This is a genomic window from Mesorhizobium sp. M0983, from assembly GCF_040318975.1.
GTDB lineage: Bacteria > Pseudomonadota > Alphaproteobacteria > Rhizobiales > Rhizobiaceae > Mesorhizobium.
The window spans coordinates 164176-218228 of the sequence record NZ_JAMYNH010000010.1 but is presented as its reverse complement, the minus strand read 5'-3'; the positions used below and the strand labels follow the sequence as shown (position 1 = coordinate 218228).

Annotated in this window: 58 protein-coding genes, 1 tRNA gene and 1 pseudogene (2 of these 60 only partly in view); 32 read left to right on the top strand and 28 right to left on the bottom strand. The window is 62.6% G+C overall.

The annotated features are described in order from the left end of the window. The 4 genes from iolB to phnN all read left to right on the top strand — a co-directional run. On the top strand, window positions 1-606 hold the 3' portion of the coding sequence (gene iolB, locus NKH71_RS20125) for a 5-deoxy-glucuronate isomerase (protein WP_352484309.1). Its footprint begins 204 nt before the window's first position; 606 of the gene's 810 nt are visible here — the last part of the coding sequence; its start codon lies beyond the left edge, outside the window; its stop codon occupies window positions 604-606. Between the two features lie 152 nt (window positions 607-758). Then, complete coding sequence (locus tag NKH71_RS20120; RefSeq protein ID WP_023718230.1) at window positions 759-1466, top strand: DUF1045 domain-containing protein; 708 nt, start codon at window positions 759-761, stop codon at window positions 1464-1466. An 80-nt stretch (window positions 1467-1546) separates the two neighbouring features. Then, window positions 1547-2686, top strand: a complete 1140-nt coding sequence (locus tag NKH71_RS20115; protein ID WP_023718229.1) for an alpha-D-ribose 1-methylphosphonate 5-triphosphate diphosphatase — start codon at window positions 1547-1549, stop codon at window positions 2684-2686. Further along, complete coding sequence (phnN, locus tag NKH71_RS20110) at window positions 2683-3312, top strand: phosphonate metabolism protein/1,5-bisphosphokinase (PRPP-forming) PhnN (RefSeq protein WP_023718228.1); 630 nt, start codon at window positions 2683-2685, stop codon at window positions 3310-3312. Before NKH71_RS20115 ends, phnN begins: the two co-directional genes overlap by 4 nt. A gap of 90 nt (window positions 3313-3402) precedes the next feature. Here the strand turns inward: phnN and NKH71_RS20105 are convergent, their stop codons facing one another. The 4 genes from NKH71_RS20105 to NKH71_RS20090 all read right to left on the bottom strand — a co-directional run bounded on the left by NKH71_RS20105 (window position 3403) and on the right by NKH71_RS20090 (window position 7724). Beyond that, window positions 3403-3933 (bottom strand): DUF2231 domain-containing protein, encoded by a 531-nt coding sequence (locus tag NKH71_RS20105; RefSeq protein ID WP_023718227.1) that lies wholly within the window; start codon window positions 3931-3933, stop codon window positions 3403-3405. Window positions 3934-4084: 151 nt separating this feature from the next. Next, complete coding sequence (locus NKH71_RS20100; protein ID WP_023718226.1) at window positions 4085-5080, bottom strand: ABC transporter permease; 996 nt, start codon at window positions 5078-5080, stop codon at window positions 4085-4087. Window positions 5081-5103: 23 nt separating this feature from the next. Further along, window positions 5104-6648 carry a sugar ABC transporter ATP-binding protein gene (locus tag NKH71_RS20095; RefSeq protein ID WP_352846938.1) on the bottom strand — a complete coding sequence of 515 codons (1545 nt, stop codon included), beginning with the start codon at window positions 6646-6648 and terminating at the stop codon, window positions 5104-5106. Window positions 6649-6761: 113 nt separating this feature from the next. Then, on the bottom strand, window positions 6762-7724 hold the full coding sequence (locus NKH71_RS20090) for a sugar-binding protein (RefSeq protein ID WP_352484310.1): 963 nt from the start codon (window positions 7722-7724) through the stop codon (window positions 6762-6764). A 453-nt stretch (window positions 7725-8177) separates the two neighbouring features. Between NKH71_RS20090 and NKH71_RS20085 the strand changes: the two genes are divergently transcribed. Further along, window positions 8178-9284, top strand: coding sequence for a LacI family DNA-binding transcriptional regulator (locus NKH71_RS20085; RefSeq protein ID WP_031193752.1), 1107 nt, complete (start codon window positions 8178-8180; stop codon window positions 9282-9284). Between the two features lie 78 nt (window positions 9285-9362). Continuing rightward, window positions 9363-10505, top strand: coding sequence for an alpha-hydroxy acid oxidase (locus NKH71_RS20080; RefSeq protein ID WP_352495024.1), 1143 nt, complete (start codon window positions 9363-9365; stop codon window positions 10503-10505). 46 nt (window positions 10506-10551) lie between these two features. Here NKH71_RS20080 and NKH71_RS20075 read toward each other — a convergent pair whose 3' ends face one another. Together NKH71_RS20075 and NKH71_RS20070 are read right to left on the bottom strand one after the other, a co-directional pair. After that, window positions 10552-10866 (bottom strand): antibiotic biosynthesis monooxygenase family protein, encoded by a 315-nt coding sequence (locus NKH71_RS20075; protein WP_352484312.1) that lies wholly within the window; start codon window positions 10864-10866, stop codon window positions 10552-10554. Window positions 10867-11610: 744 nt separating this feature from the next. Next, window positions 11611-12511: pseudogene (locus NKH71_RS20070) on the bottom strand (LysR family transcriptional regulator). A 463-nt stretch (window positions 12512-12974) separates the two neighbouring features. On the opposite strand from NKH71_RS20070, the gene NKH71_RS20065 reads away from it, so the two are divergent. The 5 genes from NKH71_RS20065 (at window position 12975) to NKH71_RS20045 (ending at window position 17174) form a co-directional block, all read left to right on the top strand. Continuing rightward, entirely contained in the window at window positions 12975-14021 is a 1047-nt protein-coding gene (locus NKH71_RS20065) for an alpha/beta hydrolase (RefSeq protein ID WP_352790305.1), read from the top strand. Window positions 14022-14095: 74 nt separating this feature from the next. Continuing rightward, complete coding sequence (locus NKH71_RS20060; RefSeq protein WP_352790302.1) at window positions 14096-14566, top strand: cyclophilin-like fold protein; 471 nt, start codon at window positions 14096-14098, stop codon at window positions 14564-14566. A gap of 205 nt (window positions 14567-14771) precedes the next feature. Then, window positions 14772-15131, top strand: a complete 360-nt coding sequence (locus tag NKH71_RS20055) for a (R)-mandelonitrile lyase (protein WP_352640273.1) — start codon at window positions 14772-14774, stop codon at window positions 15129-15131. A 27-nt stretch (window positions 15132-15158) separates the two neighbouring features. After that, complete coding sequence (locus NKH71_RS20050; protein WP_502900404.1) at window positions 15159-15935, top strand: carboxymuconolactone decarboxylase family protein; 777 nt, start codon at window positions 15159-15161, stop codon at window positions 15933-15935. A gap of 15 nt (window positions 15936-15950) precedes the next feature. Continuing rightward, complete coding sequence (locus tag NKH71_RS20045) at window positions 15951-17174, top strand: arabinose transporter (protein ID WP_352895290.1); 1224 nt, start codon at window positions 15951-15953, stop codon at window positions 17172-17174. Between the two features lie 249 nt (window positions 17175-17423). On the opposite strand, the gene NKH71_RS20040 is transcribed toward NKH71_RS20045, so the two are convergent. Both NKH71_RS20040 and NKH71_RS20035 read right to left on the bottom strand, forming a co-directional pair. After that, window positions 17424-17500 (bottom strand) — tRNA-Arg (locus tag NKH71_RS20040). Window positions 17501-17825: 325 nt separating this feature from the next. Beyond that, window positions 17826-19313, bottom strand: coding sequence for a sensor histidine kinase (locus NKH71_RS20035; protein ID WP_023718217.1), 1488 nt, complete (start codon window positions 19311-19313; stop codon window positions 17826-17828). Window positions 19314-19648: 335 nt separating this feature from the next. Here NKH71_RS20035 and rpmH point away from each other — a divergent pair, with 335 nt between their 5' ends. From rpmH to yihA, 5 genes are all read left to right on the top strand, one after another. Further along, window positions 19649-19783 (top strand): 50S ribosomal protein L34, encoded by a 135-nt coding sequence (rpmH, locus tag NKH71_RS20030; protein ID WP_008833937.1) that lies wholly within the window; start codon window positions 19649-19651, stop codon window positions 19781-19783. A 23-nt stretch (window positions 19784-19806) separates the two neighbouring features. Then, a complete protein-coding gene (rnpA, locus tag NKH71_RS20025) occupies window positions 19807-20160 on the top strand; it encodes a ribonuclease P protein component (RefSeq protein ID WP_352895289.1) in 354 nt (117 codons plus the stop codon). A gap of 13 nt (window positions 20161-20173) precedes the next feature. After that, window positions 20174-21985 (top strand): membrane protein insertase YidC, encoded by a 1812-nt coding sequence (gene yidC, locus NKH71_RS20020; protein ID WP_352895288.1) that lies wholly within the window; start codon window positions 20174-20176, stop codon window positions 21983-21985. Between the two features lie 144 nt (window positions 21986-22129). After that, window positions 22130-22768: a CatB-related O-acetyltransferase gene (locus NKH71_RS20015; protein WP_352591267.1), complete on the top strand. Its 639-nt coding sequence runs from the start codon at window positions 22130-22132 to the stop codon at window positions 22766-22768. Then, entirely contained in the window at window positions 22765-23424 is a 660-nt protein-coding gene (gene yihA, locus NKH71_RS20010; protein ID WP_031193748.1) for a ribosome biogenesis GTP-binding protein YihA/YsxC, read from the top strand. The genes NKH71_RS20015 and yihA overlap by 4 nt, the downstream gene beginning before the upstream one ends. Before the next feature lie 21 nt (window positions 23425-23445). Here yihA and NKH71_RS20005 read toward each other — a convergent pair whose 3' ends face one another. Further along, window positions 23446-24195, bottom strand: a complete 750-nt coding sequence (locus tag NKH71_RS20005) for a TetR/AcrR family transcriptional regulator (protein WP_352484315.1) — start codon at window positions 24193-24195, stop codon at window positions 23446-23448. Between the two features lie 143 nt (window positions 24196-24338). Between NKH71_RS20005 and NKH71_RS20000 the strand changes: the two genes are divergently transcribed. Together NKH71_RS20000 and NKH71_RS19995 are read left to right on the top strand one after the other, a co-directional pair. Further along, window positions 24339-25517 (top strand): HlyD family secretion protein, encoded by a 1179-nt coding sequence (locus tag NKH71_RS20000; protein ID WP_352484316.1) that lies wholly within the window; start codon window positions 24339-24341, stop codon window positions 25515-25517. Between the two features lie 67 nt (window positions 25518-25584). Next, entirely contained in the window at window positions 25585-27138 is a 1554-nt protein-coding gene (locus tag NKH71_RS19995) for a DHA2 family efflux MFS transporter permease subunit (protein ID WP_352484355.1), read from the top strand. 124 nt (window positions 27139-27262) lie between these two features. Here the strand turns inward: NKH71_RS19995 and msrB are convergent, their stop codons facing one another. From msrB to NKH71_RS19975, 4 genes are all read right to left on the bottom strand, one after another. Next, window positions 27263-27763, bottom strand: a complete 501-nt coding sequence (msrB, locus tag NKH71_RS19990; protein WP_292655897.1) for a peptide-methionine (R)-S-oxide reductase MsrB — start codon at window positions 27761-27763, stop codon at window positions 27263-27265. Between the two features lie 171 nt (window positions 27764-27934). Next, window positions 27935-28492, bottom strand: a complete 558-nt coding sequence (locus tag NKH71_RS19985) for a fasciclin domain-containing protein (RefSeq protein ID WP_352790283.1) — start codon at window positions 28490-28492, stop codon at window positions 27935-27937. A 202-nt stretch (window positions 28493-28694) separates the two neighbouring features. Beyond that, a complete protein-coding gene (locus tag NKH71_RS19980; protein WP_352484356.1) occupies window positions 28695-29399 on the bottom strand; it encodes an anti-sigma factor in 705 nt (234 codons plus the stop codon). After that, entirely contained in the window at window positions 29396-29935 is a 540-nt protein-coding gene (locus NKH71_RS19975) for a sigma-70 family RNA polymerase sigma factor (protein ID WP_352484318.1), read from the bottom strand. Before NKH71_RS19975 ends, NKH71_RS19980 begins: the two co-directional genes overlap by 4 nt. A gap of 127 nt (window positions 29936-30062) precedes the next feature. Here NKH71_RS19975 and NKH71_RS19970 point away from each other — a divergent pair, with 127 nt between their 5' ends. Together NKH71_RS19970 and argB are read left to right on the top strand one after the other, a co-directional pair. Next, window positions 30063-31559, top strand: a complete 1497-nt coding sequence (locus tag NKH71_RS19970) for an amidase (RefSeq protein ID WP_352484319.1) — start codon at window positions 30063-30065, stop codon at window positions 31557-31559. A 100-nt stretch (window positions 31560-31659) separates the two neighbouring features. After that, complete coding sequence (gene argB, locus NKH71_RS19965; RefSeq protein WP_023677482.1) at window positions 31660-32553, top strand: acetylglutamate kinase; 894 nt, start codon at window positions 31660-31662, stop codon at window positions 32551-32553. 132 nt (window positions 32554-32685) lie between these two features. Here argB and NKH71_RS19960 read toward each other — a convergent pair whose 3' ends face one another. The 3 genes from NKH71_RS19960 to NKH71_RS19950 all read right to left on the bottom strand — a co-directional run bounded on the left by NKH71_RS19960 (window position 32686) and on the right by NKH71_RS19950 (window position 35432). Continuing rightward, window positions 32686-33084, bottom strand: coding sequence for a RidA family protein (locus NKH71_RS19960; RefSeq protein ID WP_352716549.1), 399 nt, complete (start codon window positions 33082-33084; stop codon window positions 32686-32688). A 221-nt stretch (window positions 33085-33305) separates the two neighbouring features. Beyond that, window positions 33306-34853, bottom strand: a complete 1548-nt coding sequence (bchE, locus tag NKH71_RS19955) for a magnesium-protoporphyrin IX monomethyl ester anaerobic oxidative cyclase (RefSeq protein ID WP_352495033.1) — start codon at window positions 34851-34853, stop codon at window positions 33306-33308. Between the two features lie 102 nt (window positions 34854-34955). Beyond that, window positions 34956-35432 carry an Lrp/AsnC family transcriptional regulator gene (locus NKH71_RS19950; RefSeq protein ID WP_023718203.1) on the bottom strand — a complete coding sequence of 159 codons (477 nt, stop codon included), beginning with the start codon at window positions 35430-35432 and terminating at the stop codon, window positions 34956-34958. 140 nt (window positions 35433-35572) lie between these two features. Between NKH71_RS19950 and phhA the strand changes: the two genes are divergently transcribed. Next, window positions 35573-36406 (top strand): phenylalanine 4-monooxygenase, encoded by an 834-nt coding sequence (gene phhA, locus NKH71_RS19945; RefSeq protein WP_023718202.1) that lies wholly within the window; start codon window positions 35573-35575, stop codon window positions 36404-36406. On the opposite strand, the gene NKH71_RS19940 is transcribed toward phhA, so the two are convergent. Then, window positions 36401-36901 carry a MarR family winged helix-turn-helix transcriptional regulator gene (locus NKH71_RS19940; RefSeq protein WP_352484322.1) on the bottom strand — a complete coding sequence of 167 codons (501 nt, stop codon included), beginning with the start codon at window positions 36899-36901 and terminating at the stop codon, window positions 36401-36403. The genes phhA and NKH71_RS19940 overlap by 6 nt on opposite strands. A 93-nt stretch (window positions 36902-36994) precedes the next feature. On the opposite strand from NKH71_RS19940, the gene NKH71_RS19935 reads away from it, so the two are divergent. Then, window positions 36995-37162 (top strand): hypothetical protein, encoded by a 168-nt coding sequence (locus NKH71_RS19935; RefSeq protein WP_023718200.1) that lies wholly within the window; start codon window positions 36995-36997, stop codon window positions 37160-37162. A 69-nt stretch (window positions 37163-37231) separates the two neighbouring features. Here the strand turns inward: NKH71_RS19935 and NKH71_RS19930 are convergent, their stop codons facing one another. After that, window positions 37232-37993: a GGDEF domain-containing protein gene (locus NKH71_RS19930; protein WP_023718199.1), complete on the bottom strand. Its 762-nt coding sequence runs from the start codon at window positions 37991-37993 to the stop codon at window positions 37232-37234. Window positions 37994-38154: 161 nt separating this feature from the next. On the opposite strand from NKH71_RS19930, the gene NKH71_RS19925 reads away from it, so the two are divergent. Then, window positions 38155-38862 carry a pyrimidine 5'-nucleotidase gene (locus NKH71_RS19925; RefSeq protein ID WP_023677476.1) on the top strand — a complete coding sequence of 236 codons (708 nt, stop codon included), beginning with the start codon at window positions 38155-38157 and terminating at the stop codon, window positions 38860-38862. 34 nt (window positions 38863-38896) lie between these two features. Here the strand turns inward: NKH71_RS19925 and NKH71_RS19920 are convergent, their stop codons facing one another. Then, the gene (locus tag NKH71_RS19920; RefSeq protein WP_023718198.1) at window positions 38897-39736 is read right to left on the bottom strand and encodes an LOG family protein; all 840 of its coding nucleotides are present in this window, start codon (window positions 39734-39736) and stop codon (window positions 38897-38899) included. A 145-nt stretch (window positions 39737-39881) separates the two neighbouring features. Here NKH71_RS19920 and dapD point away from each other — a divergent pair, with 145 nt between their 5' ends. From dapD to NKH71_RS19900, 4 genes are all read left to right on the top strand, one after another. Next, window positions 39882-40736 (top strand): 2,3,4,5-tetrahydropyridine-2,6-dicarboxylate N-succinyltransferase, encoded by an 855-nt coding sequence (gene dapD, locus NKH71_RS19915; RefSeq protein WP_023718197.1) that lies wholly within the window; start codon window positions 39882-39884, stop codon window positions 40734-40736. 24 nt (window positions 40737-40760) lie between these two features. After that, window positions 40761-41132: a DUF805 domain-containing protein gene (locus tag NKH71_RS19910; RefSeq protein WP_031193743.1), complete on the top strand. Its 372-nt coding sequence runs from the start codon at window positions 40761-40763 to the stop codon at window positions 41130-41132. A gap of 21 nt (window positions 41133-41153) precedes the next feature. Beyond that, complete coding sequence (locus tag NKH71_RS19905) at window positions 41154-41942, top strand: hypothetical protein (RefSeq protein ID WP_352484325.1); 789 nt, start codon at window positions 41154-41156, stop codon at window positions 41940-41942. A 233-nt stretch (window positions 41943-42175) separates the two neighbouring features. Continuing rightward, window positions 42176-43276 carry a GGDEF domain-containing protein gene (locus tag NKH71_RS19900; RefSeq protein ID WP_352790272.1) on the top strand — a complete coding sequence of 367 codons (1101 nt, stop codon included), beginning with the start codon at window positions 42176-42178 and terminating at the stop codon, window positions 43274-43276. Here NKH71_RS19900 and NKH71_RS19895 read toward each other — a convergent pair. Next, window positions 43266-44297 carry a 2-dehydropantoate 2-reductase gene (locus tag NKH71_RS19895; protein ID WP_352895287.1) on the bottom strand — a complete coding sequence of 344 codons (1032 nt, stop codon included), beginning with the start codon at window positions 44295-44297 and terminating at the stop codon, window positions 43266-43268. The two genes, NKH71_RS19900 and NKH71_RS19895, sit on opposite strands and share 11 nt — an antisense overlap. 129 nt (window positions 44298-44426) lie before the next feature. Here NKH71_RS19895 and dapE point away from each other — a divergent pair, with 129 nt between their 5' ends. Next, on the top strand, window positions 44427-45626 hold the full coding sequence (gene dapE, locus NKH71_RS19890; RefSeq protein ID WP_352484327.1) for a succinyl-diaminopimelate desuccinylase: 1200 nt from the start codon (window positions 44427-44429) through the stop codon (window positions 45624-45626). Between the two features lie 2 nt (window positions 45627-45628). Beyond that, window positions 45629-46237: a hypothetical protein gene (locus NKH71_RS19885; RefSeq protein ID WP_023718193.1), complete on the top strand. Its 609-nt coding sequence runs from the start codon at window positions 45629-45631 to the stop codon at window positions 46235-46237. Here the strand turns inward: NKH71_RS19885 and truA are convergent. From truA to def, 4 genes are read right to left on the bottom strand one after another with little or no spacing between them, the layout of a single operon-like run. Further along, a complete protein-coding gene (gene truA, locus NKH71_RS19880; protein WP_023718192.1) occupies window positions 46219-46974 on the bottom strand; it encodes a tRNA pseudouridine(38-40) synthase TruA in 756 nt (251 codons plus the stop codon). The two genes, NKH71_RS19885 and truA, sit on opposite strands and share 19 nt — an antisense overlap. 18 nt (window positions 46975-46992) lie before the next feature. After that, window positions 46993-47502 carry a GNAT family N-acetyltransferase gene (locus NKH71_RS19875; RefSeq protein ID WP_292662840.1) on the bottom strand — a complete coding sequence of 170 codons (510 nt, stop codon included), beginning with the start codon at window positions 47500-47502 and terminating at the stop codon, window positions 46993-46995. Continuing rightward, window positions 47499-48428, bottom strand: coding sequence for a methionyl-tRNA formyltransferase (gene fmt, locus NKH71_RS19870; RefSeq protein ID WP_352548109.1), 930 nt, complete (start codon window positions 48426-48428; stop codon window positions 47499-47501). Before fmt ends, NKH71_RS19875 begins: the two co-directional genes overlap by 4 nt. 16 nt (window positions 48429-48444) lie before the next feature. Then, entirely contained in the window at window positions 48445-48975 is a 531-nt protein-coding gene (gene def, locus NKH71_RS19865; protein ID WP_023718189.1) for a peptide deformylase, read from the bottom strand. 103 nt (window positions 48976-49078) lie between these two features. On the opposite strand from def, the gene NKH71_RS19860 reads away from it, so the two are divergent. After that, window positions 49079-50341: a DNA recombination protein RmuC gene (locus tag NKH71_RS19860; protein WP_352895286.1), complete on the top strand. Its 1263-nt coding sequence runs from the start codon at window positions 49079-49081 to the stop codon at window positions 50339-50341. 43 nt (window positions 50342-50384) lie between these two features. On the opposite strand, the gene NKH71_RS19855 is transcribed toward NKH71_RS19860, so the two are convergent. The 3 genes from NKH71_RS19855 to NKH71_RS19845 all read right to left on the bottom strand — a co-directional run bounded on the left by NKH71_RS19855 (window position 50385) and on the right by NKH71_RS19845 (window position 52735). After that, a complete protein-coding gene (locus NKH71_RS19855; RefSeq protein WP_352484328.1) occupies window positions 50385-50789 on the bottom strand; it encodes a GFA family protein in 405 nt (134 codons plus the stop codon). Between the two features lie 67 nt (window positions 50790-50856). Further along, entirely contained in the window at window positions 50857-51819 is a 963-nt protein-coding gene (locus tag NKH71_RS19850) for a cation diffusion facilitator family transporter (RefSeq protein WP_352484329.1), read from the bottom strand. A gap of 106 nt (window positions 51820-51925) precedes the next feature. Continuing rightward, on the bottom strand, window positions 51926-52735 hold the full coding sequence (locus NKH71_RS19845; RefSeq protein WP_023718185.1) for a transglutaminase-like domain-containing protein: 810 nt from the start codon (window positions 52733-52735) through the stop codon (window positions 51926-51928). Between the two features lie 215 nt (window positions 52736-52950). Between NKH71_RS19845 and NKH71_RS19840 the strand changes: the two genes are divergently transcribed. Together NKH71_RS19840 and sugE are read left to right on the top strand one after the other, a co-directional pair. Next, window positions 52951-53076 (top strand): hypothetical protein, encoded by a 126-nt coding sequence (locus tag NKH71_RS19840; RefSeq protein ID WP_013528464.1) that lies wholly within the window; start codon window positions 52951-52953, stop codon window positions 53074-53076. Window positions 53077-53229: 153 nt separating this feature from the next. Beyond that, window positions 53230-53544: a quaternary ammonium compound efflux SMR transporter SugE gene (gene sugE / locus NKH71_RS19835; RefSeq protein ID WP_352484330.1), complete on the top strand. Its 315-nt coding sequence runs from the start codon at window positions 53230-53232 to the stop codon at window positions 53542-53544. 83 nt (window positions 53545-53627) lie between these two features. Here sugE and NKH71_RS19830 read toward each other — a convergent pair whose 3' ends face one another. Beyond that, window positions 53628-54053, bottom strand: partial view of a DUF6481 family protein gene (locus NKH71_RS19830; RefSeq protein WP_352484331.1) — the 3' portion only. The gene runs 3 nt beyond the window's last position; only the last 426 of its 429 coding nucleotides appear in the window; the start codon falls outside the window, past its right edge; the stop codon is at window positions 53628-53630.

Genomic DNA, 54053 nt, shown 5'->3' with positions numbered 1-54053 from the left:
GGGCTCCTGGGCGAACGCATGTCGCCGTTCGAGGGCAAGCCGTGGTCGGTCTATGTGCCGCAGGGCTCGGAGTGGTCGGTGAGCGCCGATACCGATCTCGAACTCGCCGTGTGCTCGGCGCCGGGGCTTGGCGGCGGTCTGCCGGTCCGCATCATTGCGCCGAAGGATCTCGGCCAGGAGACCCGCGGCAAAGGCACCAACACGCGCTACGTCACCAACGTCCTGCCGGAGGGCGAGCCGGCCGATTCCCTGCTGGTGGTCGAGGTCATCACGCCCGGCGGCCACACATCGAGCTATCCGCCGCACAAGCACGACCAGGACAATCTGCCGGCCGAATCCTATCTCGAAGAGACCTATTACCACCGCCTCAACCCGCCGCAGGGCTTTGCTTTCCAGCGCGTCTACACCGATGCCGACCAGAACGGCTCTCGTTCGCTCGACGAGGCGATGGCGATCGAGGACGGCGACGTCGTGCTGGTACCCAAGGGTTATCACCCCTGCGCCGCCTGCCACGGCTATGATCTCTATTATCTCAACGTCATGGCCGGACCGAAGCGGACGTGGAAATTCCACAACGCGCCCGAGCACGAATGGCTGATGGCCTGACCGTTTCCCCTTCGCTTCTCAACCGCTGGTCCAAGCCGAAAAAATCGTCGGCTAATGACCAGGCTGTGTCGTTTTGTTACCGAAAACGCTGCAAAGCTTCGTCATTTCGTCATGCAAATCGCCTATGGCAGCGGGGCTGACGAGGAACTTCGATGCGCTACGCGATCTATTTCACCCCCCTGCAGGACGAACCGCTGGCGCGGATCGCCGCCAATTGGCTCGGCCGTGATCCCTTCGGTGCCGCCACGAGGCCGGTCGAGGCGGTGGGCGAGTTGTCGGCAGCGGAAGTTGCCTTCCATACCGCCTCGGCGCGCCGCTACGGCTTTCATGCGACGCTGAAGGCGCCCTTCCGGCTGGCTTCAAACGAGACGGAGGCCTCGCTTCGCGCCGCACTCGACGATTTTGCCGAGGCGACGCCGGTGGTGACGGTCCCGCGTCTCGTCGTCAGCCAGATCGACAGCTTTTTCGCGCTCGTGCCGGAAGCACCGCTGCCGGGGCTCAACCGTTTCGCCGATGATGTGGTGCGCGGCTTCGACCGCTTTCGCGCGCCGCTGACAGACGCGGAGATTGAACGCCGCAGCCCCGACTCGCTGAAGCCCGATGAGTTCCGCAATCTCTGCCAATGGGGCTACCCCTATGTCTTCGAGACGTTTCGTTTCCATATGACCCTGTCCGGCCGGGTGTCGTCACAGGAAAGCCCTCGTCTTCGCCTAGCAATCGACAGCCTGTTTGCGGACGTGCTGCAACGGCCGGTGCCGGTGGACGCGCTGACGCTGTTTGTCGAAACTGAGCCGGGTGCGCCGTTCATGGTGCTGTCCCATCACGCGCTCGGGCGCCGCCCGGCCAGAAGAACTGCCTGAGATGACTATTTCCTTTAACCGCATTGTGCGACGCCAATCCATTTTCAGTTGGCTGCAAAATGCTCCGAGGACTGCCTGAGATGACCGCCGAGACCGTTCTTGACAACGCCCGCATCGTGCTTGCCGACCAGATCGTCGAAGGGTCGATCGTGCTGCGCGACGGCGTGATCGCCGACATTGCTCCCCGCGCTGGCCGCAGCGGCGAGGACATGGGCGGCGACTTCATCATCCCTGGCCTGGTCGAGCTCCACACCGACCATCTCGAAGGCCACTACGCGCCACGGCCGAAAGTGCGTTGGAACCCGATCGCCGCGGTGCTCGCCCACGACGCGCAGGTGGCGACCGCCGGCATCACCACCGTGCTCGACGCCTTGCGCGTCGGTATGGACGAGGACGCCGACCTGACGGCCGCCGACATACGCAAGCTGGCCGAGGCGATTGAGGACAGCGTCCAGCAGGACCGGCTCAGGGCCGACCATTTCATCCATCTGCGCTGCGAGGTTTCGGCGCCGGACTGCCTCACAGCCTTCGCCAATTTCGACGGCGACGAGCGGGTCAGGCTGGCGTCGCTGATGGACCACGCGCCGGGACAGCGGCAATTCGTCGATCTCGAAACCTATGCGTATTACTACCAGCGCAAGCTGAAGCTGACCGATCGCGATTTCCAGAAATTCTGCGAAAAGCGGATGGCGGAATCGGCGAAGAACTCGAGCCCGAACCGCAGCTTCATCGCCGCTGCGTGCAAAGAGCGCGGTATCGTGCTCGCCAGCCATGACGACGCAACCGTCAGCCATGTCGATGAAGCGATCGAGCAAGGCGTCCGTGTCGCCGAGTTCCCGACCACCGAGGAGGCGGCTCGGGCTTCGAAAGAGGCAGGGCTCGGCGTTTTGATGGGCGCGCCGAACGTCATGCGCGGCGCTTCGCATTCGGGCAATGTCTCGGCCCGCACACTGGCCGGCGACGGCCTGCTCGATATCCTGTCATCGGACTACATTCCGTTCAGCCTGATCCAGTCGGCCTTTTTCCTCGGCGACGTGGTCGAGGGCATCTCGTTGCCTCAGGCAGTGGCGATGGTGTCGAAGAACCCGGCCGAGGCTGTCGGCCTCACCGATCGCGGTGTCATCGAGCCCGGCCGGCGCGCCGATCTGGTTCGCGTGCGCGTCGACGATCACGTCCCGGTTGTCCGCACGGTGTGGCGGCAGGGACGGCGGGTCGCATGATGGTGTCGGCATCGGTCGAGCGTGAATTGTCCGCCGCGGGATTTCCAATCCGCGACGGCGTCTTCGTCGCCGTCGTCGGACCGAGCGGTGCCGGCAAGGACACGGTGATCGGCTATGCGCGCGCCATGTTTGCCGACGAGAGCCGACTGGAGTTCGTTCGCCGGGTGATCACCCGGCCGAGCGATGCGGCCACCGAGGATCACGATACGCTAGCCGACGCTGCCTTCGTCGAGGCCGAAGCGGATGGCGCCTTCGCGATTTCCTGGGAGGCGCATGGCCTGCGCTATGGCATCCCGGCCGAAGTCGACTGGTCAGTCTCCAACGGCCGTGTCGCGATCGCCAACGTCTCGCGCGCGATCATCCCGACGCTGCGGGACCGCTACGCCAATCTGGCTATCGTCGAGATCACGGCTGCACCGGAGATCCTGGCCGAGCGGCTGGCCTTGCGCGGGCGCGAGTCGCGCGGCGAAGTGCTGGCACGGCTGGCGCGCAGCGCCAATGTGGCGCTGTCCGGACCGGGCGTCACCTCCATCGACAATAGCGGCCCTCGTGAAGCCGCCGGCGAGCGCTTCACCGAGGTGCTGCGCAAGGCCATGGCCTTCTCCGACATGTCGGGCCTCATCTAAGGCGCGCCCATCCGATGCATTCGGGATGGGCGCTACTTGTCTAACCCATATCTTTTTGGAAACCGGTATCCACTGTTCGGGATCATGGCCTCATGCGGCGTGCCGATCCCGACCAGCGTGATGAGTATCCGTGCTAGTGGTTGTCGAAGGCTTCGCTGGTGCATCCGCCGGTGTATCCAGAACTGCAACGTGATGCCGATAGACCATCTCCCAGCCCTTCCAGCCGGTGAACAGCAGTATGCAGACCACTATGAACGACAACAGCGCGCCCCACGGTCGGACCGCGGCCTCGGCGCCTTGAGCATAGCGAAGGTAGAAATTGATCAGAGCCACAACGACCGCGGTCAAGTTGCCCAGCATGTGGTACCAGGCGTCGGACAAGGCGCGAATGCGCGGCTCGTTGAGGAAGTCGATAAAACCAGCTGTCGCAGCGAGAAGCGCCATTACGATAGCTGCCCCGATCAGCCACATCGATGCCCGTGCCCAGAAGGCGTCGGCAGTCCCCCAGAAAACCAGGTCGGTGACAAAGGCACCGACAAGAAACGCGACAGGAAAAGGTATCAGCATCGGGTGGAGGGGGTGAGTTCCTATCTTTGCGGTACTTACTGGATTCATGGGCATGGGACGCCTCCGCGTAGCAAAGCTTAAATAAACGCTCAGATACGGGTTTCGTTCCAAATAGAGATTAACCTGAACTGCTGTCGCGAAGCTCAGGCTGACCTTTTCATGCCTGCCAATGGCAGTCGGCGTATTTCATCCAGCTATTTTTGCGTCATTCCGCGGCAGCACCCGCCACGCCCTTGCGGGTGGCTTCCAGCATCCGCCGCCGCGCCCTGAACACGCCCCATTGCTGGTCGACCAGAACGCCGATGAGGATCACCCCGCCCATCACGGCGAAGTTGAGCGAGGACGGGATACCGAGCAGGTTGACGAGGTTCTGCAACTCCTGCAGCAGCACCGTGCCGAGCAGGACGCCGATCAGCGAGCCTTCGCCGCCGCGCAGCGAGAAGCCGCCGAGCACCGCTGCCGCGATGGCGTAGAGCTCGTAGAACTGGCCGTGGCTCGCCGGCGAGATCGAGCGTGTGTACATGGCGAAATAGATAGCCGACAGCGCCGTCAGCACGCCGCAGATGACATAGGCGGCCATGACGATGCGGCCGGTGCGGATGCCGGAATATTTCGCCGCTTCCTCGTTCTTGCCGATGGCGTAGAGATATCGCCCGAACACCGAACGGTGCAGCACCACCCACATGACGACGGCGATGACGATCAGCGCGATGAAACTGTTCGGCACGCCCCAGGACCGCCCCGCCGTCAGGAACTCGAGTTCCGGGAAGTTCTGTCCGAAGGCAAAGCCGGCGGTGCCGTCGGCGGTATAGAAGCGCGCCACGCCGCGATAGATCAGCAGGCCGCACAAGGTCACCACGAAAGGCTGCAATTTGAGCCGGGTGATCAGCCAGCCATGCGCCAGCCCGATGATGCCGCCGAGCACCAGGATCAGCGGCAGGGCGACCGGCCAGGCCATGCCGCGCGTGGCGATGAAGTCGATGAACAGCACGCCGAGCAGCGCAACCACCGAGCCGACCGACAATTCGATGCCGCCGGTGATGATGACGAAAGCCTGGCCGATCGACAGGATGCCGAACAACCCGATCAGGTTCGAGGTGTTGGCGAGATTGATCGGCAGCAGGAAGCGCGGGTTGATGATCGCTACCACCGCGCCGACCGCCAGGATCAGGATCAGCAGGCCGAGATCTTTCTTGCTCATCGTCGTCTCCCAATGCCGGCGAACTATTTCGGCTGCTTGCCGACCGCCAGCAGCAGCACGTTTTCCTGGCTGAACCGTTCCTTGTCGAGAATGCCGGAGATCTGGCCTTCATGCATGACGGCGATGCGGTCGGAAACACCGATCACCTCCTCCATGTCGCTGGAGATCATCAGCACGGCGACGCCGGCATCGGCCAGCGCCCGCATCAGCCCGTAGATCTCGGCCTTGGCGCCAATGTCGATGCCGCGTGTCGGCTCGTCGAGGATCATCACCTTCGGCTTCATCGCCAGCCATTTGGCCAGCACGACCTTTTGCTGGTTGCCGCCCGACAGCGTGCCGGTACGCGTCTGCACGGAGGGCGCCCTGATGCCCAGATCGGTCTTCTGTTTCTCGGCGGTGGCGGCCTCGGCGCTGGCCGAGACCAGCGAGCGCCGCGAATGCGCCGGCAGATTGGGCAGCGAGATGTTCTGGGCAATCGACAGATCGAGCAGGATGCCGGTCAGCTTGCGGTCTTCCGGGACGAGGAAAATACCGTTGGCCACTGCGTCCGCGGCCGAACCAAGAACCCGATCTTTTCCGTCAAGTTGGAACGAGCCGCCAAAGCTCTTGTCGATGCCGAACAGCACGCGCGCCAGCTCCGTCCGACCGGAGCCGACGAGACCGGCAAGGCCGAGGATCTCGCCATGCCTGACGTCGAGGTCGACGGGCCGGTCGGGATAGGCGGCGGTGCGAATGGCCTTGACCGACAGCGCGACAGAGCCCGGCGGGCGCGCCGATTCTGCGGCCTTCTCCCTCTCCTTGAGCATGCGGCCGATCATCAGCTTGACCATCTGGTCGTGATTGATGGCGCTCTTCGGCAAAGTTCCGGCGAGCATGCCGTCCCTGAGCACGACGACGCGGTCGGCGACGCGCTCGACCTCGTGCAGGCGGTGTGAGATGAAAATGACGCTGATGCCGTCTGCCTTCAGCGCCTTGATGACACCAAGCAGCTTGTCGGTTTCGGCGATCGGCAGGCTCGAGGTCGGCTCGTCGAGGATAACCAGCCTTGCCTTGATCGACAGCGCCTTGGCGATCTCGACCATTTGCTGCTGGGCCAGCGACAGCGCCGATACCGGCGTATCGGCCGAGAAATTGGCGCCCACGCGTTTGAGCAGCGGCGCCGCCAGCGCTCGCAGCCTGGCGCGGTCGACCAGCTTGAGCGGGCCGGCGCGCAGCGGTTCGCGGCCGAAGAAGATATTGGCGGCAACGTCGAGGTTTTCGAACAGGTTGAGTTCCTGGTGGACGAAGGCGATGCCCGAACCGATGCTGGCCTCGACAGTCAGCCCGTCATGGGCGGCGCCATCGACAATGATGGTGCCGGTGTCCGGCCTGGTGACGCCGCCGAGGATCTTCATCAGCGTCGATTTGCCGGCGCCGTTTTCGCCGACCAGGCCGATGACCTCGCCGGGCCTGACCTCGATCGAGAACCCGTCCAGCGCGACAACGCCGGGATAGGTCTTGCGCACACCGTTGAGGCTCAGGAACGGAGCGTCCGTGGATGCAACGATGGATGGGTCGGAATAATTCATCACGCCTGACAGCAGCCGGTGAGCCGTTTTGGACTCAGACTGACGGGCCTCGCGAGGCCCGTCAATAGAACGCCGGCTCAAGGCGAACCTTGAGCCGGCGCAACCTAGTTTGCTCAGTTTCCAGACATCGCCTTGAGGCTGGCGGCGTAGGCGTCGACATCGTCCTTGCCGATGATCTTGGTCGGGATGATGATCAGTCCATCGGCGGGAACGCCCGACTTGTTGCCTTCGAGATAGGCGGCCATCAGCTTCATGCCCTGATAGGCCCATTCGAAGGGCTGCTGCACGACGGTGGCGGCGACGGTGCCTTCCTTGACGCCGCCCAGCGTGATCGGATCGTCGTCGAAGCCAACGACGGTGATCTGGCCGAGCTTGCCGGCATCGCGCAGCGCCTCATAGATACGCGGCGTGTTGTAGGAATAGAAGCCGACCATGCAGGTGACGTCGGGGCTGGCGACCAGCGCGTCCTCGACGTTCTTCTTAGCGCGGGCCTGGTCGATATCGTCGCCACGCACGTCGACCAGTTCGATCTTGGTGCCGGCGAGGCCGTCCTTCATGCCCTGGATGCGTTCCTTGGCATTGTCGGCGCCGAGCAGGCCGACGAAGCCGAGGCATTTGCCGCCATCTGGCATCGCCTTCTTGGCAATCTCTGCCGCCTGCTTGCCGGCATCGACATTGGACGAGCCGATATAGGCGACACGCTTGGTCTGCGGTGCATCGCTGTCGGTGGTGAACAACGCCGTTTCCGAGGCGATCTTGTTCAGCCCGTCGGTCGACGTCTTGGGATCGACGGCCGAGACCATGATCGCCTTAACACCGGCCGTCACCAGATCGTCCATCAGGCGCTGCTGGATGGCGACCGAGGACTGCTCCGGATATTTGAGTTCTAGATTGTAATTGGGCAATTCGCCTTGAGCCTTCTTGACCCCGGCTTCGGCAGCCTTCCAGAAATCGGAAGCGCCGTTGACGACGAAGGCCAGTGTCGGCTTGTCGTCGGCCCGCGCAATTGCGCTCACGGACAGGCCGAGCAGCAGGGCCGCAGCGGCGACGGACGCATTTCGTATCGCAGATTTCATATTCAACCTCCCATTTGACTCAGTAATTTTCGCTGATGATGAACGTGCCGGCGCGGCTTGGACGCCCTCCTCCTCAGGGTTCCGGCAGCGAAGAACGACGCCATTCCAGCCGCGATCGTCGACTTTAGAGACTCATTCGTCGTTCGTAAATAGTCCGATTTGTCTGACATTTCCTCGAAACGGCAGGCGAGCTTCGGTTGACGGGAACTGTCCGCCACTAGGCTGGCTTACGTTCCGAACATGCGCGGGTTCGATGTTCGTCCGAGCATGATGGATTGACGTTATAGGGCCGCCGGATATTAGTAAAGAGTATTAGTTTAATCGGGATTCTCACAAGAAAGGAGCCTCCCAATGCGCTGTCACGTCGGATTCGCGACTAAATCACTTAAGACGGCACTTATATCTATTAGCATCGCTTTACCTTACAAATGCGAGATTTGAGGGACGAATGACATGAACGAACCACTGCGCGATCCCGTCCTTGAGGGTACAAGGCGGCGCAAGCCGTCCGGGAAAAACCCCAGAGGCCGCGTTACCATGACCGACATCGCCAGGGCCGCCGGTTGTTCGCAGGCGACGGTTTCGTTCGTCCTCAACAACACGCCGGGCATCAGGCTATCGCAGCAAACTCGTGAGCGGGTGATAGAGGCGGCGCGGGCCCTCAGTTATGCGCCGCCGGTGTTTTCCGCCCTGCGAGCCCCGGTTGCCGCTTTTGACGGGCTGGATGGCGTGATCGGCTTCGCCGTCGACCAATTGGCGACCAGCCCGGAGGCGGTCGTCGCCATTGAAGGGGCGCGGCAAGCCTCGTGGAACGCTGGCAATGTACTTTTGGTGGCGCAGACCATGGGCGACGAGGTGATGGAGCCCCGGGCCATCGCGGCGCTGACCAAGCAGGGCATTTCGGCGCTGATCTACATGACCATCTTCACCCGCGAGATCGTCGCGCCGGAGTATCTCTACGGCCTCGACATTCCGGTCATCCTGCTCAACTGCTACACCGCCGACTATGCCTTCCCCGCCGTGGTGCCGAGCGAGATCGCCGGCGGCCAGAGCTCGACCCGGCACCTGATCAGCCATGGCCATCGCCGTATCGCCACCATCACCGGCGAGCCATGGATGCAGGCGGCGCAGGACCGGCTGAAGGGCTACCGCCGGGCGCTGGCGACAGCCGACATCCCGTTCGACCCGGCCTTGGTCGTCGAAGGCGATTGGTCGGCGAGCGCCGGCTATGCCGCGACCATCAAGCTACTGGCGCTGAAAGACCGGCCGACCGCCATCTTCTGCCAGAACGACCGCACTGCGATCGGCTGCTACGAGGCGCTGAAGGAGGCCAGCCTGCACATCCCCCAGGATATTTCGGTGGTCGGCTATGACGACGAGGAGATCGCGCGCCATCTGTTCCCGCCGCTGACGACGTCGATCCTGCCGCATATGGCGATGGGGCAATGGGCGATCGAGCAGCTGGAAGTCCCCGCCCCTCCCGGTCGTGGCCGCCATCCCATCACCAAGCTCGAATGCCCGCTGGTGGAGCGGGAGTCGGTTGGCGCGGTGGCGGGCTGACGCGAGGCGGCGGAATAGTCGGCGATCGACAATTGCATAGGCTTGACATCGCGCCCCGCATAGATCCGATTGAGCCCTATGAGGTTGCAAAGCTGCTATAATTTTCAGGACTTTCGCAGGCTGGCCAGACAGCGCCTGCCAGGACCGATCTTCGACTATATCGATGGCGGCGCGGACGACGAGACGACGCTGCGGCGCAACACGGCTGCGTTCGAGGACTGCGACCTCGTCCCAAACGTGCTTGCCGGTGTCGGGCAGATCGACATGTCGGTCACCGTCATGGGCCAGAAACTGGCGATGCCGGTCTATTGTTCGCCGACGGCTCTCCAGCGGCTGTTTCACCATAGCGGCGAGCGCGCCGTCGCCGCGGCGGCGGAGAAGTTCGGGACGATGTTCGGCGTCTCGTCGCTCGGCACGGTCAGCCTGGAGGAAGTCCGCAAGCACAGGACGCCGCAGGTCTATCAGTTCTATTTCCACAGGGATCGCGGCCTGAACCGCGCCATGATGGAGCGCGCCAAGGCGTCCGGCGTCGAGGTGATGATGCTGACGGTCGACAGCGTCACCGGCGGAAACCGCGAGCGTGACCTGCGGACCGGCTTTTCCATCCCCTTTCGGCTTACGCTCGGCGGCATGATGCAGTTTGCGATCAAGCCGAGATGGGCCATCGACTATTTGACGCACGAAAAGTTCAGCCTGCCGCAGTTGGACGGCCATATCGATCTCGGTGGCGGAGCGCTTTCCATCAGCCGCTATTTCACGGAGATCCTCGACCCGTCGCTGGATTGGAAGGACGTCGAAGACATGGTCCGCTTCTGGAACGGCCAGTTTTGCCTGAAGGGAATCATGAGCGTTGCCGATGCCAGAAAGGCCGTCGACATCGGCTGCACCGGCATCGTTCTGTCAAATCATGGCGGCAGGCAGTTGGACGGCTCGCGCAGTCCCTTCGACCAGCTGTCAGAGATCGTCGACGCGGTGGGCGACAGGATCGACGTGATCATCGACAGCGGCGTCCAGCGCGGCACGCATGTCCTGAAAGCTCTGTCGCTGGGCGCCAAGGCCGTCGGCCTCGGGCGCTACTACCTCTTCCCGCTCGCAGCGGCCGGACAGGCCGGCGTCGAACGGGCGCTCGGCCTGATGCGAACCGAGATCGAACGCGACATGCGGCTGATGGGATGCAGGTCGGTGGCAGAGCTTTCCAGGGGGAATGTGCGGTTTAGGTGAGGCAGCCGGAAGTGGCGCACGGCATAAGCTTTTCGAAGTGCGAACACTATACCGACCGGCCGCCGCTCCTGCCGTCCGTGTCGAAGACGGCCTCGCCGGAAACAGCATCCGTATATCCGCCTTCAAGCTGCTGCAACGTATGCCGGAACCGATCAAGATTGCCGAGCATTGTGGGCCTGGCATCGACCATGTGCTGGAAAGTGTCCCACTCTCCAATCGAGAAGAAGGCGCCATCTCCCGATTTGATGAGAGCCATTTTTCGCAATCCCTCGAAGTTGCGCGGAGCGCTGCTGAACAGTTCGACGAATTCGTCTTCACTACCCGGCTTGACCTGGAAGCGGACGCTGTTGAACGCCGTCATGTACGTTCCCCCGTGAAAGACCTGAAGAAGCTCGAATATGCGAAAGCCCTAAGGCACTCAAACCCTTCGAACACGTGTACAGGAAAATCGGAAGGTTGGCTTCAGTCACCTCCTGCCGAATGCCCCGTTTCTGGCGCTATTTTGCCAGGTAGAGGACGACGCTCGATCTCAATCGGTACGCCCTTCCGACCGGCAATGAAACGCGCTGTTAACGCCGTTCGCGGGTGACAGGATGTTGGCCGCAGTTCGAAGGTATAATCTGCGTCTCGCTGTCAGTTGCGGAGGCGAAAATGAACGTGCTTCGGATTGCGCTCTTGTGCACGGCCATGATCGACCTTGGAATGCCGGCTGTTCGCGCTGAGGATCGGCCTGTGCCGCCGAACAACGAAGCCGCCACAGTGCAGCCGCCCGTTCATTGTGAAGGCCAAAACTGTCTCCCGCCGGCGAACGATCCTGTGCAGGAATGCACCGGCCAAGATTGCACGCCAGTTCCGCCAACTGAACCAGGTCCGGAGGTCAAGCAGGCCGACTGAGCAGCTTCAGCCGACACCGCTCTTTTGGCAGGGATGGCGCTCACTCCTCGCGATCTTCCGGCCGCAGGCGATAGATTCTGTTACCTATGTTCCCGGGGTGGGCATGAGTTTAATGGCGCCGCATCGGGGCGATGATGAGAACTCTGCCTATTGCCCCTAGAACACTCCCAAATGGACGTGAGCCAATCGCGCGGGTTTAGATCCTCTCTCTTCATTCCCGATGCCGCAATGCGTCGACAATAATCTTGAACGCAGGAAGGTTTTGGCGGCGGCTAGGATAATAGAGGAAATAGCCATCGAAGAAGGGCGACCAGTCGTCGAGGACCTGCACCAGCAACCCTGAGGCGACGTGCCGCTCCACGATGTTCTCGGGAACATAGGCGATACCATAGCCACTCACCGCGGCGTCGATCATGACGTAGGTGTTGTTGAAGGTACGTTGACCGTCCACACGGACACGCAGCGCCTGTCCATCCTTCTCGAATTCCCAGGCATCAGGCATAAAGACCGCCGGCGGTCTCGTGGCGCATGTTGATGCAGACATGGCGGATCAGGTCCTGCGGATGGACAGGCACACCGTGCGCCGCGAAGTATCGCGGCGAAGCCACGGCGACCAGGCGCCAGTCCGGGCCGATGCGGACCGCGATCATGTCTTTCTCGACGCTCTCTCCAAGCCGGACACCGGCGTCAAAGCCTTCCTCGACGATGTTGCGGAAGGTGCTGTCCAGGATCAGTTCGACGCCGATGTCGGGATAGGCGCTGAGGACCGGCTTAAGCTTCGGCCAGACCACGCTTTCGAGCGCGTGGTCGGACAGGGTCAACCTGATCGAGCCTGACGGCTTTTCGCGGAACGCCATCAGCGCTGCGATCTCGTCTTCGATTTCACCAATGCGCGGGGTGATCGTCTGTAGCAGCCTTTCGCCCGCAAAGGTCGTCGCGACATTACGCGTCGTGCGGGTCAGAAGGCGTATGCCCATGCGTGTTTCGAGCTGCTTGATCGTGTGGCTGAGCGTCGATTGCGCGACGCCGAGCTTTGCCGCTGCCTTGGTGAAGCTGCGCTCTTCTGCGACGGCCTGAAACCACGTCAATTGGTTGAGATCGGTTCTGGCCATGAGCTTCCTTCGTTTGCCATCTCGCAACAGATTATTCGACGTAGTCGATTAGTTCATGCCAATTTCGACGGGTAATCGTTTTATGGCAAAACCACTAGGTTTGCATTGCAACAATTCAGCGGGACCGAACCATATGGCGATCGCCGCCACAGCAGATGCAGGTAGCAACCGGACAGGCGATTTCGATCAGCGGCCTCTTCGCGGTGGCTGCGAGCATGGTCATCACCACTGCTCGGTGCCGTGGTCGGCGGGCTGCTGCTGGCTGGCATGTCAATCTTCGCCGCGTTCGTCGGCAGCGTGATTCTGGCCGGCAATGGGCCGCGTCTGCTCAAGCCTGAATGACCAGCAGGATCGGCCAATCTCAAATCCACTCTAACCTTGCAGGAGATCATAGATGCCTACGAACATCCCTGACGCAACAAACCAGAAAGCCCCGGCCCGAAACATCCACCGGCGTGAGTTGATGAAGCTGACCGGAACAGGCATCGCCGCATTCGGCGCGATGTCACTTGGAAACCTAACCTTCGCAAAGGCTCAAGACATGTCCAACGGTGCAAACAATTTCTATACGAGCGATCAGGTGACGCTGCAGAAAGTCACCTTCAAGAGCCAATACCAGATGAATGTCGCGGGGAATCTGCTCGTTCCCAAGAACCTTGACCGCAATGCACGTCATCCGGCCATCGTCGTCGGCCATCCAATGGGCGCGGTGAAAGAGCAAAGCGCGACCCTCTATGCCACCAAGATGGCCGAGCAGGGTTTCATCGCCATGGCGATCGACCTGCCCTTCTGGGGCGAGAGCGAAGGCGAAGCCCGTCAGATCGTTTCGCCGGATGTCTATGCAGAAGCGTTCAGCGCAGCGGTGGATTTCCTTGGAACACGCGCGTTCGTCGACCGCAATCGCATCGGCGCGATTGGTGTCTGCGGCAGCGGCAGCTTCGTCATCAGCGCCGCCAAGATCGACCCGCGCATGCGCGCCATCGCCACGGTCAGCATGTATGACATGGGCGCGGCGAACCGAAACGCACTCAATCACTCGCTAAGCGTCGAGCAACGCAAGCAGATCATCGCGGCGGCCGCCGAGCAGCGCTACTCCGAATTCGAAGGCGGCCAGATCCAGCATACGGGCGGAACTGATCTCGAACTGACCGCGTCGACGCACCCCATCCAGCGTGAGTTCTACGATTTCTATCGGACATCCCGCGGAGAGTTTACCCCGGCGGGTGTCTCCGACCAGATAACGACCAAGCCGACGCTGACCAGCAACGTCAAGTTCATGAACTTCTACCCGTTCAACGATATCGAGACGATCTCGCCGCGCCCGATGCTGTTCATCAGCGGCGATCAGGCGCATTCGAAGGAATTCAGCGAGGAAGCCTACAGACTGGCAGCCGAGCCGAAGGAACTGGTTTGGGTCCAGGGCGCCGGTCACGTCGATCTCTACGACCGTGTGGACCTGATTCCGTTCGACAGGCTTACCAGCTTCTTCGGTCAGCATCTGGCTGCATAACAGGGCCGTAGCATCGAAGGGTGCGGCCGTGTGCCGGAGCAATGGACATGGCCGCACCGATTGGGAAACCTTAAATGACACGCGACGCCGCATGGCTTTCACGCCGCACCTTGCTGGCAGGTGCTGCCAGCTTCGCGCTTCCCTCTTCGGTGCGCTCTCAGACCTCTACAACCCCGGGTACGAAAGGAGCCCCAATGCGCCTGAGATTTGTTTTTGCAGATCAGGATTTCACGGCGACGCTGGAGAACAATCCTTCAGCGCACGATCTGGTCTCGATGCTGCCGCTGGACCTGACGATCGACGACTATTCGTCCAACGAGAAGATCGCCTATCTGCCGCGCAAGCTCACCGAGGAAGGCAGCGGTCGCTTCGGGAACGAGGCAGCTGGCGATCTTTGCTACTACGCCCCCTGGGGCAATCTCGCGATGTTTCATGGTCTCTATCGCTGGTCGCGCGGCCTGATCCGGCTCGGGCGACTAGACCAGGGACCGGCGCCGCTTCTGATGCGCGGAGAATATCCGCTGCGCGTCGAAATGCTTTCCTGAACCTGGAAGGCCGCTGCGCATCAGCACAAATGCCGCGGGTGTCGGACAAAACCCGCATCATTCACCGAGAACAGCAAGAAGCTGCAAACGCAGAAGGAGACCGACATGAAGAAGATTCTCGCTGCCGCTGCAATCAGCACGGCCGGCCTGATGCCGGCCGAGGCCGAGACCATCGAAATCCGTACGAACGGCGGCACGCCGGGCCGTGATCGGAACGGCGGACAACTTCACCGGGCAGGCGGTCATCGGCCAGCTCTATCCGCCTACCGACATTACGCGGGCGAGCACTGGACTGGTGAACTTCGCGCCGGGCGCGCGGACGGTCTGGCACACCCATCCGGCAGGCCAGATGCTTATCATCACGAGCGGTCAAGGCTGGGTGCAGGAAGACGGCAAGGAGCGGCGCGGCATCAATCCTGGCGATGTGGTCTGGATTCCGGCCGGCGTGAAGCACTGGCATGGAGCGACCGCGATCAGCCCCATGGCGCATATCGCCTTGAGCTACATGCAGGACGGCAAGAACGTCGACTGGCTCGAACCTGTTTCCGACGAGCAATACCGCTGACGGGATAACGGAACGAAAGGCTTCATCATGAAAACCTCGACCGTTCTGGCTCTCGCTCTTTCCATGGGAGCCGTCGATACCGCCGCGCAAACCGGATCGCAGACCGGCAGCCTGTCTCGCGAAGACGTGCGAACCGTTTCGCCCGCGCTTGAGCGCTACGCCGATGAGAAGCTTGCAAATGGCCTCTGGAAGAGGCCGGGCCTGTCGCTGCGGGATCGCAGCATCGTCACTGTCGCTGCCGTGATCACGCGCAACCAGGACATTCTCCTGCCGGAGCAGGTGCATCTCGCACTCGACAATGGGGTGAAGCCGGCCGAAATCTCAGAGATTATCACGCATCTCGCCTTCTATGCCGGCTGGGGCAATGCGGTTGCCGCGACGGGCATCACGAAGGAGGTGTTCGCGGCGCGCGGTGTCGGACCCGACCAGCTCCCCAAGGCCATGGTTGATTTCCTGCCGCTGGACGAAAAAGCCGAGGCCGATCGCGCCGCCCGCGTCGCGCAAGGCACAGGACCGGCATCGCCGGGATTGGTGAGGGATACGACCGACGTATTGTTTCGCGACCTGTGGCTGCGGCCCGATCTCGCCCCGCGCGATCGCAGTCTGGTGACGGTCAGCGCCCTGATCTCGGCCGGCCAGGTCGAGCAGATTCCCTACCACCTCAACCGGGCGATGGATAATGGACTGATGCGCATGGAAGCCTCCGAAGCCATCAGCCATCTCGCGTACTACGCCGGATGGCCGAACGCTTTCTCGGCAGCCGCTGTTGCGCGCTCCGTGTTCGAGAAGCGCTCCGCCAACTGAACGCTGCTGGTCGCGATGACTCCTTTGCCCTCATCGTCCAGACCGCCGCCCTCAGCCGCCGTGACGTTGCTGCCGATCATGGCGGCCGTGTTGGCCGGCTTCCTCGTCATCGGCGCGGCCCTGCCGGTGCTGCCGCTGCATGTGAATCAGGATCTCGGCTTCGGAACTTTCGTCGTCGGCCTGGTTGCGGGCTCGCAATTTGCCGCGTCTCTGGTCACGCGCATATGGTCCGGCACCTATTCGGATGCGAATGGCGGCAAACGCAGCGTCGTCCTCGGCCTGATCGCCGCCGCCGGTGCTGGATTGCTGTATCTCCTGTCCTTGACCTTCGTGAGTTCGCCAACCCTCTCTGTTGCGATTCTTCTGGTGGGACGTGCGGTGCTCGGTGGAGCCGAAAGCTTCATCATCACCGGGGGCGTGAGCTGGGGATTGGCAATGGTCGATTCCGGCCATGCGGGGAAGGTCATCGCCTGGGTCGGCACGGCCATGTTCGCGGCGCTCGCCTTCGGCGGTCCGCTCGGCACGATGCTCTTTGTACCGTACGGCTTTGCGGCGATCGGCCTTATCACGACCTTGGCGCCACTGCTCGTTCTGCTGTTCCTATTGCGAGCGCCGAGTCCGCCTGTCCTATCGGCACGGACGAGATCCACTTTTGGCGGCGTGATTGGAGCGGTCTGGCTACCCGGACTTGGCGCGGCGCTTAGCAGCATCGGCTATTGCGCCATTCTCGCATTCAGCTCGCTCCTTTATGCCAATCACGGCTGGCAGCCCGTCTGGCTTGCCTTCACTGCCTTTGGCGCGGCGTTGATCGTGGCGCGAATGATGTTTGGCCATCTACCGGATAAGTTCGGCGGCGCGAGAATCGCCTTGGTGTTCGTTCTGGTGCAAGCGGCCGGATTGATCCTCATGGGATTGGCCCGAAGCACGATGATGGCATCCGCCGGAGCCGCTCTCGCGGGACTCGGCTACTCGCTCGTCTATCCCGGTCTGGGTGTCGAGGCTGTCCGTGACACCTCGCCTGAAAGCCGCGGGCTGGCAATGGGCATCTACACGGTCTTTCTCGATGTCGCGATGGCTCTAGGAAGCCCGGCGTTGGGATGGGCTGCCGATCGAGCAGGTTTGAGCGTTGTGTTCTTTATCAGCGCCGGTGTCACCTTTTGTACGACGGCCATTGCCTTGTATTTAGCCTACAGCACGCACCGAGGCCGACGGGCGCCTGCAAAGAGGTCTTATTGGTAAACTTCGCGGCAATCAGCGGCCTTCTACGTTCGCAACCGAAGTAGATTTAGAGTGAAATGGCTCATGCCACCCAAGTGATATATGGCACGTGCCTGCTGATCAGAAATCAGCCATTCAACCCGAGAGATTCGACCTTTTCCACCGCCTAACGCCGCCGTTTCTACGCCTTTCGCTCGCGGACTATCTCCCGCTCTTTGCGCGGGCGTAGTCTGATGGGAATCGGGCTATATCGTGCGATCGGTGGATATTTGGCGCGCCCGAAGAGATTCGAACTCCTGACCCCCAGATTCGTAGTCTGGTGCTCTATCCAGCTGAGCTACGGGCGCGCAACAGGCCATGCTTTGCATAGCCCCGCGATCCGATCCTGGCGACCGGCCGCGAATGTGAGCTGTTCCCTAGCGACTGAATTTGCGAAAAGCAAGCCGATCCTGGCCAAAAGTTTTGCCGTCACGTTTTGCCGTCATGCGCCGGCCGGCGAAGGTAAGATCGCGTCACGCGGCGGCCGAGCCGATAGGTCGTCGTCTTGGATCGGTCATTTGCCAATCGGAACGGTCCGTAACGAAACAAGCCGTTGCACGGCGGCCGAGCCGATGACTCTTAGTCCCGGACCAACCATTTGCGAATTGAAACGGTCCGTAACGAAACGGTTCGTTACGCCGGGCGGCGCAGGCCGTTGCGGGCTTGGTCGAGCCGGACCGGCTGGTCGGGAATGGTGACAGCGAATGTGGTGCGGCCGCCGATGCTTTCGACCAGCTCCACCGTGCCGCCATGGGCGCGGATCAATTCATGGGCGATCGCCAGGCCAAGGCCGGTGCCGCCGCTGCGGGCCGAGCCGCGAAACGCCGCGAACAGGTTTTCGCGCGCCTTCGGCGGCAGGCCGGGGCCGGTGTCGGTGACGACGATGCGGCTGACGCTGCCGATGCGCTCGGCCGATATGGTCAGGCGGCGCACTACGGCGCTCTCGGTGTCCGCCGCCATCGCCTGCACGGCGTTGCGGCTAAGATTGGTGAGCACGCGGAACAGCTGATCGGAATCGGCGTCGACCTCGAGCACCGGATCGACGGCGTTGACGAATTCGATGCCGCATTCGATGTCGAGCAGGCCCTGGACGTCCTCGACCAACTGGCGCAGCCGCAGCCTGCGACGCGACGGCGGCGGCTCCTGGGTGCGGCCATAGGACAGCACGCCTTCCGAATAGGACACGGCGCGATCGAGCGCGCGCAGCAGTTTTGGCGCGAAGGCCTGAACAGTCGGGTCCTTTACCTGGCGCAGGCGGTCCGACATCAGCTGCGCCGAGGCAAGGATGTTGCGCATGTCGTGGTTGATCTTCGACACGGCCAGGCCGAGATCGGCCAGGTGCTTCTGCTCGGTCAGCATCTTTTGCAGCCGCTCCTGCATCTGCGACAGCTCGCGTTCGGCGACGCCGATCTCGTCGGCCCGGGCGGCGGGGTGAATGATGCGACCGGGATCGTCGGGCGCCTCGGAAAAGGACAGCATCGAGCGCGTCATCGTCCTGATCGGGCCGATCATGATCAGGTCTATCGCGGCGTAGACCAGCATGGCGGTGAACAGCGAAATCAGCAGCGAGACGAAGGCGACGTTGCGCGAATAGATCAGCATGGCATTGCGCAGGCGGTGGTCGGGCATGATCAGCTCGAACTCCTTGTCGCTGTCGCCGACCGGCCCGAAAACGCGCAGCATCCTCTTGCCGCCGAAAAACAGCGTGTCCAGCGCGCCGGTCATGCCCTTGATCATGCCGACATTGGCGATATCGATATGCTCGTCCACCTGCGGCGGCATTTCGGCCACGACCAGCAGCCGCGAGACGCCGCCGTCGCGCACCGCGATCGCCTTGGCGCCGATCGCCATCAGCACGTCGTTCTGGGCGGCACGCGACAGCGAGGCAGGTTCGCCCTGCACCAGGACGATGGAAACAGCAGCGGCAGTACTCAGCCTCTCCTTCAGCCAACTCAGCCGGTAACTGGCGATCCAGGGCACGAAGATGAGGATTTCAGCCAAGAGCACGAAGACGATGGTGAGCAGCAGCAACTTGGTCGACAGGCCGCGCGCCAAGGGCACCCTGCGGGTGGCGGCCTTCGCCTCGGCGATGCTTTCGTCGGTTGCTGGGACTTCACTCATGCTCGTCGTCACGGCTGCCTGTCATCACGGCTGCTTGTCTTAAGGACTGCTTGTCTTCACGATCGCTTGATCGGGTGAGATTAGGCGATTGCGGCTTTTTTGCCAAATTCATCCTTGATCGAAGCCGGACAAAGGGCCGCAAGGACTTCCCTGCCAGTCCGACAACGCCGGCCCGACAGGCTGGATTGACTTCCAAAACCCTTCTTTCTATAAGCCCGCTCACGCTCGGGCCATTCGTCCCGGCGCGGTTTCGATCGCGCCAAAACCGGCCCGGCAAAGCTCCTGTTACAAAGTGACAGAATCAAGAAGGGCCGCACCCCGCGGTATTTAAACAAATGAAGCGTACTTACCAGCCGTCCAAACTCGTCCGCAAACGCAGGCACGGTTTCCGCGCCCGCATGGCAACCAAAGGTGGCCGCGGCGTCGTCGCAGCCCGCCGCAACCGCGGCCGCAAGCGTCTCAGCGCCTGAGCACCAAGCGAGAGACAAGATCGTTGCCCGCAACCGGCAAGCCAACGGGTGCCCATCCCAAGCGGCTTCTGAAGCGCGCGGAATTCCTGGCCGTCCGCCGTGGCGAAAAGCGCCGCGGGCGGCTTGTCCTCGTCGAGGTTCTGGATCGCAGCGACGGCGAGGCGCCGCGCGTCGGTTATACGGTCACCAAGAAGGTCGGCAATGCCGTCGTTCGCAACCGCATCCGGCGGCGGCTGAGAGAGGCCGTGCGCACGCATGCCGCGGATGACATGGCGCCCGGCAATGATTATGTCATCGTCGGGCGCGAAGACGTGCTTACCACTCCGTTTGGCCAGTTGAAGGCCGAACTCTCCCGCAGATTGCGTGGAACACGATAGGCCAAGGGCTTCGATGGAAAACAACCGCAACTTCTTTATCACCATCGCACTGTCGGTGCTGATCCTGGCGCTTTGGCAATATTTCTATGTGATGCCGCGCAGCGAGATGCAGCGTGAGGCCGCCCGCATCGAAGAACAGCGCGTGGCGGAGCAGAAGAAGGCCGCCCAAGGCACCAGTCCGGGCGCCAGCGAAACACCGGTGCAGCCGGGCGCCATTCCGAACGCGCCTGGCGGCGACGCGGTGACGCCGGCCGGCCGCGAGCAGGTGATTGCCTCGACCAAGCGCGTCAAGATCGACACGCCGAGCCTCGAAGGCTCGATCAACCTCACCGGCGCGCGCCTCGATGATCTCCGGCTCAAGCATTACAGGGAGACGGTCGACAAGACCTCGCCCGAGATTGCGCTGCTCAATCCTGAGTCGCTGCCCAACGGTTATTTCGCCGAGATCGGCTTTGTTGGGGACGACAAGGCGGGAACACTGCCGGGACCGAAGACCGTTTGGAACGTCGACGGCAATCCGACGCTGACGCCGGACACACCAGTGACGCTCGCCTTCAGTAACGACAAGGGCCTGACCTTCAAGCGCACATTCTCGGTCGACAGGGACTATATGTTCACGGTTTCCGATACGGTGCAGAATTCGGGTGCCGCCGCCGTCTCATTGTTCAACTATGGCCGCGTCACCCGTTTCGACAAGCCGGCCGTTGCCAGCATCTATGTGCTGTTCGAAGGCCTGATCGGCTTCACCGGCGAGGAAGGCCTGCAGGAACACAAATACGCGTCCATCGAAAAGGACAGGGAATTCAAGCCAGGCAAGTCGACCGACGGCTGGCTGGGCATCACCGACAAATATTGGGCGGTGACGCTGGCGCCGACAGAGAAGCAGCCGTTCCAGCCGCGCTATGCCTATTTCGAGGATGGCCGGCACCGCTATCAGTCCGACTTCCTGACCGACCACATCAATGTCGACGCCGGCCAATCGGCGACGGTTGAGACCGAGGTCTTCGCCGGCGCCAAGGAGGTCGGCAAGATCAATGCCTATGCCGAGGATCGCCACATCAAGCGGTTCGACCTGTTGATCGACTGGGGCTGGTTCCATTTCATCACCAAGCCGATGTTCTGGCTGATCGACACGCTCTACAAATTCTTCGGCAATTTCGGCCTGGCGATCCTCGCCACCACCGTCATCGTCAAGGCCCTCTTCTTCCCGCTCGCCAACAAGTCCTACGCGTCGATGGCGAACATGAAGAAGGTGCAGCCCAAGATGCTCGAAATCCGCGAGAAATACGCGGACGACAAGATGAAGCAGCAGCAGGCGATGATGGAGCTCTACAAGACCGAGAAGATCAACCCGATCGCCGGCTGCTGGCCGGTGGCGCTGCAGATCCCGGTCTTCTTCGCGCTCTACAAGGTGCTCTACATCACCATCGAGATGCGACACGCACCGTTCTTCGGCTGGATCCAGGATCTGGCGGCGCCGGACCCGACATCGATTTTCAACCTGTTCGGGCTGATCCCGATCACCTTGCCGCACATGCTGATGATCGGCGTCTGGCCGCTGATCATGGGCGTGACGATGTTCCTGCAGATGCGCATGAACCCGACGCCGCCGGACCCGACGCAGGCGGCGATCTTCACCTGGATGCCCGTGATCTTCACCTTCATGATGGCGGGTTTTCCGGCCGGTCTCGTTATCTACTGGGCCTGGAACAACACGCTCTCGATCCTGCAGCAGGGCGTGATCATGAAGCGGCAGGGCGCCAAGATCGAATTGTGGGACAATCTGGTCGCGCTGTTCCGCAAGAAACCGTCGCCGGCGGAATAGCCGGCGCTCCGATAATGCGAAACCAGAAAGCCCCGGTTCGTCCGGGGCTTTTTGCACAAGCTGCCGGCCTGGATTAAGCGATTGGTACTGCGGGACGGATCGCGCTATTTTGACCTGCCTGGCAGGTGCTCGACGGAGCTCGATATGACCGGACCCAATCCATCGATCAAGCATCCGATCCCGTTGCACACACGCGTCGGCTTTCTGAAACCGCTGGTGACGGCGCCTAATATCGAGATCGGCGACTTCACCTATTATGACGACCCTGACGGACCTGACAAATTCGCCGAAAAATGCGTGCTGCATCATTATCCGTTCATCGGCGACAGGCTGGTCATCGGCAAGTTCTGCGCCCTCGCCGAGGGCGCGCGTTTCATCATGAACGGCGCCAATCACGCCATGTCCGGCTTTTCGACCTATCCGTTCAATATCTTTGGCCACGGCTGGGAAGAAGGCTTCGACCCGGCGACATGGTCGAAGGAGGTGCGTGGCGACACAATCGTCGGCAACGACGTCTGGATCGGCATGGAAGCGGTGATGCTGCCGGGCGTCAAGATCGGCGACGGCGCCATTGTGGCGGCAAAGTCGGTGGTGACGCACGATGTGCCGGCCTATGCGATCGTCGCCGGCAATCCGGCCAAGGTGGTGAAGATGCGCTTCGATGACAGGACCATCCGGCGGCTGCTGGCGCTGGCGTGGTGGCACTGGCCGGTGGAAAAGATCAGCCGCAATCTCGATGCCATTCGTGGCAGCAACATTTTTCTTCTGGAGGCAGCGGTTTGAACGCGTTGAACAAGACCACGATCGGCATCGAATTGTTCACGCGAGCCTGGATCTTCATCCGCGGCGTGCCGGCGATGAAATTCCTGCCGCCGGAGGGTCCACCCGAGATCGCCTTTGCCGGCCGCTCCAATGTCGGCAAATCGTCGCTGATCAACGCGCTGGTCAACCAGAAGGGGCTGGCGCGCACCTCCAACACGCCGGGCCGGACGCAAGAGCTCAACTATTTCGTGCCGGGCGGATTTTCGGGAGAAGGCGCCGATCTGCCGCCGATGGCACTGGTCGATATGCCGGGCTATGGCTACGCCACGGCGCCGAAGGAAAAGGTCGACGAGTGGACGAAGCTCGTGTTCGACTACCTGAAGGGCCGCGTGACGCTGAAGCGCGTCTACGTGCTGATCGACGCCCGCCATGGCATCAAGGCCAAGGACGACGAGGTGCTGTCGCTGCTCGACAAGGCGGCGGTGTCGTATCAGATCGTGCTGACCAAGACCGACAAGATCAAGGCGGCGGGGGTACCACGGCTGATCGAGGAAACGCTGCAGAAGATCAAGAAACGCCCGGCGGCCTTTCCCTTCGTGCTCGCCACGTCGTCGGAAAAGAGCGAAGGCCTCGAAGAATTGCGTGCGGCGATCGTGCTCGCCGCCAATGGCGGATAGGCAACGGAATCCGACGGCTGGTCAGGCGGGGCTGGAGGTCCGTTCCTGCTCTGCAAGCTGTTCGGTGCCGTAGGCCTTCAGGAACACATCGACGCCCGACCTGACGATATGTTCGATCTCGGCCGCACTTGGCGCTTTGGTGCGATAGGCGAATATGCACTGGCGGAAAAGACCGGCCAGGCACAGCTCGGTGAACTGATAGGCGGCAAGCTCGACATCGTCGATCTTCAGCAGGCCGCGTTCGATAGCCATGTTGAGGAAAACGACAACCCGGTCATGGCCGCGCTTCGGGCCGCGTTCGTAAAATCGCGCGCCAAGCTCCGGAATGCGTTCCGACGCGCCGATCACCGTCCGCTGCGCCAGGATGACCCTCGCCGAGGTGATCTTCATGGACAGCACGATGCCGAACTTCACCAGCGTCTGGCGAAGGTCGCCGATCTGGTCCAGCACTTCGTACATGTTCTTGAAGATCGTGCCGCGTTCTTCCTCGATCAGCGCTTCGAACAGCTCTTCCTTGTTGGCGAAGTAGACATAGATGGTGCCCTTGGACACGCCGGCCTCGCGGGTGATGTCGTTCATCGACGCGGCTTCGAAGCCCTTGTCGATGAAGACACGGCGCGCACCGTCGATGATCTGGCTGCGCTTGACTGGGTCTTGCCCCGCGGCCGGGCGGCCGCGCGGCAGACTGTCCAGCAGATCGCACTGGTCCTTGCCAGCGCCGGGCAATGGGCCTGACTCAGGCAAAGGAGCGGCCTTGGGGGCTTCGGCCATAATGTCACACCTCGTAAAATAATTCGAACCATCCGGTTCGATTGCTCTTGATATGGGCTTCTTTAAGCGCTAAGTCAATGTCGGGATCGAACCGAACGGTTCAGTCTGACAAAATTCAGCGCCAGTTAATTTAGAGAGATATCATGTCCTCGAACGCGCCCACCAGTGCCGAAGTCCGCCCTTTCCCCAGTGCCAAGGTCCAGCCTGCGATCGAAGCGCCGGAAGCCCCTGTCAAACCCGCCGACGTCACCCCGCTGGCTCCCGCCAAAAAGAAGCGCTCGATGCGCTCGATGTTGTTGCCCATCATCGGCCTGGCCCTGCTGGGCGCCGGCGCCTGGTATGGCTATGATTACTGGACCGACGGGCGCTTTATGATCACGACCGACGACGCCTATGTCCAGGCCGACACGGCGTTCATCTCGCCAAAAATCTCGGGCTATGTCGATCAGGTCAAAGTGACCGAGAACCAGCAAGTGAAGGCCGGCGACCCGCTGCTGATCGTCGATGACGGCGACTACAAGATAGCCGTTGCCCAGGCCGAGGCGCAGATCGCCACGTTGAGCAAGACGCTCGACCGCATCGATGCCCAGACTGAGGCGGCGCGCGCCTCGCTCAAGCAGGCGCAGGCGCAGAAGACCGCCGACCAGGCCGCGGCCGATAATGCCAAGCGCGTCCAAGCGCGGGCCGCCCAGCTGCTCAAGACCCGCGTCGGCACCCAGGCCCAGTTGGACGATGCCCAGACGGCGGTCGAGCAAGCCAATGCCGCACTTGCCGGCGCCGACGCGCAGATCGCGGCGGCTCAGGCCAATATCGGCGTGCTCCAGGCGCAGCGCACGGAATCGGCCAGCACGCTGGCCTCGCTGCAGCTTGCCCACGACAAGGCGGTGCGGGACCTGTCCTTCACCGTGCTGCGCGCACCCTATGACGGCGTGGTCGGCAACCGCTCGGTCGAGCAGGGTGACCTGATCAGCCCTGGACAGAAGCTCGCCGTCATCGTGCCAATGGACAAGCTCTACATCGTCGCCAATTTCAAGGAGACGCAGCTTGCCCGGCTGGTGCCTGGTGAAAAGGTCAGAGTGTCGGTCGACGCGATCGACGGCCAGGACATCGAGGGTACCGTGTCGTCGCTGGCGCCGGCTTCAGGGGCAGTGTTCTCGCTGCTGCCGCCGGAGAACGCCACAGGCAATTTCACCAAGGTGGTGCAGCGCGTTCCGGTTCGCATCGACGTGCCAGCGGATGTGCTGAAGACGGGCAAGCTGCGAGCTGGCCTGAGCGTCGTCGTCGCCGTCGACAGCCGCACGGCGCCTTCGGCATCGAAGTAAAGCGGAACCGGGAGCAAAGGTCATGGCGACCGCAACCCTAACTGCAGGATCGGCGCCGAGGCCAGCCATGCCGGTGCCGGTCGACCACATCTCGACACGCCGCGTCATCGCCTTCCTGGCAATGGTGTTCGGCATGTTCATGGCGATCCTGGACATCCAGATCGTCTCGGCCTCGCTGGCTGAGATCCAGGCGGGCCTGAGCGCCAGTTCGGACGAGATTCCGTGGGTGCAGACGGCCTATCTGATTGCCGAGGTGGTGATGATCCCGCTGTCGGGCTTCCTCAGCCGGATGCTGTCGACGCGAGTGCTGTTCACGATCTCGGCGGCAGGGTTCACCGCGGCCAGCGCGCTGGCGGCGACCGCAACCAATATCGACCAGATGATCGTCTACCGCGCCGTGCAGGGCTTCATCGGCGGCGGCATGATCCCGAGCGTCTTTGCAGCCGCCTTCACCATCTTCCCACCGTCGCGTCGCGCCATCGTCTCGCCGATGATCGGCCTGGTGGCGACGCTGGCGCCAACCATCGGCCCGACAGTCGGCGGCTATATCAGCCATGCCATGTCCTGGCACTGGCTGTTCCTGGTCAACGTCGTGCCCGGCATTCTGGTGACGACGGCCGCCTGGTCGCTGATCGACTTCGACAAACCCAATCTCAAGCTGTTCAGCAAGTTCGACTGGTGGGGGCTTGCCGGTATGGCCGCCTTCCTGGGCTGCATGGAATATGTGCTGGAGGAAGGTCCCAATAACGACTGGCTGCAGGATCAGGCGGTGTTCGTCTGCGCCGTCATCATGACCTTCGGCGCGGTGCTGTTCTTCTGGCGCGTGTTCACCGCCGAGGAGCCGATTGTCGATCTGAGGGCTTTCAGCAATATCAATTTCGCCTTCGGCTCGCTGTTCTCCTTCGTCGTCGGCATCGGCCTCTACGGTCTGACCTATCTTTATCCGGTGTTCCTGGGGCGCATCCGCGGCTACGATTCGATGATGATCGGCGAGGCGCTGTTCGTCAGCGGCCTGGCCATGTTCTTCACCGCGCCGATCTCCGGCATCCTGTCGAACAAGATGGACCCGCGCATCATGATGATGATCGGCTTCTTCGGCTTCGCCACGGGGACCTGGTGGATGACGCATCTCACCGCCGACTGGGATTTCTATGAACTGCTGATCCCGCAGATCCTGCGCGGTTGCTCGATGATGCTGTGCATGGTGCCGATCAACAACATTGCGCTCGGAACCCTGCCGCCGGAGCGGCTGAAGAATGCGTCTGGCCTGTTCAACCTGACCCGCAATCTCGGCGGCGCCGTCGGCCTGGCCGTCATCAACACCGTGCTGATCGACCGCAATGCCTTCCACTACGCCAGGCTCTCCGAGCACGTGCAATGGGGAAGTGCCGCTGCGCAGCAGAAGCTGCAGAACATGACGCTCAACTTCGAGCAGACCGCCGGGCTCGACGCCTCCAAGGCGGCCATCTCCAAACTGTCAGGCATGGTCCAGCAGCAGGCGTCGCTGCTGTCGTTCATGGACGTATTCTTCATGCTGACGGTTTTGTTCGCGACGCTTGGGCTCTTCACCCTGGTGATCCGCAAGCCAGCCGCTCAGGGCGGCGGTGGCGGAGGCCATTGAGGCGCGCTGGATCCCCGCCTGGCGCCCTCGCGCATGACCCCGAAAAGCGATTTCGGGGTCATGCGCAAAATCAACCATTACGAAGTCCTCGCGCTCTCCGACAAAGTCAGGGGCGCAGCCATCCTCAGGCCGTCGCCGGCTTGAAGGTCAAGGCGACACCGTTGATGCAATGCCGCAACCCGGTCGGCGGCGGACCGTCGTCGAAGACGTGGCCGAGATGGCCACCGCAGCGGCGACAATGGACCTCGGTGCGGGTCATGCCCAACGACCTGTCCACGGTCTTGCCGATCGCGTTGGGGATTTCCTGCCAGAAGCTCGGCCAGCCGGTGCCGGAATCGAACTTGGTCTCTGACGAATAGACCGGCAGGTCGCAGCCGGCGCAAGCGAAGATGCCTTTGCGGTGCTCGTTGAGCAGCGGACTGGTGCCCGGGTATTCCGTGCCCTCCTTGCGCAGCACATTGAAGGCCGCGTCGGACAGGATGGCGCGCCACTCGGCCTCGGTCTTGGTAACCTCGAAAGTCTCGGCCGCGCGTGCATCCTGGGCTCCGCCCATGCGCAGCGCGGTGGCGCCTGCGACAACGCCAATGGCTGCCGCACCACTCAAAAGAAGCTCGCGACGGTTCATGCCCATTCCTCCTGTTACTGCTTGTGCCAAATTCGACCGCCAGACGGAAATCAAAAGCCGGTGACGATCGCTGTCCTCAAAGCGGGACTCCGCGCCTATCCACTTGCGTGAACGGCGCGGAGTGTGCGCAGGGAGGCCCTTAGCGATATCTTCGCCGGCAGCGTGCGTTTGTTACATCTTCGGCAGGAGAACCTTGTCGACGACGTGGATGACGCCGTTGGACTGCTCGACATCGGCGATCGTCACATTAGCGACATTGCCGTTCTCGTCGGTCACGGTGACCTTGCCGCCGTCGGTCTTGAGCGACAGTTCGCAACCACCGACCGTCTTGACCTTGTGGGTGCCACCGTCATCCTTGACCATCTTGGCGACGTCGGCGGCCATCGCCTTGGCGCCGATGACATGGCAAGTCAGGATCTTGACGAGCTTGTCCTTGTTTTCAGGCTTGAGCAGCGTCTCCACCGTGCCGGCTGGAAGTGCCGCAAAGGCCTCGTTGGTCGGCGCGAACACGGTGAAGGGGCCAGCGCTTTGCAGCGTATCGACCAGGCCGCCTGCCTTGACGGCAGCGACCAGCGTCGTGTGGTCCTTCGAGTTGACAGCATTTTCGACGATGTTTTTCTGGGCATACATGGCGGCGCCGCCGACCATCGGATTTTGGGCATAGGCAATGGTGGCGATCGCAGAAATCGCAACCGTGCCGGCAAGCAAAAGGGTGGCGAATTTACGCATGATTTCAATCTCCTTGGGTTATCGTTCCCCTCGTTCGGGAACGCAAGAAGATACGCAACAGAAATGCCGGAGTTTCGTCCTCACGTAAGAAATATTGTGTCGCTTCAATTTTCCATGTGCTAATCGGTCACCGCCGACAAGCTTTGCATGATTTTGGTTCGTGAGAGATAGATTTCAGGTCTTCTTCCGAAGCAAGAATCGGTCAGATGCTCTTCAGATCGCCCGCTGCGACCACCGGTCCAGTCGGCTGGCCGGTCGGCGAACCGCCGGCAGGCTCGACGCTGACCGCAAGCACGGCGCCTTGCGCCAATTTCTCCCGGACGGCGGGCGGGATGGCCAGATGCGCGGTCGCACCGGCCGGGATGACGCCCATCGACACCGGCGCGTTCTTGCCTTCGATCATCCACAACTCGAAGTCCTTGCCGGCGGTCCGCTCGCCGGAGACGTGGGAAAGGCCGACATCGTGACGGACGGCGTCGTAGACGACGAGATATTTGACATCGCTGCCTTCGGCTGCCAACGAGGCGACAAGCCGGGTTTGCGGCTCGACGACCGGTGGATTGACGTAAGGCAAGGCAATATAGATTGCCAGCGCCGCAATGGCGGCGGCGGCAAGACCGCGCCAGAAGCCAAGGCTCGACCAGAGGCCGGCGCGCGGCTCTGCAGCGAACAGCCGGCGGTCCAATGCTTCCTTGACCCTGATCGGAGGCTCTGTCTCCGGATAGGCGGCGGCCATCGGCGAAAGATGCGCCTCCCAGGCATCCACAAGGCGCGCGAAGGCGGCGTCCGCATCGATGCGGCGCGACGCGATCTCGCGTTCATCGGCGGCCAGAACGCCAAGAACGTATTCGGCGGCGAACAGGTCGTCGCCCCCACGTTCCGGTCCATTGTCGTCAGCCAGCGTCATCTTTCCAGGCATTCTCTCAGTTTCAACAGGCTGCGCCGCAGCCAGGTCCGCATCGTGTTCAGCGGTACGCCATAGCGCTCCGCCAGCTCCGCATAGCTTTTGCCGTCCAGATAGGCGCCCCGGACGGCCGCCGCCCTGTCCTTTTCCAATTCATCGAGACAATGGTAGATGCGTCCGGACTCACCGCCCGCCACGGCCATGGCCTCCGGCCCCGGCGCCGGATCGGCCACGTCGAGCGCGGCATCGATATAGGCGGCAGGCTCTCGCCGCGCCCTGATCCTATCGATCGAATGATTGCGCGCAATGGCCACCAGCCAGGAGATCGGGCTCAGATCCGAAACGGCGAAACGGTCCGCCTTCGTCCATATTTTGACGAAGACCTCCTGAAGCGCCTCTTCTGCATCTCCCCGGTCCTTCAATACACGAAGGCAGACGCCGAAAAGTTTCGCGCTGGTCTGCCGGTAGAGCAGATCGAACGCGGCCCGGTCCTTCATCGAGGTCCGGACAATCAGGTTGCTGATGTCCTGCGGCGTCATCGGCCGCCAAATTAGGCGATTGCAATGTATTTGCAACGACTGAAATGGTCTGGCCGCACCGGCAGCGCCAGCGTCGATTGCCAAGGAAATCGCCGCCCGCTAGCTTGCCATGAGCGGGAGGGCGACCATGTCGATCGAGCGGGTTCTGTGGGAGCATGACGCAACCGGCCAGGCCGCACTCGTGCACAAGGGAGAGATCACACCGCAAGATCTCGTCGATGCGGCGATCGCCCGGGCCGAGGCCACCCAGCCGGAGATCAACGCCATCGCCGAACCGCTTTTTGAGGCGGCGCGGGCGCGAGCGAAAACCGTCGACCACAAGCTGCCGCTTGCCGGAGTGCCCTTTGCGCTGAAGGACCTCGGCATTGCCATGAAGGGCGTGCCGACGCATGGCGGCAGCCGCATCCCAGCCTACACCCCCGATTTTAACTCGGTCATGACGGAACGCTATCTGGCCGCCGGCCTGGTCCCGATCGCCACCAGTACCGCACCCGAACACGGGCTGAGGCTGGTGACCGAGTCGGTGGCTTACGGCGTCACCCGCAATCCATGGGACACCGCTCACACGACCGGCGGTTCCTCGGGCGGCGCGGCTGCGCTGGTCGCGGCCGGCGTCGTGCCGGTGGCGCACGCCTCGGATGGCGGCGGCTCGATCAGGGTGCCTGCGGCCTGTACCGGGCTGGTCGGGTTGAAAACCTCGCGCGGCCGCGTGCCCTTGACGCCGCTCGTCACTGAAAGCTGGTACGGCTTTGTCGTCGACCATGCGTTGGCCCGCTCGGTGCGCGATACGGCCCTGCTGCTCGACCTGACCCACGGGCCCGACCCGCTGTCGCCCTACGCGGCACCCTCGCCGAACGGCAGTTTCACTGCGGCCGCCGGGCGCGATCCGGGCAAGCTCAAGCTCGCCTTCTACCGAAAATCGCCGCTCGGCCTGCCGATTTCGGAAGAAACCTTGAAAGCTCTGGATGCGGCGATTGGGCTGGCGCGCGAAGGCGGGCACAGCGTCGAGGAGATCGACCTGCCCTATATCGACCGCGATTTCATCGCCGATTTCGCCAGAACCGTCGCCGCGGCGGTGGCCGGCACGATGCGTGGCGAGGCCTTGCGCGTCGGCCGCTCCATCTCAGGCGATATCGAACGCGCCACGCGCGTGATGAGCCGGTTCGGTGAAATCCTCTCGGCCGGCGAAATCTATGCCGGCCTGCAGCGGCTGCACGCAACCTCGCGCCGCCTTATCACCGAAACCGCGCACTATGATGCAGTGCTGATGCCTGTCATCGCGCACCCGCCGCTCGCCTGCGGCACCATGGACCCGAAAGGCGCCGACGAATTCATCGAGAATGTCCTGGACAGACTGCGCCTCGCCGGCCTGCTGAAGTTCAAGCCGCTATTCGGCCAGCTGATGGACAAGAGCCTTTGGTTCACCCACTGGCCGGCGATCCAGAACGTCAGCGGGCAACCGTCGATCACGCTTCCGGTTTACGTGACCGATGCCGGCCTGCCGCTCGGCGTCCAGGCCGCCGGCCGCCCCGGTGACGAGGAGACGCTTTTGTCGTTCGCCGCGCAGATGGAAAAGATCTCTGGCTGGCTGGGACGGCGGGCGCCGCTGCGGGTGCCGGCATAGAGGCGGGATGATTTGATCGATCATGACAGCAAAGCCGTTTGCGGCCTGCTGCAATTCCCGCTAAGACGCCGCCGTTCATGCCAAGCCGGGAACCAAGCCGATGACGGATGTCGCCGCCACCGCCGAAATGCAGGCCGCGCTGCTTTCAAGGGCGCTGCCCTATATGCAGCGCTACGAGAACAAGACGGTCGTGGTGAAATATGGCGGCCACGCGATGGGCGACATCGCGCTCGGCAAAGCCTTCGCCCGCGACATCGCACTGCTCAAGCAATCCGGCGTCAACCCGATCGTCGTGCATGGCGGCGGGCCGCAGATCGGCGCCATGCTCAGCAAGATGGGCATCGAATCCAAATTCGAGGGCGGCTTGCGTGTCACCGACCAGAAGACCGTCGAGATTGTCGAGATGGTGCTGGCCGGGTCGATCAACAAGGAAATCGTCGCGCTGATCAATGCCGAGGGCGAGTGGGCAATCGGCCTGTGCGGCAAGGACGGCAACATGGTGTTTGCCGAAAAGGCGCGCAAGACCATGATCGATCCTGATTCCAACATCGAGCGGGTGCTCGACCTGGGCTTCGTCGGTGAACCGGTCGAGGTCGACCGCACATTGCTCGACCTCCTGGCGCGATCCGAAATGATCCCGGTGCTGGCGCCGGTGGCGCCCGGCCGCGACGGCCATACCTACAACATCAACGCCGACACTTTTGCCGGCGCCATCGCCGGCGCCTGCCAGGCGACGCGCCTGCTGTTTCTCACCGACGTGCCCGGCGTGCTCGACAAGGACAAGAAGCTGATCGACGAGTTGACCGTGGCCGAGGCCAAGGCCCTGATCAAGGACGGAACGGTCTCGGGCGGCATGATCCCCAAGGTTGAAACCTGCATCGAGGCAATCGAGCGCGGCGTCGCTGGCGTCGTCATCCTCAACGGCAAGACGCCGCATGCGGTGCTGCTCGAGCTGTTCACCGAACACGGCGCCGGCACGCTGATCGTGCCGTGAGTGGCCTCAGTCTGTTCAACGCCGCGACAGACCGGAAGACCATCCGATCACCATCGCAGCGCTTGTCGAGACAGGCGGGCGGGCGAACGGTCGACTAGGTAGTCTCCGCCTTCGTCGCTCGCCGCCAATCGATCATCCGGACTGAGGAAGGCGCGCGATGACCTTTATCTCAAAATCGAAGCCCGCCAGCCAATTCACCCCCACCGCGGTCCAGTTCGGGTAGGGCGGTTCACCGATCGCCCTAAGTCGAACGGCGTCAATCGCCTCCCACTGCTTGGCCGGGTCGGTGTGGAACGTGGTCACGTCAACGATGTCGTCGAACGTGCAACCGGCGGCCTTCAGCACCGCCGCGAGATTGTCGAAGGCAAGCTGGACCTGCTTTTCGAAGGCTGGCTCCGGCGATCCGTCCTCGCGGCTGCCGACTTGGCCCGAGACGAACAGAAAGCCGCCTGAGCGGATCGCCGCCGAATAGCGATTGACTTCGTAGAGGGCCTGCCGACCGGCAGGGAAGATCGCATCGCGTTTGGTCATTGTTTCACTCCAATCAGACAAGGCAGGCCGGTCCCGACCATCGCGATGTGGCTTCTCCGAGAAGGTGAGAGCCGCCCGCAAGACTTCGGGGTTTTGGATCGCTGCGTTCCATTTTCCGGGGCGGTCGCTGATATCCGTCCCGTATCCCGAAGTGGGTACATACATTCCGTATGGCAATATACATACGTTGCGTATGCTTGTTAAAAGATTGCCCGCGCCGGTCAGGCGCGCGACGAAATCGTGGTCGCAGGCGGTGTCAGCCTGCGCGCCGGGTGCGCGACCACCATCGATTCCTCTTCCTCGTCCTGCGGCGCGCCCCAGAATTCGGCGAGCGTCGGGCCATTCTTCAGGCGGCGGTCGCGAACCAGAAAGCCCCAGACTTCGCGGAACCAGACGCGGCGGCCCATTTTGGTGTACCAGCGCATCGAATGCCGTTGCTCCGGATCCTTGTGGAACAGGATGCGCGCCAAGGCCTTGGGCCGCGACTGCACGGCCAGTTCGATCAGCTTGACGGCGAAGAACAACATCCACGGCTTGAGGCGGGTCATCTGCAGCACCTGGTGCTTGTAGTCCCACAGGCGGGCGTCCAGCTGGATCACCTTGCGATCCCTGGCAATCCTGAAGAACGGCGTCCAGCGGTGCGGCGTCACATAGAGCGCCTGGATCTGGTCGGGGTCATAAGCGATCAGCTGGCGGAAGCCGCGCCAGAGGTCGCGGAAACTTTCGTCCTCGAAACCGGCCACCCAGGTCGCCATCGACAAGATGCCGTTGAGGCGCAGCAGCCGTATCGCCTCGCGGTCGGATGAGGTGCTGCCGCCCTTGCGGATCAACTGGAGCGTCTGCTCGTCGGTATTTTCCATGCCAAGCAGCCAGCGGATGACGCCGGCCTTGCGATAGAGATGCAGGCTGCCGGCGTCGCGGACGATGTCGTCGGCGCGGGTGGAGCCGACGATCAGCACCGGCACATTCTCGGCGATCATCGCATCGAGAAAGGCGCGCCAGGCTTTTTTGGACGAGGTCGGGTTCTCGTCGGCAAGGTTGATCAGCTCGACGCGGTGCTCGCGGTATAGCCAGGCAATCTCCCGCGCGAACTTCACGGGGTCGCGGTGCCGCCAGCGCGTCCAGAACCCCCGCTGGCCGCAATAGTTGCACAGATGCGGACAGCCTCGCGAGAACTGCATGACCACCGCACGCTTGCCTCCCCAATAGCTATAGCGAGTGATATCGATCAGTTCCCAGCCGATGCGGTAGTCGTCGAGATTGGCGATCGTCCTTGCCGGGTTGGTGGCAAAAGGCCGGCGCAAATCGTCGCGAAAGGCGATGCCCGCCACATCCGACAGCGGCTTGCGTTTTTCAAGCGCTTCGACCAGCGCGACGATGGTCGCCTCCCCCTCGCCACGAACGATGAAGTCGAAGGCCTCCGTTTCGGCCAGTATGTCGCGCCAGTGATAGGTCGGAAACACGCCGCCATAAATCAGGATTGTCGCCGGATCGATGTGTTTGACCATGCCGGCGATCAGTAGGGCTGTCGGATGCGCAGAGGTCGAGCCGGAATGGCCGATCAGAATACAGTCGGGATGATCGCTCAAGGCGTCCCGGACCAGCGTGGCAAGCGGCATCGGCCCGAATTCGGCGTCCACAAGTCGCACTTGATGTCCCGCGTCGATCAGCGGACCGCCCAGTGCCAGCAAACCGAGCGGCGGCAGATGGTCGTCCGGCACACGGCTGCCGATGGCCGTATGTGGCGGGTTGATCAGGACGATTTTCATGGCGGACCTTATGCAATGGCGGTCCGCATGTCGTAGTCGGCGATCTAGCGCTGGAGATTGGCTCGCTTCAGCAGTTTGTGTGCAGCTTTTCCGCAGAAATGCCTACCGTCTGAGATGTGCAAGCGGGACATGGCCCGGCCCCTTGATGTTCTGCAGCACAAGCTGGGTGTGGACGTCGCGCACGCCTTCGAGCCGCATCAGCCGGTGCATGACGAAGGCATTGAGCTCGTCGACCGACGGCACCATCACATGCAACAGGAAATCATGATCGCCGGTCATGGTCCAGCATGAGGACACCTCGTCCATCCGCTGGACGGCGGCGATGAAGCTTTCGGGCGAGCCGTCGCTGTGGCTGGTCAGGCGCACCTGGATGAACACCTCGACCATCAGCCCGACGGCGCGACGGCTGAGCACCGCGGCGAAGCCCTTGATGATGCCCGCCTGCTGAAGCGCCTCGAAGCGCCGCGCGCAAGGTGTCGTCGACAGGCCGATCTCCTGCGCCAGTTCGGATACCGGCTTGCGCCCGTCGCGCTGCAGGCTGTCGAGCATCTTGATCTCGAATTCGTCAAACTGAGGCATTTTCACTCTCCCAAAGCTCGATCGTGGAGTCTTTTACCTCCAACCCCGCATTTGAGCCACCATCAAAGCTGATTTGCCTCACGCCATCCGGCTAGAATTTCCGACGATCCGCTGATCATGATTTCCAGGGAGAGCAAGCCATGACGATGAACGTTGCCGACTACGCCCGCGAATGCGCGGCGCGAGGCCTTCGCGGCGATTATTCGGTCTGCCGTGCCGATTTCACCGTGGCGCAGGGCTACAATTATAGCGACGAAGAACAGGCGGTGTGGCGCACGCTGTGCGACCGCCAGACGAAGCTGACCAGGAAGCTCGCCCACCATTCCTATCTCGATGGCGTTGCGGCGCTCGGCCTTCTCGACAAGATCCCGGATTTCGGTGAGGTCAGCGAGAAGCTGCGCAAGCTCACCGGCTGGGAGATCGTCGCGGTGCCGGGGCTCATTCCGGCCCAGCCGTTCTTCGACCACCTCGCCAACCGCCGCTTCCCGGTCACCAACTGGCTGCGAACCCAAAAGGAGCTCGACTACATCGTCGAGCCCGACATGTTCCACGATTTCTTCGGTCACGTGCCGATCCTGACGCAGCCGGTCTTTGCGGACTTCATGCAGATGTATGGCAAGAGGGCCGACAGCGTGATTGCGCTCGGCGGCGACGAGATGATCACCAGGCTTTACTGGTACACCGTCGAATACGGGCTGATACGCGAGCCGGGCCAGCCGCTGAAGGCGTTCGGCGCCGGGCTGATGTCATCCTTCACCGAGCTTCAGTTCGCGGTCGAAGGCGGCGACGCGCACGATGTCCCCTTCGACCTGGAAACCGTAATGCGCACCGGCTACGAGATCGACAAGTTCCAGCGTGCCTATTTTGTGCTGCCGTCTTTCGACGTGCTGCGTGATGCTTTCGAGACCGCCGATCTTGCGGCGATCGTGGCGCGCCGCAAAGGCGAGCCGGCGCTCGACCCGGCGAGCCTATAGGCTGTCGGCTGTTTCCAGGGCCTCGGCTTTCAGCCGGGCAAGCTGGTCGCGCTGAAGGTCGAGCGATGCGGTGACGAAGCGAAGGATCGTGGCCAGCTCGGTGTCGCTAAATGTGGCGATCACCCTTTCTCCCTCCTGCGCGATCGCACCATAATAGCGCGCCGATAGTTCTCGCGTGAGTTCCGTCGCCTCTATGACCACCTTGCGCCTGTCCTCGAGGCTGCGCGTTCGTGTCAGCAGGCCGCGCGCCTCCAGCCGGTCGATCAGCGCGGTGACTGCGGCCGGCGTCAACCCTGTTGCGGCCGCGACCTCGCCAGCCGATTGCGGGCCGCCATAGAGCAGCGCCAGGCAATGGCGTTCCGCCGTACTCAGCTCAAGCCTATCGCCTACTGCCTCGTCATAAGCCTGCGTCGCGTCCTGCCAGCCCATAATGGCGAGGCTGATGGCCGTCTTCATGTCGGCCCGATTCATGCTTGACGAATTTACTTCGATCATCTAACTATCAATTTGCCTAACATTACGGCTATTATAGTAATATGCTGCGTCGGGCGCAAGGCACGGCCTGTCGCAGCACGCAAGGAGTGGACAATGAACCAGAACCAGACGCGCGGCCCACTCACACCGGCCGAAGAATTCAAATACGCCAAGCTGGCGATGGAATGGTATGGCTGGGGTTCTCCCATTGGCCTTGGTATTGCACTGGTCGCGCTGGCGGCCGCTGCCCTGCTGTTCCGCATCGCCATCTTCGGATTTTGACAGCACTGGCCGCGGCGCGGTTGAATTCTGATAGGTAGAATTTTTCCAGCACAAGGCTTAGGGCTGAGCTCACGCCGCTTCGGAAATGTCACGATCGATGATCGACAGGTTGCGGCCGCGATGCTTGGCCTCGTAGAGCCGCTGGTCGGCGGCGCGCATCAGCTCCGACACTGCGGCGTCCTCGCCGCAGGTGGTCCCGCCGATACTGACCGTCAGCGGAACGGTTCGTTCGTCGACGGGCCGGAAACGGATACGCTCTACTTCACGGCGGATGCGCTCGGCGACGCGCCTGGCTTCGTGTTCGGTGGCGCCGATCAGAAAGGCGCAGAATTCCTCACCGCCGATGCGGCCAAGGACATCGCCGCTGCGCACGCCACGCTCTATCGCACTTGCGATCAGGAGCAGCGCCTCGTCGCCGATCAGATGGCCGTAGCTGTCGTTGATGGTCTTGAAATGGTCGGCATCGACGATCAGCAATGCCCCGCGATCGGATTTACGCCGAGAGCCGTCGAGGGCGGCAAAGAAACTTTCGCGGTTGAGCATGCCGGTCATGTCGTCGCGGCTCGCCTTTTCCGCCAAGCGCCTGTGGGCGGCCGCGAGCTGGGCATGGGCGCGGGCGAGTTCGCGATGCGCGGTCTTCAACCTTTCGCCCTGCCAGACCGTATAGGCGCCGGCGCCCCAGGCAAGAGCCAGCGGGCATACGGTAGACGTCAACCAGATGGTGCGATTGATCGGAAAACCCATTGCCGGCACGACGATCAGCGTCAGCAAAAGTGAGACGGCGACGGAGGCGAAAGCGATGGCGGCAGACTTTAGAAATATGCGATTCATCGCTTGCTCCCACTGGTCCGTCTTGGTGCCAGCAAGCGCTGAATGTCACCTTTCGGCGATGCTTAAGATTTTAATCACGGCACCATTTTCACCACCCAGGGCGCGCATAGGTTGTGGATAAACCTCCTGTTAGAAAGATCGTTTCGTGCCATAAGGACGGTATGACCACGCTTCCCGACCCCGCCCGCTTTGCCCATGTCACCGACTGGGTGTTCGATCTCGACAACACGCTCTATCCGCACCATTCCAATCTGTTCTCGCAGATCGATGTGAAGATGACCGCCTATGTCGGAGAATTGCTGACGCTGCCGCGCGAGGAAGCACGCAAGCTGCAGAAGGAGCTCTACCGGGAATACGGCACGACACTGAACGGGTTGATGACGCGCCACGGCATCGACCCCGACGACTTTCTCGAGAAGGTCCACGACATCGATTATTCCTGGCTGGTGCCAGATCCCGTCCTCGGCACCGCCATACGCCAGCTTCCCGGCCGCAAATTCATCTTCACCAATGGCGATCGCCGGCATGCCGAACGCACCGCGCGGCAGCTGGGCATTCTCGAGCATTTCGACGACATTTTCGATATCGTCGCAGCCGGGCTGAACCCCAAGCCGGCGCGACAATCCTACGAGAAATTTGCCGAACTCCACGCCGTCACCGGGCAAAATGCGGTGATGTTCGAAGACCTCGCCCGCAACCTGTCGGTGCCGAAATCGCTGGGCATGACCACGGTGCTGGTGGTGCCGCGCAATTTCGAGCCGACCTTCTCGGAAATCTGGGAACGCGACCCGGCCAACGAGGACGACGTGGACTTCGTCACCGACGATCTCGCCGGCTTTCTCACGGCGATCGTCGAAGTCCCCGCTTGAGGCAGCCGGCGCGCTTCAAGTCCTTGCTTGCATGTCAAAGTTTATAGAAGCGGCTGACGATCCCCCAGGCCTCATCGGCGGTGTCGACGAAATCGATGATATCCTGGTCGCCGGGCGTGATCGTGCCTTGCTCGGCGAGGAAGTCGAGGTCGATAGCCCTTGCCCAGAAAGCCTTGCCGAACAGGATGACCGGCACGCGTTCCATGCGGCCGGTCTGGATCAAGGTCAGCGTCTCGAAGAACTCGTCCATCGTGCCGAAGCCGCCGGGAAACACCGCAACGGCCTTGGCACGCATGACGAAATGCATCTTGCGGACCGCAAAATAGTGGAAGTTGAAGCAGAGTTCCGGCGTCACGTAGGCGTTTGGCGCCTGCTCGTGCGGCAGCACGATGTTGAGACCGATCGACGGCGCGCCAACATCGTCGGCGCCGCGATTGCCGGCCTCCATGACGCCAGGCCCGCCGCCGGTCACCACGACGAATTCGCGATAGTACGAAGTGGCCGACTGCTGCGAGCAGAGGCGGGCGAATTTGCGCGCCTCCTCATAGTATTTGCTGTTTTGCTCGAGATTCTTCTTCTGCGTCTCGTTCTTGGCCGCCCAGGCTTCACCGCCGGGCTCGGGGATGCGCGCGCCGCCGAACAGGATGACGGTCGATTGGATGCCGCGCTCGGCCAGGATCATCTCCGGTTTCAGCAGTTCGAGCTGCAGCCTGACCGCGCGCAACTCGCGCCGCGTCATGAAATCGGGGTCGTTCCAGGCCAGCCGATATGTCTCCGCGCGCGTTTGCGGCGTGTCCGGCACGCTTTTCGACCGCTCCAGATCCTCGTCCGAATGCGGTAGCGGCGTCCACCCCGCCTTTTCCATGGGAGTCATATTTGCTTTACCCGTCCAATCATTCACTTGCGCCGTCCCGTGACGCTGCCGCGATTGACCCTCCCCAAGCCTTCACATAGGGTCCGCGCGACTTTCAAACAGGTTAAGGCGCCGGCCCTTAACAGCTTGGTAATGGAGCGAATTCATGTCGAAGCCCGATCTCGCGAGTCTCGAGAAGATCATCGAGAACGCCTTCGAGGAACGCGACACCATTTCGACCGCAACCCGCGGCCAGACGCGCGAGGCCATCCAATCGGCGCTCGACCTGCTCGACCGGGGCGTCGCCCGCGTCGCCGAGCGGCAGGCCGACGGCAAATGGCACGTCAACCAGTGGCTGAAGAAAGCGGTGCTGCTGTCCTTCCGGCTCAACCCGATGGAGATCATCAAGGGTGGTCCCGGTCAGGCGGTATGGTGGGATAAGGTGCCTTCGAAGTTCGACGGCTGGAGCGCCGTCGATTTCGAGAAGGCCGGCTTCCGCGCCGTGCCGTCGTCGATCGTGCGCCGCTCTGCCTATGTCGCGCCGGGCGCCGTGCTGATGCCGTCCTTCGTCAATGTCGGCGCCTATGTCGATAGCGGCACCATGGTCGACACCTGGGCGTCGGTCGGCTCCTGTGCCCAGATCGGCAAGAATGTGCATCTGTCGGGCGGCGTCGGTATCGGCGGCGTGCTGGAGCCGATGCAGGCCGGCCCAACCATCATCGAGGACAATTGCTTCATCGGCGCCCGTTCCGAAGTGGTCGAGGGCTGCATTGTTCGCGAGGGCTCAGTGCTCGGCATGGGTGTCTTCATCGGCCAATCGACCAAGATCGTCGACCGCGCCACCGGCGAGATCTTCTACGGCGAAGTGCCGGCCAATTCCGTCGTCGTCGCCGGCTCACTGCCGGGCAAGCCTTTTCCAAACAACGAGCCCGGCCCCAGCCTCTACTGCGCCGTCATCGTCAAGCGGGTCGACGCAAGAACCCGTTCCAAGACCTCGATCAACGAATTGCTGCGCGATTGATCTCCCGAGAACGGATGCACCGGGTTGACTGACAAACCTCAATTCCTATGGCTTTTCTTCAGCCTTTCTGGGCGGGTGAATCCGAGCGCTTATGTTTTGGCTGGCCTCTTGCCGGTCATCGTTCAACTCTTTCTGCTCTACCAGTTCGCGCGAACGCCGTTAGGCACTGCCGCGAGCCAGTATTGGGCGCTCGCCTTATGGATCGCTGTGTTCGTCTCGACATGGTCGACCTTTGCGCTAACGGCGAAGCGGTTCCATGATTTCGGCAAGCCTGCCTATTACGCATTGATCTCTCTCATTATCGGCTTCGTCCTGCTTTTTATCCTGGCTTTTTTCAAAAGTGACCCAGGCCCCAACCGCTACGGCAAGCGCACCAACGCACCGGCCGAACCCTGAGCGCCAATCGGACATTTCGTCATGCGCTACCGCTCGCTTGATTCGAAACTGATCCTCGAAACCGCCGAACGGCTGGAAGAGCGCGTCGCCGAGCGCTTTCCCGATGCAGGCCTGCGCGGCGTCGCCGCCGAGCTCGTGTCGCTGTCGCGCGATCTGGCAAAGGCAGCCAAGGCGCTGGAGGCGCCGATCTGGTGGCTGCGCGGCCTCATCATCGCCGCTTTCGTCGTCGGAGCGCTGATGTTCCTGTTCGTCGGCACAATCCTGCCGCTCGGCCGCATCTCGGGAAACCACGATGCCTTCCAGTCGGTGCAAGGCATCGAAGCCTCCCTCAACATGATCATCCTCGCCGTGCTGGGCTTCCTGGCCCTGATCCGCTCCGAGGAGCGGATCAAGCGCAAGCGGGTGTTCCGCCAACTCCACGGGCTGCGGTCGCTCATCCACGTCATCGACATGCACCAGCTGACCAAGGATCCGGCAGCACTTTCAGCCAGTTTCAAGCCGACTGCACATTCGCCAGCCCGCATCACCAACGCCGCCGACCTTGCCCGCTATCTCGACTATTGCTCCGAAATGTTGTCGATCACCGGCAAGATCGCCGCGCTGTTTGCCCAGTCGGTCAATGACGCCGTGGTCATCGATGGCGTCAATGACATCGAGAACCTGGCGTCGAACCTGTCGCGAAAGATCTGGCAGAAGATCACGCTGATCGAAACCCCTCATGGGCAGCCGGCACATGCGAAGAAAACCGATCCCGAGCCGGGTCCGCCGCGTCGGCCTGCAGTCCGCAGACGACCGGGGCCGGCAAGCTAAGACCCGCGAGCCGGCGGCAGATCCGCTAGAGCGGCAGAGCGGGAAGTTCCGAAACCCCGGTTTTGCGCCGGACGCTCTAAGCGAATGTTAATCACCCTGGCCCAGCATGCCGGCGAAAACTGTGTCGACCGGCACGGAGCGCTCGACTGGCAAGCGACCTATCCCTGACCACCAAGGAGCCGCGCAAAACGTGGAGCGCCGCCGCTCGCCTGTTTGCCTGGTTCTCTTCGCCGATGAGATTGGAACCGGAAGCCGTCCGCGCCCGGCTTCTCGACACCACTTTCGACCGCAAATTCGCAGTCTTGTTCGGCACCATCAGCGTTTTGGTGGTTGCGGTCAGCGCCGCACTTGCCACGAAGGATTGGTGGCCCTACGCCTGGATCGCAGCCGACCTGATGCTTTTCGTCGTCCGCGTTCTGCTGATGCGGGAATGCGAGCAGGCCCGCAGGCGCGGCTCGAAAGGGCCGCTGGCGGGCCTGATGGCAGCCAGCGGTGTATGGTCGGTCGTTTTCGGCCTCGGCTGCTATGGCTGTGTTGCCAGCGGGAATATGGCGCTTTCCGTACTTGCCGCCTTGAATGTCGCAGGTGTCGTTGGCGTGGTGTCGTCACGCAATGCGGCCACCCCGCGCTTCGCCATATTCGTCATGTTGGCCGTAAGCCTGCCTTACGTGGTCGGTGCATTGTTTTCCGCAGCGCCCGGAATGCCGATCGTCGGAATTCAAACGCCGTTCTATGTGGCCGGCGTCATCATCGTGCTGCTTCAGAACCACGCAATCAACGCCCGGATGATCCGCGCCGAGCTGGACAATCGCGACCTAGCGATCAAGGACGCGCTGACCGGCCTGCCAAACCGCATCTTCCTGCAGGAAAAATTGCGCGACATGTGCCGCGACCTTGCGGCGCCGGCCGCCAATGGCGGCAAGCCGTTTGCCGTGCTCAGCATGGACCTCGACGGCTTCAAACAGGTCAACGACCGTTTTGGTCATGCGGTCGGCGACGTGCTGCTGCGCAAGGTGGCCGAACGATTGAAGCGCGGCTTCCGGCCGAGGGACGTGGTCTTCCGTATCGGCGGCGACGAATTCGTCATCCTTTTGCCCGCAACCTCGGAGATCGAGGCCACCTATCTGGCAAAGCGGGCCATCGAAAAGGTCTCGGTGCCTTTCGACCTCGGGGTCGGTTCCGCCATCCATGTCGGCTTGAGCGTCGGCAGCGCCTTTGCACCCGCCGACGGCGGCGATCCGGAAATCCTGCTCACCTGTTCCGACCATGCACTCTACGAAGCCAAGCGCACCGGCAAGGGCCGTTATTGGGCGCCTGTGCGGGCTACGATCTGACGGTCGCAGCGACAGCTTCCGGCGGCAAGCAAGGCGATCCGCGCCTCTCCTGCTCGGCCGCGCGCACCAGTGCAGTGACATGCTTCAGCAAAGGCGCCGGCGTGCCGGCCTTTTCGGCCAAACGCAGGACCGCGCCTTGCAGTTCGCCGATCTCCGTCGACCGGCGGCGCCGCAGGTCATCCCACATCGACGAACGCGCGGCCGGATCGATGGCAAGCATCCGCCGCGCCAAGAACTTGAACAGCCCGTCGGGCAGGCGAAGCACTTTCGGCAGCAGTGCGGGACGCAGGCCGGCGATGCGAGCGGGTTCGATGCCTGTCGCCGTCATTGCCGCCAATGCTTCGTCGATCTGACCGGCCAGGATCAGCCGCCAGCGGCGATCGGCAAGCTCTGCCGCCAGCGGCAGACCGGAAAGCGCCACCAGCGCGTTGTTGAGGTTGAGCAGCAGCTTGTCCCATAACACCGCGTCGATGTCACCATGCGTCGCGACGGCAAACCCCTCGACATCAAGCAGTTCGTCAAGGCCCGCCGAGCCCTGTTCGATCATCACTTTGCCGCCGCTGGCGCGGTGCAGGCGAAGCGGCAATTCGCCCTCCGGCGATTGGACCACGTTGAACGGCACCATGCCCGCGAGCACCGGCTGGGCGGTGAGATGGGCTCGCAATTTATCGGCATTGTCGACGCCGTTCTGCAGGCTGAGTATCACCACGTCCGGTCGGGCATGGGCGGCAATCAGCCCGGCCATGTCTTGCGTCGCGCCGCTCTTGACCGTTACCAAAATGACATCGGCATCGGAGAATGCTACCGCCGGATCGGCGGTGACCGACAATGCGTCCGGTTTGACAGAACGGTCGCGGCCGTCAGGGTCGGTGATGCGCAATCCAGCTTCTTGCAGGGCCTTCTCGACGCGCGGTCGCGCCTGCAGAAACACCTTTCGCCCGGCAAGTATCAGGCAGCCGCCGGCGTAGCAGCCGATACTGCCAGCACCGGCGATTACGATCGTCTTGCCACGCGTGACCATGCGATGGCCCTGTTCTGGTCGAGAGACCTTGCCGCAATTATACGACATGAAAACCATAATGTCGGCGGCATGGCTGGCCCTCACGTCTGGCCGTGACAGACCTTGCGCTTTCGACTATCGCTTTTGCCCATGATGCTGCCTACCGATCCGGTTAGAAATCTCGCTGCACTCATCCGCTGTGCTTCCGTGACGCCCGCCGAAGGCGGTGCGCTGCGCGCGCTGGAGGCGATGTTGAAGCCGCTCGGCTTTGCGGTCGAGCGACCGGTGTTTTCCGAAGCCGGCACACCGGACATCGAGAACCTTTACGCGCGGCGTTCCGGCAATGGCCCGCATCTGATGTTTGCCGGCCATACCGACGTGGTGCCGGTGGGCGACGAGGCAGCCTGGACGCACCCGCCCTTTGGCGCCGAGATCGCCAATGGCGAGATGTTCGGCCGCGGCGCCGTCGACATGAAGGGCGGCATTGCTTGTTTCGTCGCGGCGGTGGCGCGACATGTCGAGCAGAAGGGCGGCCCGAAGGGGTCGGTCTCGCTGCTGATAACCGGCGATGAGGAAGGCCCGGCGATCAACGGCACGACGAAGCTGCTCGAATGGGCGGCCGCCAAAGGCGAGAAATGGGATGCCTCGATCGTCGGCGAGCCTACCAATCCCGACGCGCTTGGCGATATGATCAAGATCGGCCGGCGCGGCTCGCTATCGGGCACGGTCGTCGTCAACGGCCGCCAGGGCCACGCCGCCTATCCGCAGCTAGCCGACAATCCGGTGCGCGGCCTGGTGACGCTGGTCGACGCCTTGCTGCACCCCGTCTTCGACAACGGAACAAGGGATTTCCAGCCGACGAACCTTGAGGTGACCTCCATCGATGTCGGCAATCCCGCCACCAACGTCATCCCGGCGAAGGCAGCAGCTACCTTCAATATCCGCTTCAACGACACATGGACCGCCGAGACGATCCAGGCCGAGATCCACAACCGCCTCGACCGGGCGGCGAAACGCAAGAAATACCGCGCCGGCAAGAAGACGCCGGTCGACTACGAGATCGTCTGGCGCGACGGGCCGAGCCATGTTTTCCTGACACGCGACGACAGGCTGATCGAGACGCTTGGCGGTTCGGTCAAAGCGGTGACCGGCAGGAAGCCGGCGCTCTCCACCTCCGGCGGCACCTCCGATGCCCGCTTTATCAAGGATTATTGTCCGGTGGTCGAATTCGGCCTGGTCGGCAAGACCATGCACATGGTCGACGAACGTGTGGCGATTGCCGATCTCGAGACGCTGACGCAGATTTATCTGCGCTTCGTTGAAGACTGGTTTGCGCAGGACATATCCTAGTGATGCTTTCAGCGGATGAAACCTATGCTTCGCTTGCCGGCGCCTGGCGGCTGATGCTCGGCAAGGCCGACGGATTTCGCCTGCTCGACCTTTCGGCGGACGGTTTCTGGAACTCCTTTTTTGCCATCGTCGTCGCGGCGCCGGCATTGATCGTCGGCTGGGTCGGCATTGCCAACGAGATCGGCGATCCCGACGCATTCGTCGGCCGTTTCAGCATGTTGATCCGGCTGGCCACCGTCGATATCGGCGCCTGGGTGCTGCCGCTCATCGGCCTGGCCCTGGTCGCGCCGCGGGTCGGCGTCGGCAGCCGTTTCGTCCATTATGTCGTCGCCAGCAACTGGGCCTCGGCGATCATCGCCTGGATGATGCTGCCATCGGCGTTGATCCGGCTTTTCCTGACATCGGCCAACGAAGTCTCCGGGCTGGTGTCGCTGCTGCTGTTCGCGCTGTCAATGGTATTGACCTGGCGGATGACCAACGTTGCCATCGGCAGGGGTGCGGCTGTCGGCAGCGCTGTTTTTGCCGGCATGTTCGTGGCGTCGCTGATCGTCCTGTTCGGCCTGCAGGCGCTGCTCGGTATCAGCGTGCCGGATCAGCCAGGCGTCGGATAATCGACGCCGACTAGAAACAGCCCGTCGGGCGGCGCCACCTGACCGCAGGCCGCACGGTCGCGCGCCTCGAGCGCGGCCTTGAGGTCGGCAATGGCCCAGCCGCCTTCGCCGACACGTTTGAGCGAGCCGACCATCGAGCGCACCTGGTTGTGCAGGAATGACCGCGCCGAAGCGCGGACTTCGATGAAATCGCCCGCCCGGCTGACATCCAGCCGGTCGAGCGTGCGGACCGGGCTGGTGGCTTGGCACTGGGTCGAGCGGAAGGTGGTGAAATCATGCCGGCCAAGCAGCACTTTTGCCGCTTCGTGCATGGCGGCGGCATCGAGCTGCTTCGGTACCCACCAGATCTTGCCCTTGTCGAGCGCTGCTGGCGCGCGGCGGTTGACGATACGGTAGAGATAGTGGCGGCCGATCGCCGAGAAACGCGCATCGAAGCCATCCGGCACGACGGCGGCCTTCAGGATGGCGATGTGCGCCTTGGCCGCTTGCAGATGCGCGTTGACGGCGTCGCGCACCTTGTCGCCGGGCCATGCCTTGACCAGATCGACATGCGCCACCTGAGCGGTCGCATGGACACCGGCATCGGTGCGGCCGGCGGCGCGCAGAGAGACCTGCTCGCCGCAGAACTTCTCGATCGCCTGCTCGATCGCCTGCTGCACCGAAGGCTGATTGGCCTGGCGTTGCCAGCCGGCAAAGAGACTGCCGTCATATTCGATGTCGAGGCGAAAACGCGGCATTCCCGGATCGAGGCGAAATCAGGCGGCGAGGGCTGAGCCGAAGGCCGAGGCGTAGACCAGCCTGCCGGTCTCCGGCGCCTCGCCCCAGGCAAGCGCCTGCAAAGCCTCGCCTTGGTAGTCGCTCTCGAATTTCGCTGCACGGGCGCGGCTGTAGCCGAAGCGGCCATAGTAGGCCGGATCGCCGAGCACCACAGCGAGCGTCTCGCCGGCGGCTTTCAGGCGGATATGAGCCTCTCGGACCAGGGCACCGCCGATGCCGGTGCCGTGGAACGACGGCTCGACTGCCAGCGGCGCCAGCGCGACTGCCGGGAAGCTCTTGCCGCCATTCTGCACGAAGAGCCGTGAAAACAGGATATGGCCGACCACTTGCCCGTCTTCGTCCGCCACCAGTTCGACGACGGCATCACCGCCGGTGACCAGCGCGTCGACCAGTCCGGCCTCCGCCTGCTGGCCGAATGCGTGTTCTTCGACAAGGCGGATCGCCTCGCGGTCCCGCGGCGTCGCCGCGCGTATGGACATCATGCTCATGACAATTTCATCCCTTTTTCGAGCTTGGCCCCGCGCAGAAACTCCTGCGCGGCAATGGGCCTTCCGCCCGCACGTTGAACTTCGACCAGCCTGATCGCGCCTGACCCGCAGGCAACCGTCAGCCGGTCATCGAGAATTCCTCCCGGTTCGCCGGCGCCTTGCGAGAGCGTCGAGCGAAGCAGTTTCAGCCGTTCCATGCGGCCGCCGATTTCGGCCTCGCACCATGCACCGGGAAAGGGCGACAGGCCGCGAATCTGGTTGTGCACGTCGCCGGCAGGTCGCAGCCAGTCTATGCGAGTCTCCGATTTATCGATTTTCTTGGCGTAGGTCACCCCCACCTCCGCCTGTGTGGTAAATGTCAGCGTATTCCGCTCGAGCCGTTCGAGCGCTTGCACCATCAGCGCAGCACCCAGGATCATCAGCCGGTCGTGCAGATCGCCGGCCGTCATGTCGGGTCCAATGGCGCATTTTTCAACCATTGCCACAGGCCCGGTGTCGAGGCCTTCCTCCATCCGCATCACCATCATGCCCGTCTCGGTATCGCCGGCCATGATGGCGCGCTGGATAGGGGCAGCGCCGCGCCAGCGCGGCAATAGCGATGCGTGGCCATTGAGGCAACCGAGCCGCGGCGCCTCGAGAATAGGTTTGGGCAGAAGCAGCCCGTAGGCGACGACCACGGCGACATCGGCGCGCAAGGTGCGGAACGCCTGCTGCTCCGCCTCGCTCTTCAGCGACACCGGCGACCGCACCTCGATGCCAAGCCGCTCCGCCTCACGCTGCACCGGCGACGGCGTCAGCTCGAGCCCGCGCCGGCCTGCGGCGCGCGGCGGCTGCGTGTAGACGGCTGCCAATTCATGCCCTGCCCCGGCGATCGCTCGCAGCGTCTGCACGGAGAATTCGGGCGTACCCATGAAGATGACACGCAGGGGCATTCGTCGACCCCTATCCCACCATCTTGCCCGGCGCCTTGTCCCTGGCGAGCTTCTTGAATTTCTTGACCACCATGTCGCGCTTCAGCTTGGAGATGTGGTCGATGAACAGCACGCCGTTTAGGTGGTCGATCTCATGCTGCAGGCAGGTCGCCATCAGCCCCTCGGCCTCGATCTCCTGCAGCTTGCCGTCGCGATCGAGATACTTCACCCGCACCGCTGCCGGACGCTCGACCTCGGCATAGTAATCCGGGATCGACAGGCAGCCTTCCTCGTAGACCGAACGCTGGTCGGAGCTGTCGAGGATTTCGGGATTGATGAAGACGTGCGGTGCCGGCGTCTCGTCCTCCTTGGCGAGGTCGATCACCAGCAAGCGCAAGGGTTCGCCGACCTGGATCGCCGCGAGGCCGATGCCGGGCGCGTCATACATGGTGTCCAGCATGTCGCCGGCCAGTTTACGCAAATCACCGTCGACACGCTCGACCGGTTTTGAAACCTGACGCAGGACGGGATCGGGGAGGATGATAAGCGGCTTGATCGACATGGCGTCTCACCTAAGACCTCGCAGGAAAAGCGTCAACCGGGACGCCTTCTGGTCGTTCACGTTTTGATCTGTGCCGCCAGACCGAATCATCTATGCTGTCGGCATGAACGATCTGGCCACCATCCTGTCCGAACCTGTCGCCCGCCTCGGCGCCACCACGATCACGCTCGGCCATGCCCTGGGTTTCGGCGCAATGCTGTTCCTCGGCCTGTTCGTGGCGCTCGTCATTGCGCTCTGGCGATCGGCCAAGGCGCGTGCAATGGCGACCGCCGAAGCCGCCGACCACGCCCGCGACGCCGAGGTGCGGATGGCCGGCATCTTGGCAAGCCAGGCGGAAATGCAGGGCCGTATGGGCGCTATCGCCGAAGTGTTCGGGGCGCGTCAGGCCGAACTGACCCAGTCGATCGGCCAGCGCCTCGACGCCATGACCGGCCGCCTCGGCCAGACCATGACCGAGCAGACGAGATCGACGCATGAGAGCCTCGCCAAGCTGCAGGAGCGGCTGGCGGTCATCGATATCGCGCAAGGCAACATCCAGTCGCTGGCCGGCCAGGTCGTGCAATTGCAGGCGATCCTTTCCAACAAGCAGACGCGCGGCGCCTTCGGCCAGTCGCGTATGGAAGCCATCGTCGCCGACGGATTGCCCCACGGCGCCTATGAATTCCAGGCGACCTTGTCGAATGGCAGCCGGCCCGACTGCCTGGTGAAGATGCCGAACGGCGCACCGTCGCTTGCCATCGATGCAAAGTTTCCACTCGAGGCCTGGAATGCCATCCGTGCCGCCGAAGGCGCCGACCTGCAGAAGTCCGCCGCTCAGGCTTTCCGCCGCGACATCGAGGTGCATGTCCGGGATATTTCCGAAAAATACCTGATCCAGGGCGAGACGCAGGACACTGCCTTCATGTTCGTGCCCTCGGAATCGGTGTTCGCCGAAATCCACGAGAATTTCGAGGCCGTTGTCCAAAAGGCGCATCGATCGCGGATCGTCATCGTCTCGCCATCGCTTTTGATGCTGTCGATCCAGGTCATCCAGGCGATCCTCAAGGATGCCCGTATGCGCGAGCAGGCGCAACTGATCCAGGGCGAGGTCATCCGGCTGATGGAAGACGTCTCTCGGCTCGACGAGCGGGTGCGCAAATTGCAGACGCATTTCGGTCAATCGGCCAAGGATATCGAGGACATCCTCGTCTCGACATCGAAGGTGACCAGGCGCGGACAAAAGATCGAGGCGCTGGAGTTTGGCGTGCAGCCGGCGGAGGACACCGCTGGGTCGAATGGCAGCGGAGCAAAAGCGGAAAGCAGCGCGCGTGTTGCCGATTCGAAAACCGGGCAGCTGAGGCTAAGGGTCGTCGAAGGCGACGATTGAGAGCTACGCCGGAACCGGAGCCGAGGCTTCGCCCGGTCTGGCGCTACTGCTCCTCGATGATGGTTGTGCCTTCGAATTCCGGCAGCCAATGCAGCGCCGAGCGATGCCAGATCTGCTTTCTCGGCACCAGTTGATCGCGCTGCCATGCCGTGCCGACCCTGATGCCGTAAACCTTCGGTCCCGCGCCCGCCGACGTGGCGTAGAGATGCGAGCCGCACTCACCGCAAAATGCCTGAGCGCGCTTGGCACCACTCGAACCGGTCTTGATGTAGATTTTCGGCGCGCCCTTGGTGATCGTGTAATTGTCCTCGGACGCCGGCACGGTGACGCGAAAGGCCGTTCCGGTTAGCTTCTGACAATCGATGCAGTGACAAATGGTGGTCTTTTCCGGATCGACCTCGGCCTCGTAAGTAATGGCGCCGCAATGACACCCGCCGTCGATTTTCATCTTCGTTCCTCCTGGAGCTTTTGCGCGCAATCATAACCGGGACTGCCCGATGGCGCAGCCATTTTCCTCAGGCCGGCTCCCCTCCGGACGCCGCCAAGGCCTTGCTCCGCCGTTCCCAGGTGCCGGTGGTCTGCGGCTTGACGAACAGGCGCGTGACCTCCGGCATCTCCGCCTTCAGCCGTGTCTCGAGGCGTTCGACGCAGGTCTCTATCTCGGGCGCCGACAAGTGGTCCTCGAACTCGATGCTCAGAGCGGCGACGATCTCCTGAGGCCCCATATGGAGCGTCAGTACGCCATTTGCCCGCCGCACCGCCGGGTCCTGCTGGACAATGGCCAGCACTTTCATTTGCACCTCGGGCGAGGCCGGCTCGCCGAGCAGCAGGCTCTTGCTTTCGCGGGCCAGGAAGATCGCGGTCGCGCCCAGGATCAGCGCGATGCCGATCGACGCGGCGCCGTCGAGCTTCGGCATGTCCAGCAGTTCCGCCGCCAATATGCCGGCGAAGGCGACAACGAGGCCGAGAAGTGCCGCGCTGTCCTCGAAGAGTACGGTGTAGACACTCGGGTCCTTGCTGAGCTGCACCGCCTCGAGCCAGCCGTGGCTGCCTTTTTGGTGGCGGAACTCGTTCAGCGCCACCAGCCAGGAGGTGCCTTCGAACAGGAAGGAAAGGCCAAGTACAGCGTAGTTCACCTTTGCGTTGGCAATCGGCTCCGGCGCCATGATGTGCGTCACGCCTTCGTAGAACGATATGCCGGCGCCCAGTGCAAAGACGAGGAGCGCGACGATGAAGCTCCAGAAATACAGCTCGCGACCATGGCCTAGCGGATGCGTCCGATCGGCCGGCCGGGCGGCGCGGTGCATGCCGTAAAGCAGCAGGCTGCCATTGCCGGTATCGACGAGCGAGTGGACGCCTTCCGAGAGCATTGCCGAGCTGCCCGTGAACAAGGCAGCGGCGAATTTGGTCAGGGCGATCGCAAGATTGCCGGCGAGCGCCGCATAGATCACTTTTTTCGACCCGCCATGCGCCGCCATGGTGTGCTGCCTTGGTTGATGCACCGAGATTAGCGGAGCACGCCCACGCTCCACAGCTCGAACAACGCCCGAAGTGTCGAGTTGTTCAAAAGGGCAGCGCGAGAGGCTATTCGATGACCTCCTCCGTCCAGACCTTGAAGCCAGCCAGCGCGCCCGGTCCAAAAATGTGGGTGAGTGGGACATCGGCGGCATCGCGTCCGGAGGCAATCAGGATGCGGCCGATGCGCGGCGCGTTGTTGCGCGGGTCGAACGCGTGCCAGCGGCCGCCGAGATAAACCTCCATCCAGGCGGCGAAATCCATGTCCGACCACGGCTTTGGCAGGCCGATATCGCTGATATAACCGGTGCAGTAGCGGGTCGGGATGTTCAGGGCGCGGCAGAAGGCGACTGCGAGGTGGGCAAAGTCGCGGCACACACCACTCTGCTCGCGATAGGCTTCGGCTGCGGTGCGTGTCGGCCGTGCATTGAAATAGTTGAAGACGATATGGTTATGGACGAAGTCGCAGACCGCCTGGACGCGCGGGATGCCGAGCGGCGTATTGCCGAACAGCCGCCAGGCTTCGTTCGCCAGCACGTCGCTCTCGCAATAGCGGCTGGGCAGCAGGAACAGCAGCGTCTCCGACGGCAGATCGCGCACCTCATGCTGCCATGCCGTCAGCTCGCGCGTCTCGAAGGAGCCGGGGTCGCGGATGACCGCGTCCGTGCCGAACGCAAAGCGCCCGGCCGGCGCAACGAGACGGTTGCACCAATTGCCGAAACTGTCGCGATAGCTTTCGATCGGCACCGGCGGGTTCGACGTCAGGAAGTCCGGCCGCTCGAGATCGGATGCGCGCGAATAATGGACGTTGAGCATCGCGATCAGCGGTGTTTCCTGCGGGAAGTCGAAGCTCATCTGGCAACCGATGTGGATCCGCATTGTCGTCCTGACCGGACTGCGCGATCATCAGCCGGCGAAACGCAAGGGCTGATGCTGCAGTGCGAAGAGGACCATCGCACGGACCGCTGCGGTTTACGAGGGAATTAGAAACCGGTTGACAGCCATCGGCCAAGGCGACTGCACGGCAGCGGCCTCTTGCAGTCTAGCGTTTTCTCTTGTTTCACTTCGCCAGACATCAACCGGAGGAACGAATCATGGCTAAAGGTGCGATGAAGGCAGGCAAGGAAGCCCGCAAGCCGAAGAAGGACGCGAAGAAACCCGCTCCGGCGCCGGCCCTGAAGGCACCGCCGGTGAAGGCGATGAAGCTGAAGGACAAGTAGGGCCGCAGCTACCGTTTTGGCTTATTTCGACCGGCCGCAAATGCGGCCGGTATTGTTGTTCATTAAGCGCACGAGCATCCCATATGGATGCGGCGAAGATAGTTTTTGCGCTTTCAAGAGATCGGCCGGGAGCCATCGAAACGGAGCGTTCCGATGTCGTGGATTTTCCTGTTCTTCGCCGGCCTGTTCGAGATCGGCTGGGCGATCGGCCTAAAATACACCGACGGATTCTCGAAGCCGCTGCCAACCGTCCTGACGGTAGCCTCGATGATTGTCAGCCTGACCTTGCTCGGCCTGGCGCTGAAGGCACTGCCGGTCGGCACAGCCTATGCGGTATGGACCGGCATCGGCACCGTCGGCACGGCGCTGTTGGGGATATGGCTGCTCGGGGAGCCGGCGACCGCGATCAGGCTGGCCTGCATCGCGCTCATCGTTTGCGGCATTATGGGACTGAAGCTCGCGGCTTAAGTCGGCCCGACAGACCAAACGCCTTCAGGGCCGCTGCAAGGCGGCCCTGATTCTTGAATTCGGCCGATCAGCGCCGGAAGGCGCTATCGGGCGGAGAAGCCGGGCGGCGTCCTGCCGGTGCGCTGCTTGCGCGCGGCATAGCGTGCGTCACGCTTGGCCTTGCGTTCGGCCTCGTCGGCAAGAAAACGGGCGATGCGCTCGTTCTCTTCAGCTTCCCGGATCTTCGCTTCGGCCTGTGCTGCCTCTTCGGCGGCAATGCGTGCCGCTTCGGCAGCTGCCTCGCGCTCGGCCTTTTCGGCCGCTTCGCGCGCCAGCTTTTCCTGCTTCAGCCTGGCCTTTTCGGCCTCGCGTATCGCGCGGGCCTCGAGGACTGCCTTGCGCTCGGCCTGTCGTGCCAGCACCGCTGGATCATCTGCCGCCGGCTTTGCCTTGAAGCGCTCCAGAAGCGCCTTCTTTGCCTCGTTTGCGGCATTGCGCCGCTCGAAAACGTCTTTTTCCCTGTAGATAGC

Excerpts from the sequence above, each read along its gene's own strand:
- NKH71_RS20045 (WP_352895290.1), top strand. The coding sequence starts at position 15,951 with ATGACTCCTTTGCCCTCATCGTCCAGACCGCCGCCCTCAGCCGCCGTG.
- NKH71_RS19855 (WP_352484328.1), bottom strand. The coding sequence starts at position 50,789 with ATGAAAATCGACGGCGGGTGTCATTGCGGCGCCATTACTTACGAGGCC.
- NKH71_RS19885 (WP_023718193.1), top strand. The coding sequence starts at position 45,629 with ATGCTTTCAGCGGATGAAACCTATGCTTCGCTTGCCGGCGCCTGGCGG.
- NKH71_RS20085 (WP_031193752.1), top strand. The coding sequence starts at position 8,178 with ATGAACGAACCACTGCGCGATCCCGTCCTTGAGGGTACAAGGCGGCGC.
- NKH71_RS19895 (WP_352895287.1), bottom strand. The coding sequence starts at position 44,297 with ATGGTCACGCGTGGCAAGACGATCGTAATCGCCGGTGCTGGCAGTATC.
- NKH71_RS19930 (WP_023718199.1), bottom strand. The coding sequence starts at position 37,993 with ATGAATCGCATATTTCTAAAGTCTGCCGCCATCGCTTTCGCCTCCGTC.
- NKH71_RS20005 (WP_352484315.1), bottom strand. The coding sequence starts at position 24,195 with ATGGCCGAAGCCCCCAAGGCCGCTCCTTTGCCTGAGTCAGGCCCATTG.
- NKH71_RS20080 (WP_352495024.1), top strand. The coding sequence starts at position 9,363 with ATGAGGTTGCAAAGCTGCTATAATTTTCAGGACTTTCGCAGGCTGGCC.
- NKH71_RS20115 (WP_023718229.1), top strand. The coding sequence starts at position 1,547 with ATGACCGCCGAGACCGTTCTTGACAACGCCCGCATCGTGCTTGCCGAC.
- NKH71_RS19970 (WP_352484319.1), top strand. The coding sequence starts at position 30,063 with ATGTCGATCGAGCGGGTTCTGTGGGAGCATGACGCAACCGGCCAGGCC.
- NKH71_RS19850 (WP_352484329.1), bottom strand. The coding sequence starts at position 51,819 with ATGGCGGCGCATGGCGGGTCGAAAAAAGTGATCTATGCGGCGCTCGCC.
- msrB (WP_292655897.1), bottom strand. The coding sequence starts at position 27,763 with ATGAACCGTCGCGAGCTTCTTTTGAGTGGTGCGGCAGCCATTGGCGTT.
- NKH71_RS19875 (WP_292662840.1), bottom strand. The coding sequence starts at position 47,502 with ATGAGCATGATGTCCATACGCGCGGCGACGCCGCGGGACCGCGAGGCG.
- NKH71_RS20065 (WP_352790305.1), top strand. The coding sequence starts at position 12,975 with ATGAAGCTGACCGGAACAGGCATCGCCGCATTCGGCGCGATGTCACTT.
- NKH71_RS19950 (WP_023718203.1), bottom strand. The coding sequence starts at position 35,432 with ATGCCTCAGTTTGACGAATTCGAGATCAAGATGCTCGACAGCCTGCAG.
- NKH71_RS20095 (WP_352846938.1), bottom strand. The coding sequence starts at position 6,648 with ATGAATTATTCCGACCCATCCATCGTTGCATCCACGGACGCTCCGTTC.
- yidC (WP_352895288.1), top strand. The coding sequence starts at position 20,174 with ATGGAAAACAACCGCAACTTCTTTATCACCATCGCACTGTCGGTGCTG.
- sugE (WP_352484330.1), top strand. The coding sequence starts at position 53,230 with ATGTCGTGGATTTTCCTGTTCTTCGCCGGCCTGTTCGAGATCGGCTGG.
- NKH71_RS19845 (WP_023718185.1), bottom strand. The coding sequence starts at position 52,735 with ATGCGGATCCACATCGGTTGCCAGATGAGCTTCGACTTCCCGCAGGAA.
- phhA (WP_023718202.1), top strand. The coding sequence starts at position 35,573 with ATGACGATGAACGTTGCCGACTACGCCCGCGAATGCGCGGCGCGAGGC.
- NKH71_RS19925 (WP_023677476.1), top strand. The coding sequence starts at position 38,155 with ATGACCACGCTTCCCGACCCCGCCCGCTTTGCCCATGTCACCGACTGG.
- NKH71_RS19985 (WP_352790283.1), bottom strand. The coding sequence starts at position 28,492 with ATGCGTAAATTCGCCACCCTTTTGCTTGCCGGCACGGTTGCGATTTCT.
- rpmH (WP_008833937.1), top strand. The coding sequence starts at position 19,649 with ATGAAGCGTACTTACCAGCCGTCCAAACTCGTCCGCAAACGCAGGCAC.
- truA (WP_023718192.1), bottom strand. The coding sequence starts at position 46,974 with ATGCCGCGTTTTCGCCTCGACATCGAATATGACGGCAGTCTCTTTGCC.
- NKH71_RS20060 (WP_352790302.1), top strand. The coding sequence starts at position 14,096 with ATGACACGCGACGCCGCATGGCTTTCACGCCGCACCTTGCTGGCAGGT.
- NKH71_RS20100 (WP_023718226.1), bottom strand. The coding sequence starts at position 5,080 with ATGAGCAAGAAAGATCTCGGCCTGCTGATCCTGATCCTGGCGGTCGGC.
- NKH71_RS19995 (WP_352484355.1), top strand. The coding sequence starts at position 25,585 with ATGCCGGTGCCGGTCGACCACATCTCGACACGCCGCGTCATCGCCTTC.
- bchE (WP_352495033.1), bottom strand. The coding sequence starts at position 34,853 with ATGAAAATCGTCCTGATCAACCCGCCACATACGGCCATCGGCAGCCGT.
- NKH71_RS20050 (WP_502900404.1), top strand. The coding sequence starts at position 15,159 with ATGAAAACCTCGACCGTTCTGGCTCTCGCTCTTTCCATGGGAGCCGTC.
- NKH71_RS20015 (WP_352591267.1), top strand. The coding sequence starts at position 22,130 with ATGACCGGACCCAATCCATCGATCAAGCATCCGATCCCGTTGCACACA.
- def (WP_023718189.1), bottom strand. The coding sequence starts at position 48,975 with ATGTCGATCAAGCCGCTTATCATCCTCCCCGATCCCGTCCTGCGTCAG.
- NKH71_RS19980 (WP_352484356.1), bottom strand. The coding sequence starts at position 29,399 with ATGACGCTGGCTGACGACAATGGACCGGAACGTGGGGGCGACGACCTG.
- NKH71_RS19975 (WP_352484318.1), bottom strand. The coding sequence starts at position 29,935 with ATGACGCCGCAGGACATCAGCAACCTGATTGTCCGGACCTCGATGAAG.
- NKH71_RS19900 (WP_352790272.1), top strand. The coding sequence starts at position 42,176 with ATGAGATTGGAACCGGAAGCCGTCCGCGCCCGGCTTCTCGACACCACT.
- NKH71_RS20090 (WP_352484310.1), bottom strand. The coding sequence starts at position 7,724 with ATGAAATCTGCGATACGAAATGCGTCCGTCGCCGCTGCGGCCCTGCTG.
- NKH71_RS20075 (WP_352484312.1), bottom strand. The coding sequence starts at position 10,866 with ATGACGGCGTTCAACAGCGTCCGCTTCCAGGTCAAGCCGGGTAGTGAA.
- NKH71_RS20000 (WP_352484316.1), top strand. The coding sequence starts at position 24,339 with ATGTCCTCGAACGCGCCCACCAGTGCCGAAGTCCGCCCTTTCCCCAGT.
- NKH71_RS19905 (WP_352484325.1), top strand. The coding sequence starts at position 41,154 with ATGCGCTACCGCTCGCTTGATTCGAAACTGATCCTCGAAACCGCCGAA.
- NKH71_RS19840 (WP_013528464.1), top strand. The coding sequence starts at position 52,951 with ATGGCTAAAGGTGCGATGAAGGCAGGCAAGGAAGCCCGCAAGCCGAAG.
- NKH71_RS20120 (WP_023718230.1), top strand. The coding sequence starts at position 759 with ATGCGCTACGCGATCTATTTCACCCCCCTGCAGGACGAACCGCTGGCG.
- NKH71_RS19860 (WP_352895286.1), top strand. The coding sequence starts at position 49,079 with ATGAACGATCTGGCCACCATCCTGTCCGAACCTGTCGCCCGCCTCGGC.
- NKH71_RS20035 (WP_023718217.1), bottom strand. The coding sequence starts at position 19,313 with ATGAGTGAAGTCCCAGCAACCGACGAAAGCATCGCCGAGGCGAAGGCC.
- NKH71_RS19940 (WP_352484322.1), bottom strand. The coding sequence starts at position 36,901 with ATGATCGAAGTAAATTCGTCAAGCATGAATCGGGCCGACATGAAGACG.
- NKH71_RS19920 (WP_023718198.1), bottom strand. The coding sequence starts at position 39,736 with ATGACTCCCATGGAAAAGGCGGGGTGGACGCCGCTACCGCATTCGGAC.
- dapD (WP_023718197.1), top strand. The coding sequence starts at position 39,882 with ATGTCGAAGCCCGATCTCGCGAGTCTCGAGAAGATCATCGAGAACGCC.
- NKH71_RS19935 (WP_023718200.1), top strand. The coding sequence starts at position 36,995 with ATGAACCAGAACCAGACGCGCGGCCCACTCACACCGGCCGAAGAATTC.
- NKH71_RS20105 (WP_023718227.1), bottom strand. The coding sequence starts at position 3,933 with ATGCCCATGAATCCAGTAAGTACCGCAAAGATAGGAACTCACCCCCTC.
- dapE (WP_352484327.1), top strand. The coding sequence starts at position 44,427 with ATGATGCTGCCTACCGATCCGGTTAGAAATCTCGCTGCACTCATCCGC.
- NKH71_RS19960 (WP_352716549.1), bottom strand. The coding sequence starts at position 33,084 with ATGACCAAACGCGATGCGATCTTCCCTGCCGGTCGGCAGGCCCTCTAC.
- phnN (WP_023718228.1), top strand. The coding sequence starts at position 2,683 with ATGATGGTGTCGGCATCGGTCGAGCGTGAATTGTCCGCCGCGGGATTT.
- argB (WP_023677482.1), top strand. The coding sequence starts at position 31,660 with ATGACGGATGTCGCCGCCACCGCCGAAATGCAGGCCGCGCTGCTTTCA.